Raw genomic sequence first — 44,860 nt, forward strand, 5'->3', positions numbered from 1 at the left:
TCCATACCGATGAGGCCAGGCCGTATTCAGAATCGTTGGCCCAGTCCACCGCCTGCGCCAACTCGTCGAAGCGGGTCACGGTGACGACCGGGCCGAACACTTCGCGCTGGACGATTTCATCCGTCTGTTTGCAGCCGGCCAGCAGCGTGGGCTGGTAATAGAAACCCGCTCCGGAATGCACGGCGGCCCCGGTCACCCGTTCAATATGCGGCTGGCCGAGGGCGCGTTCGACAAAGCTGGCCACACGGTCGCGCTGGCGCGTGCTGATCAGCGGGCCGAGTTCGTTGTCGGCGTCGCGTTTGCCGGCAAAGCGCAGGCTGCTCACCGCGGCGCCCAGTTCTGCGACCAACGTGTCGTGAATGCCGGCCTGGGCGTAGATGCGGCAGGCGGCCGTGCAGTCCTGGCCGGCGTTGTAATAACCGTAAGTGCGCACGCCTTCGACTACCGCTTGCAGGTCGGCGTCATTACACACGATCACCGGCGCCTTGCCGCCCAGTTCCAGATGGGTACGTTTGAGCGTCTTGGACGCGGCCTGCAGGATTTTTTGCCCGGTGACGATATCGCCGGTCAGCGAGACCATGCGCACTTTCGGGTGGCTGACCAGATGGCTGCCAACGCCTTCACCGCCGCCACACAGGATGTTGATCACCCCGCGCGGTAACAAGTCCTTCAGCACAGGCGCCAACGCGAGGATAGACAACGGGGTATGTTCCGACGGCTTGAACACCAACGTATTACCGGCGGCGAGGGCCGGGGCGATTTTCCAGGCGGCCATCATCAGCGGGTAATTCCACGGTGCAATGGATGCCACTACGCCAATCGGGTCGCGGCGCACCATGCTGGTGTAACCCGGCAGGTATTCGCCGCTGAGCTGGCCGGTCTGGCAACGCACGGCTCCGGCAAAAAAGCGGAACACATCGACCGTGGCGCTCAAGTCATCCTGGCGCGCCAGGTGCAGCGGTTTGCCGCAGTTCAGGGATTCGAGGCGGGCCAGGTAGTCGGCGTGTTTTTCGATGGCGTCGGCGATGCTCAACAAGATATTCGAGCGCTGCTGCGGTGTGGTCCGCGACCAGCCGGAGAACGCGCGGTGGGCGGCAAGGATGGCGCTTTCGACCTGCTCGGTGCTGGCCTCGGCGATCTGGGTGAGCACTTCACCGGTGGCCGGGTTGAGGATCGGCTCGACAAAGCCTTGGCCCTGGACCAGTTCGCCATCGATCAGCAACGCGGTGAGCAGCGGGGTGGGCGCGCCGGACATTTTTCGCGATCTCTTTTCTTGTGTGGTCATGGGCGTTCTCTTACAAGGCGCCTGACCTTCTCTCAGGGAATCAGCAGAGACTAGAGGTCAGGGGCGAGGTCAACAAATACTAAATACTGAATGCAGCATTCGATTAAATAGATGGCTTGCGTGGATGGGGTTGTTCCCGCGCCACGGTGAGGAACGGGTCCACCAAGGCAGGCCGCGCGGTGCCGCGGCGCCAGGCCAGGCCCACATCGAGGGTCTGGCTGAGGTCGGCGATCGGCCGCGCTTCAATAATGTCGCCTTCCAGGGACCACGGCCTGTAGGTCATGTCCGGCTGGATCGACACGCCCAGGCCTGCAGCCACCAGGCTGCGCACCGCCTCGGTCGAGGCCGTACGCAACGTGATGCGCGGTTGCAACCCTGCGCTGGTCCACAGACGTTGAGCGTTGTGGCCCATTTCGTCGACATTCAGCTGGATCAACGGCTCACGGGCCACATCGGCGAGGTTGATGCTGTCGTGTTCCAGCAGCGGATGTTGCGCCGGCAGCCAGAGGCGGTGGGGCGAGTGGGTCAGTACCTCGGTTTGCAGGGCGTGGCGGTCTTCCAGGTTGGAGAGGATGAGCACGCCCACGTCGATTTCACCGCTGACCAGCAAATGCTCGATGTACGGGCGCTCATCCTCCATTACGCGAATTTCGACATTGGGGTAAGCGCGCTGGAAACGGGTGAGCAAGTCCGCCAGGTAATAGCCGGCCACCAGGCTGGTGACGCCGATGATCAACTGCCCGGCCACTTGATCGGTGCTCTGCTGCAGGCTGCGCTTGGCATTGTCGACGGTGGCGAGAATCAAGTGCGCCTGGCGCAGAAACTGATGGCCCTGGTGGGTCAGGGTCATGCCCTTGGCGTGGCGATTGAACAGGTTGACGCCGATTTCCTGCTCCAATTGCTGGATCGCCAGGGTCAGGGTGGACTGGGAGATAAACGCGGTTTGCGCGGCGGCAGAGATCGAGCCGGTCTCGGCCACGGCGATAAAGTGCCGGATTTGGCGCAGGGTCATCATGCTGGAATTACCCGTGGGGTATTTTTATCGATGCGTCTGAGTGTATATCGATTTAAGCGAATGGCCGTCGCAAGCTTCAGACTGCGGGTGTGGCGTTACATCTGGAAGCACTATAGATCAGGGCTTTTTGGCACTTAGTTTTACGCTGGAGGCCTATTGGTCCTATGAACCCAAGTGTCTGGAGGCTTTTATGAACACCCGTGGATTGCTCGATCAGTTGCTCAAGTCCGGCCAGGACATGTTGCAAAACAAGGCTGGCGGCCAAGGTAAGGGCCAGGACAAAGGCGCCTTGGGCGGCCTGCTCGGTGGTGGCGGGCTGGGCAGCCTGCTTGGCGGCGCAGGGGGAGGCGCCCTGGCGGCGGGTGCCATGGGGCTGCTGATGGGCAACAAGAAGGCGCGCAAATTTGGCGGCAAGGCCCTGACCTACGGCGGTTTGGCCGCATTGGGTGTCATCGCCTACAAGGCCTATGGCAACTGGCAGGCCAATCAGGCCAGCGCCCCCCAAGGCGAGCCGCAAACCATCGACCGCCTGCCGCCGGCTCAGGCCGAACTGCACAGCCAGGGCATCCTCAAGGCGCTGGTCGCGGCGGCCAAAGCCGACGGGCATGTGGACGAGCGTGAGCGCGAGCTGATCGAGGGCGAGTTCACCAAACTGGACAACGACCGCGAACTGCACAACTGGCTGCACGCCGAACTCAATAAACCGCTGGACCCGGCCGACGTGGCGCGAGCCGCCGGCACGCCGGAAATGGCCGCCGAGATGTATATCGCCAGCGTGATGCTGGTGGACGAAGAGAACTTTATGGAGAAGGCGTATCTGGATGAATTGGCTCGTCAACTCAAGCTGGAGCCGGGCTTGAAGCTGGAGCTGGAAAAGCAAGTACGGCTTAACCAATAGGCGCGGGTGTACGCAAAACTTACGATGTGGCAGGGGGCTTGCTCCCGATGAGGGCGTGTCAGTGAGATTTGTTTAACTGACCTGCCGCCATCGGAAGCAAACCTACCTCCATAGTTGCATTGGCAACCGTCCAACAAGTACAGCGCCGTCCATTTCCAGCCCTCCGAGCGCAGCAGCCTTTAGTACGAACGCCATGCGTTGACCCATATCGGCAAGATTAACGAAAAGGCATTTTCTGTTCATGGATGTACCCAGGGTTTGCCTAAGCTCAGCTTGATGAGATAACGCTCTTCGTTGGGATACCGGTCATCCTTGAATCGATTAACCACCATCATCAATTGGTATTTTTCACCAGCCTGCCAGTATGACGTTGCGCCCTGATACACGTCCCTCAATCGGGCACGCCATTCGGGTGTGTCAACGAAGGGGGGATCGTATTCGACTCGGATGGGTACCCAGCCGCCTTTACGCCATTGCTCCTGTAAATCCAACATGACCTTTATTGTGTCGTCGAGCTGTAGCGGTTCGATTTGAGGGGACATGCGGACGTTGCGTACCAACTGATCATCGAAGCCTATCGTGAAGAAACGGGCCAGTGGGGTTGTGAATCCATATTGCGGATCAATGAAACGAAGGCGTGCATCGGTTTTTGGGATCCTGAACCAGTGGCGTCCGGGAATGGTTGAATCAATGCGTGCGCTGGAGCGTTGCCGCATGTTTTCCCAGGGCTCGCCAAGCGTCAGTGCGATTTCCGGTTCATCAGCAACGTGGTGTATTGCTACCCATGAGAGGAGTAGAGCAACCAACAATCCCAGTCCGCAACGGCGCCAACTTATCTGCAAGTTCCGACTCATCGAACGCCTTTACCGTCAGCGATATCTTCCAGCGTCTGTTCGATCTGATGTCGCTGAGGGCCATGTAGCAACTTGTCAAACTGTTCGGCGGCCTTCAGCACGAACGACATGCGTTGACCCACATCGGCAAGGTTAACCAAAGGGCATTTGCTGTTCATGGATGTACCCAGGGTTTGCCTAAGCTCAGCTTGATGAGATAACGCTCTTCGTTGGGATGCCGGTCATCCTTGAATCGATTAACCACCATCATCAATTGGTATTTTTCACCAGCCTGCCAGTATGACGTTGCGCCCTGATACACATCCCTCAATCGGGCACGCCATTCGGGTGTGTCAACGAAGGGGGGATCGTATTCGACTCGGATGGGTATCCAGCCGCTCTTACGCCATTGCTCCTGTAAATCCAACATGACCTTTATTGTGTCGTCGAGCTGTAGCGGTTCGGTCTGGGGGGACATACTCAGATCTGCAACCCGCATGTCGTCGTATCTAATCATGAAGAAACGAGCCGTCGGGGTTATGAATCCATACTGGGAATCTATGAAGCGCAGGCGAGCATCAGATCTCGGTAATGTTCCCCAGTACTGTCCGGGAATAGCTGGACCAATATTTGCGCTGGAGCGCTGGCGCATATCTTCCCAGGGTTCGCCTAGTCTTAACGCTATTTCCGGATCGTCCGAACCGAGGCGTATCGTTACCCATACGAGAAGTATGGCAACGATCAGCCCCAGTCCACCTTGTCGCCAACTTACTCGTGCGCTCCTCCTCAGTTGCTGCGCCGCCTCGTACTCCGCCTGAATTTTCTCGATGGCGTCAGCCGCATGCAGCAAGCCGCACCCCACCTGCTTGGATGCAAACGCCGCAAGGCCCGCCCACTGAAAACGGTTGTCGAGCCGCCAGAGCTGAGCGTAAGCAGAGTTGATCACGCGGTTGCGCTGCCTGGGATCGGCGATCAGCGTGCCGCTTGGCGCGACAATGTCTTCTGCCTGCTGCTGGTAGAAGCGCCAATTGCGTTCGCAGGAAGATTCGAGCATCTCGCTGAATGCTGGAGTGGTGGGCCGTGAGGCCGAGGTGGACATGGTGCGAGGCATTGTCGCTGGAGCTTGCAATGGGGGCGATACAGGGGCGGCTTTGCTGTGTACCGAAGTGTCTTCGCGAGTAATGGTCTGATACCACTCCAACTGGTTGGCAATCAGGCGAGGGGCCGGGTCGCATTTGCACAAACAGAGATCATCCGAAAGCGCAACGTTTCGCCCATGTGCTTCCATTTTAAGCCGCGGGTCGACACAAACGATGGCGCCTGCGGTCTGGCACACCGGGCAAAGCACCTGATGCCCTTCAAGGGCAATTTCTACCCCTTTGATGCCGAAGCTTTTCAAACCGTCGACCACTGTACCGCCAGCAGTGGTTTTGGCGCCTCGTGTAATTAAATAGCGTCGCATGCCAGATATGTCTTTTTGTTAACTGGGACCAGCACGCTAGGGGAGGCGACAAGAACCGGGTAGTCGGACATTTCCTGGTGTGGTGTAGGGTGGTTCTGCAATCACCCTTCGGCGTTTTTTGTATTCTGCGAGCGCCCCTATAAAAACCGGTTGATTAATAAGGCCTTGCGCTCGGCTATACTCCCCTCCATTTGAATGGCCCTCCGAGGAATAACTGTGAAGAACTGGACCTTGCGCCAACGCATCCTGGCAAGTTTTGCGGTCATTATCGCCATCATGCTGTTAATGGTTGTGGTCTCCTATTCACGGTTGATGAAAATCGAATCCAGCCAGGAAGCCGTGCGTGACGACGCGGTGCCGGGGGTTTATCTGAGTTCGATGATCCGCAGCGCGTGGGTCGATAGCTATCTGATGACCATCGATATCATTGGTCTGCGTGACGAAAAAACCTTCACCGGCAGCGACAGGGCCGACTACAACTCCTTCGAAGCGCGCATTGAACAGCAGATGGCCAACTATGAGCACACGGTTCATAACCAGGCTGATCGCATGGAATTCGATAATTTCAAGGCCGCCCACCTCACCTACAACAAGGTGCTCAAGCAGGTGATCGAGCGCATCGAAGCCGACGACCTGGCAGCCGCGCGCCAGTTGCTCGAAGAGCAGTTGACGCCGATCTGGGTCGAAGGCCGCATGAAGCTCAATGACATCATCACCGAAAACAAAGCCGTGTCCGACAATGCGACGGCCGCCATCGACGAGGCGGTATCGTCTGCCAAAATCAGCATGTTCGTGTCGCTGGCCGTGGCCATCCTGGCCGCCGGCCTGTGCGGCCTGCTGCTGATGCGCACGATCATGGCGCCGATGCAGCGCATTGTCGAAATCCTCGACATCATGCGCACCGGTGACCTGAGCAAGCGCCTGAACCTTGCGCGCAAGGACGAATTCAACGCGGTGGAAACCGGCTTCAACGACATGATGACCGAACTCACGGCCCTGGTGTCTCAGGCCCAGCGTTCGTCGGTGCAGGTCACAACCTCGGTGACCGAGATTGCTGCCACGTCCAAGCAGCAACAGGCCACCGCCACCGAAACTGCGGCGACCACCACCGAAATCGGCGCCACATCGCGGGAAATCGCGGCAACCTCCAAAGACCTCGTGCGCACCATGACCGAAGTGTCCACCGCTGCCGATCAGGCATCGGTGGCCGCCGGCTCCGGCCAGCAGGGCCTGGCGCGCATGGAAGAAACCATGCATTCAGTGATGGGCGCCGCCGACCTGGTGAACGCCAAGCTGGCGATCCTTAATGAGAAGGCCAGCAACATCAATCAGGTGGTGGTGACCATCGTCAAGGTCGCCGACCAGACCAACCTGTTGTCCCTCAATGCGGCGATCGAGGCCGAAAAGGCCGGTGAATACGGTCGCGGTTTCGCCGTGGTCGCCACCGAAGTACGGCGCCTGGCCGACCAGACCGCCGTGGCGACCTACGACATCGAACAGATGGTGCGCGAAATCCAGTCAGCGGTCTCGGCGGGCGTGATGGGCATGGACAAGTTTTCTGAGGAGGTGCGCCGCGGCATGTTCGAGGTGCAGCAAGTGGGCGAGCAACTGTCGCAGATCATCCATCAGGTGCAGGCCCTGGCGCCTCGGGTGTTGATGGTCAACGAAGGCATGCAGGCCCAGGCCACCGGCGCCGAGCAGATCAACCATGCCCTGGTGCAACTGGGCGATGCCAGCAGCCAGACCGTGGAGTCACTGCGCCAGGCCAGCTTTGCGATCGATGAGCTGAGTCAGGTGGCGGTCGGTCTGCGCGGCGGCGTATCGCGTTTCAAAGTCTGATGAGCGACCTGGCGGCTAGACGCGGCACCGTGCCGGCAGCGAAAAAGGCATTGTTCCTGGTGTTTCACATCGGCAGCGAACGTTATGCCGTGAAGGCCACCGAAGTGGCCGAGGTGCTGCCGTGCCTGCCGCTCAAGCCGATTGCTCATGCGCCGCATTGGGTGGCGGGCATCTTTGCCCATCGCGGGGCGATGGTGCCGGTGATCGACCTCAGCGCCTTGACCTTCGGCACGGCCGCCCAGGCCCGCACCAGCACCCGGCTGGTATTGGTCAATTACCAGCCGCATCCCTGGAGCGAGGCGCGCCGGCTGGGGTTGATCCTAGAACAGGCCACCGACACCCTGCGTTGTGACCCGGCGGACTTTCAGCCCTATGGCCTGGATAACCGTGACGCGCGCTACCTGGGGCCGGTGCGCGAAGACGCATTGGGCCTGATGCAGTGGATCGGCGTGAATGACGTGCTGACCGATGACGTACGCGCGCTGTTATTTTCTGACGAGCTGAGCGTATGAGTAACGACCCGCGCTTCTTTGCCTTCTTGAAAGAACGTATCGGCCTGGACGTCGCGTCGGTCGGCGAGGCCATCATCGAGCGCGCGGTGCGCCAGCGCAGCCAGGCGGTGCAGGCACACAGCGCCGCTGAATACTGGCAGCACCTGCAAAGCTCCCACGATGAGCAGCAAGCGCTGATCGAAGCGGTGATCGTCCCCGAAACCTGGTTTTTCCGTTACCCCGAATCCTTTGCGACCCTGGCCCGACTGGCCAAGGCGCGCCTGGCCGAGATCAATCAGATGCGTGCGCTGCGCATCCTCAGCCTGCCGTGCTCCACCGGCGAAGAACCCTATTCGATCGCCATGGCCTTGCTGGATGCAGGCATTGCGCCGCATCAGTTCAAGGTGCTGGGCCTGGACGTCAGCCCGCTGTCGGTGGAGCGCGCCAGACGCGGGGTGTATGGCAAAAACTCCTTTCGTGGCAGCGATATAGCTTTTCGTGAGCGCCATTTCACGGAGTCTGGCGACGGTTATCACATCGCCGACCGGGTGCGCGAGCAAGTACGCCTGCAAGTTGGCAACCTGCTCGACCCGACGCTGCTGGCGAACGAACCCAGCTATGACTTCGTGTTCTGCCGCAACCTGTTGATCTACTTCGACCAGCCGACCCAGAAACAAGTGTTTGATGTGCTCAAAGAGCTGACCCACGTGGACGGTGTGCTGTTTATCGGCCCCGCGGAGGGCAGCCTGTTGGGGCGCCACGGCATGCGCTCGATTGGCGTGCCGCAGTCGTTTGCCTTCAGCCGGCACGCCGAGCCTGTGGTAGCTGAACCGCTGTTCGTGCCTAATCCCGTGCTCCCGCGCAGTGCGGCACCGATCCCCGTCAAGCCGCGACCGTTCAGTACGGTCAGTGCCCAGGTGGTACCGATCAAGGCGTCATCGTCCGATGCCGGTGCCTTGCTCAGCCGCATCGCTACCCTGGCCAACGAGGGCAAAAGTGCCGAGGCCCGTGCCGCGTGCGAACAGTATCTGAACAGCTACCCGCCGGCCGCCCAGGTGTTCTTCTGGCTGGGGCTGCTCAGCGACGTGGCCGGCAGTGCCCTGCAAGCCCAGGGGTTTTACCGAAAAGCCTTGTACCTGGAACCCCAGCATCCGCAGGCCTTGATGCACCTGGCTGCGTTGCTCGAATCTCAGGGCGACAGCGAGGGGGCGCGCCGTATGCAGGCGCGCGCCGCCCGTAGTGAGCGAGCTGACAGTGAGTCCAAACGATGAATAGCACCGAGGCGCTCGACACTGGCGGCCTGACCCTGATCGATAGCCAGGCCATCGACGATTGCTGGAACCGTATCGGTATTCACGGTGACAAATCGTGCCCGCTGCTGGCCGACCATATTCACTGCCGCAACTGTGCGGTGTATTCGGCGGCCGCCACGCGGCTGCTGGACCGGTACGCCTTGCAGCAGGACGATCGGCGTCCGGTCACGGCGGTCGAGGTCGACGAAGACATCGTCACGCGCTCCCTGCTGATGTTCCGCCTCGGTGAAGAATGGCTCGGCATTGCCACGCGCTGCCTGGTGGAAGTGGCGCCGTTGCAACCGATTCACTCGCTGCCGCATCAGCGCTCACGGGCATTGCTCGGGGTGGCCAATGTGCGTGGCGCGCTGGTGGCGTGTCTGTCACTGGTCGAGCTGCTGGGCCTGGAGCAGACCGCTAACGCCACAGGCAGTGGCCGGATCATGCCGCGCATGTTGATCATCGCGGCCGACGACGGCCCGGTGGTGGTGCCGGTGGACGAAGTGGACGGCATCCACGCCATCGATGAACGCACGTTGCAGGCGGCATCGGCGTCCGGTACCCAGGCCAGCGCGCGCTTCACCCAAGGTGTCTTGCCGTGGAAGGGCCGCAGCCTGCGCTGGCTGGACGAGGCGCAAGTGTTGTCCGCCGTGACCCGGAGCCTTACATGACCCCCGATCAGATGCGCGATGCCTCGCTGCTGGAACTGTTCAGCCTGGAAGCCGACGCGCAGACCCAGGTGCTCAGCGCCGGCCTGCTGGCGCTTGAACGTAACCCGACCCAGGCCGACCAGCTCGAAGCGTGCATGCGCGCGGCCCATTCGCTCAAGGGCGCGGCCCGTATCGTGGGGGTGGACGCCGGCGTCAGCGTGGCGCATGTGATGGAGGACTGCCTGGTCAGTGCCCAGGAAAGTCGCTTGTACCTGCAGCCCGAACATATCGACGCGTTGCTGCAGGGCACCGACCTGCTGATGCGCATCGCCACGCCGGGTAACAACGTGGGGCCGGCGGACATCGAGGCGTATGTGGCGCTGATGGAGCGCCTGCTCGACCCGACGCAACCGACCGCCCGCGTCGCGCCACCGCCCGCCGCGCCAGTGCCGGTGGTTGAAGCACTGCCGGCGGAACCGGAACCCGCGCCACCGGTGGCCAGCGACCCGCCGCGTCAGAACAAGCGCATGACCGAAGGCGGCGAGCGCGTATTGCGCGTGACCGCCGAGCGCTTGAACAGCCTGTTGGACTTGTCCAGTAAGTCCCTGGTGGAAACCCAGCGGCTCAAGCCTTACCTGGCGAGCATGCAGCGCCTCAAACGCATTCAAAGCCAGAGTGTGCGTGCCCTGGACACCCTGGACGGCCAGCTCAAGACCCTGGGGCTGAACCTCGAAGCCCAGGAAGCCCTGGCCGACACCCGGCGCTTGTTGAGCGAGGCCCAAGCTCTGCTGGCGGAAAAAGCCGCCGAGCTGGATGAGTTTGGCTGGCAGGCCGGGCAACGCGCCCAGGTGCTCTACGACACCGCGCTGGCCTGTCGGATGCGCCCGTTTGCCGATGTGCTGGCCGGGCAGGTGCGCATGGTGCGCGACCTGGGGCGCAGCCTCGGCAAGCAAGTGCGTCTTGAGATCGAAGGCGAGAAAACGCAAGTCGACCGTGACGTCCTGGAAAAGCTCGAAGCGCCCCTCACGCACTTGTTGCGTAATGCTGTTGATCACGGCATCGAAATGCCCGAGCAGCGCCTGCTGGCGGGCAAACCGGCCGAAGGGGTGATCCGCCTGCGTGCGTCCCACCAGGCCGGCCTGCTGGTGCTGGAGCTGAGCGACGATGGTAATGGCGTCGACCTGGAACGCCTGCGCGCCAGCATTGTCGATCGCCACCTTTCCACCGTGGAAACCGCGCTGAGCCTGAGTGAAGAAGAGCTGCTGACGTTCCTGTTCCTGCCGGGGTTCAGCCTGCGTGACAAGGTCACCGAAGTGTCCGGTCGCGGTGTCGGGCTGGATGCGGTGCAGCACATGGTGCGCCAGTTGCGCGGCGCGGTGGTGCTGGAGCAGGCGGCGGGGCAGGGCAGTCGTTTCCACCTGGAAGTGCCGCTGACCCTGTCGGTGGTGCGCAGCCTGGTGGTGGAGGTCGGCGAAGAGGCCTACGCCTTCCCACTGGCGCATATCGAACGTATGTGCGATCTGGCGCCCGACGACATCGTGCAGTTGGAAGGTCGCCAGCATTTCTGGCACGAAGGCCGGCATGTCGGCCTGGTCGCCGCCAGCCAGTTATTGCAGCGCCCTGCGGGGCAGAACAATGACGAGACCTTGAAGGTGGTGGTGATCCGCGAGCGCGACGCGGTGTACGGTATTGCCGTGGAACGCTTTATCGGCGAGCGCACCCTGGTGGTGTTGCCGCTGGATGCCCGCCTGGGCAAGGTCCAGGATATTTCCGCCGGCGCGTTGCTGGACGATGGCTCGGTGGTGTTGATCGTCGATGTGGAAGACATGCTGCGCTCGGTGGACAAGCTGCTCAACACCGGCCGCCTGGAACGCATCGCCCGGCGCAGCCAGCAGGCCAGCGAGGCGCCGCGCAAGCGCGTGCTGGTGGTGGACGACTCGCTCACGGTGCGCGAATTGCAACGTAAATTGCTGCTTAATCGCGGTTACGAAGTCGCCGTGGCGGTCGATGGCATGGATGGCTGGAATGCCCTGCGCTCCGAAGACTTCGACCTGTTGATCACTGACATTGATATGCCTCGCATGGACGGTATTGAATTGGTCACACTCTTGCGCCGTGATACTCGCCTGCAATCGTTGCCGGTGATGGTGGTGTCGTACAAAGACCGTGAAGAGGACCGTCGACGGGGCCTGGACGCCGGCGCCGATTACTACCTGGCCAAAGCCAGTTTCCACGATGACGCGCTGCTGGACGCCGTGGTGGAACTGATTGGAGACGCGCGGGCATGAGAATAGCCATCGTCAATGACATGCCCCTGGCGGTTGAAGCGTTGCGCCGGGCCTTGAGCTTCGAGCCCGCGCACCAAGTGGTGTGGGTGGCCGGCAATGGCCTGGACGCCGTGCAGCGCTGCGCCGAGCTGACTCCGGACCTGATCCTGATGGACTTGATCATGCCGGTGATGGATGGCGTCGAGGCCACGCGGCAGATCATGGCCCAGACGCCATGTGCGATTTTGCTGGTGACGGTCGACCGCCAGGCCAACATGGGCCGGGTGTTCGAAGCCATGGGCCATGGCGCGCTGGACGTGGTGGACACGCCGGCCCTGGGCGTGGGCAACCCCAAGGATGCGGCGGCGCCGTTACTGCGCAAAATCCTCAACATCGGCTGGCTGATCGGCCAGCGCGGCAGTCGTGTACGGGCTGAAACCGCGCCTGCACGAGGTACCGGCCAACGCCAAAGCCTGGTGGCTATCGGCTCCTCGGCGGGCGGTCCGGCAGCCCTGGAAATCCTGCTCAAAGGCTTGCCCCGTGACTTTTCTGCCGCCATTGTGCTGGTTCAGCACGTGGACCAGGTGTTCGCCGCCGGCATGGCCGAGTGGCTGAGCAGCGCCTCCGGCCTGCCGGTGCGCCTGGCCTGTGAAGGCGAACCGCCGCAAAGCGGGGTGGTGTTGCTGGCAGGTACCAACCACCATATTCGGTTACTCAAGAACGGTACGCTGGCCTATACCGCTGAGCCGGTGAACGAAATTTACCGGCCTTCAATCGACGTATTTTTCGAAAGCGTGGCCAGCCACTGGAGTGGCGATGCGGTCGGCGTACTGCTGACCGGTATGGGGCGCGATGGGGCTCAAGGCCTCAAGCTGATGCGGGAACAAGGATATTTGACCATCGCCCAGGACCAGCAAAGCTGCGCGGTGTATGGCATGCCCAAAGCGGCGGCGGCAATTGATGCTGCTGTTGAAATTCGCCCACTGGATAGGATTGCGCCCCGATTGCTGGAGATCTTCGCAAAATGAGCATGATCTTCGGCAATGCTGGCTTGCAGGTGGTAATTCAGGTAACTGCACATGAATGATTTACAGATCGACGACATCAAGACCGACGAAAACGCCGCCATGGTGTTGCTGGTCGACGACCAGGCCATGATCGGCGAAGCCGTGCGGCGTGGCCTGGCCCATGAAGAGAATATCGACTTTCACTTCTGCGCCGATCCGCACCAGGCGATCGCCCAGGCTATCCGCATCAAACCGACGGTCATCCTGCAGGATCTGGTCATGCCCGGCCTGGACGGCCTGACCCTGGTGCGCGAATACCGCAACCACCCGGCCACGCAGAATATCCCGATCATCGTGCTTTCCACCAAGGAAGACCCGTTGATCAAGAGCGCGGCGTTCTCGGCGGGGGCCAACGATTATCTGGTCAAACTGCCGGACAACATCGAACTGGTGGCGCGCATCCGCTATCACTCGCGCTCCTACATGACGCTGTTGCAGCGCGATGCCGCCTACCGTGCCCTGCGGGTCAGCCAGCAACAGTTGCTGGACACCAACCTGGTGCTGCAACGGCTGATGAACTCCGATGGCCTGACCGGGCTGTCCAACCGTCGCCACTTCGACGAATACCTGGAACTGGAATGGCGCCGCGCCATGCGCGACCAGGCCCAGCTGTCGTTGCTGATGATCGATGTGGACTTTTTCAAGACCTATAACGACAGCTTCGGTCATGTCGAGGGTGACGAAGCCCTGCGTAAAGTCGCCACCACCATCCGTGAGGCCAGCAGCCGTCCTTCTGACCTGCCGGCGCGTTATGGCGGCGAAGAATTCGCCCTGGTGCTGCCCAACACGTCGCCAGGCGGCGCGCGACTGGTGGCCGAAAAACTGCGCATGGCCGTTGCTTCGCTGAAAATCCCGCATATTGCACCGGCCGAGGGTTCCAGCCTGACCGTCAGTATCGGCCTGTCGACCATGACACCCGTGCAAGGCACCGATTACCGGCAACTGATCCTGGCGGCGGACAAGGGGCTCTATACGGCCAAGCACAATGGACGCAATCAGGTCGGCATCGAGTAATGCCGCGCGCCGCAGCGGGCCCGCCGCAGCGAGCAGTCTTGCCGTGAAGAACAAGCTCTCTGTGGCGAGCAGGCTTGCCCTGCGCCGGGCTGCGTGGCAGCCCCCTCTCACCCGTGGCGCCGAATCGCCCATCCGTTCGTAGACAACCCCCGCCTTTTCGCCAAGCGGGCTGCCGTTTCACCCCGTTTGCCGTTATACTCGCCGGCTTTCAAAAGTTCGCCAACGAGTGCTGCCCGCCATGGAAATCAACCCGATCCTTAACACCATCAAGGACCTGTCCGAGCGCTCCGAAACTATTCGGGGGTATCTTTGACTACGATCAAAAGCATGAGCGTCTGACCGAAGTCAATCGCGAGCTTGAAGATCCGAGTGTCTGGAACAAACCCGAATATGCCCAGGAACTGGGCCGCGAGCGCTCTGCCCTGGCGCAGATCGTCGACACCCTCGACGAACTGAACACCGGTCTGGCCGATTGCCGTGACCTGCTGGACATGGCCGTCGAAGAAGACGACGAAGGCGCAGTGGGCGATGTCGTCGCCGAGCTGGCCCGTCTCGAGGAAAACCTCGCCAAGCTTGAATTCCGCCGCATGTTCAGTCACGAAATGGACCCGAACAACGCCTACCTGGACATCCAGGCCGGCTCCGGTGGCACCGAAGCCCAGGACTGGGCCAACATCCTGCTGCGCATGTACCTGCGCTGGGCCGACAAACGCGGCTTCGACGCGACCATCATGGAGCTGTCGGCCGGTGAAGTCGCCGGTATCAAAGGCGCAACGGTGCACATCAAGGGTGAATACGCCTTTGGCTGGTTGCGCACCGAGATCGGTGTACACCGCCTGGTGCGCAAAAGCCCGTTCGACTCCGGCAACCGTCGCCACACCTCGTTCTGCGCGGTGTTCGTCTCGCCAGAGATCGACGACAAGGTGGAAATCGAGATCAACCCGGCCGACCTGCGTATCGACACCTACCGCTCCTCCGGTGCCGGTGGTCAGCACGTAAACACCACCGACTCGGCCGTACGTATCACCCACGTACCGACCAACACCGTGGTCAGCTGCCAGAACGAACGTTCCCAGCACGCCAACAAGGACACCGCCATGAAAATGCTGCGGGCCAAGTTGTACGAGCAGGAAATGCAGAAGCGCAACGCCGCTTCCCAGGCGCTGGAAGACACCAAGTCGGATATCGGCTGGGGCCACCAGATCCGCTCTTACGTACTCGATGCGTCGCGGATCAAGGATCTGCGCACTAACATCGAACGCAGCGACTGCGACAAGGTGCTCGACGGTGATATCGACGAGTACCTGGAAGCCAGCTTGAAATCGGGGCTGTAAACCGTCAGCCAAGACCTTAAGTCCCCCGCCACCAGTGGGGGCAACGAACCTGTGATGGAATTTCAAAAGACATGAGCGACCAACAACTCGACCCGCAAGCCCTGCAACAGGAAGAAAACTCCCTGATCGCCCTGCGCAAGGAAAAGCTTGCTGCCGAGCGCGCCAAGGGCAACGCCTTCCCCAACGACTTCCGTCGCGAGAACTACTGCGATGCGTTGCAGAAGCAGTACGCGGACAAGACCAAGGAAGAGCTGGCAGAGGCTGCGATCCCGGTCAAGGTGGCAGGTCGCATCATGCTCAACCGTGGCTCGTTCATGGTGATCCAGGACATGACCGGTCGCATTCAGGTCTACGTCAACCGTAAAACCCTGTCCGAAGAAACCCTGGCCGCGGTGAAAACCTGGGACATGGGCGACATCATCGCCGCCGAAGGCACCCTGGCCCGTTCCGGCAAGGGCGACCTGTACGTCGAGATGACCAGCGTGCGCCTGCTGACCAAGTCGCTGCGCCCGTTGCCGGACAAGCACCACGGCCTGACCGACACCGAGCAGCGCTACCGCCAGCGCTACGTTGACCTGATCGTCAACGAAGACGTACGCCATACCTTCCGCGTGCGTTCGCAAGTCATTGCCCACATCCGCAGCTTCCTGATGGCGCGTGACTTCCTCGAAGTGGAAACGCCGATGCTGCAAACCATCCCCGGTGGTGCCGCGGCCAAGCCATTCGAAACTCACCACAATGCGCTGGACATGGAAATGTTCCTGCGTATCGCGCCTGAGTTGTACCTCAAGCGCCTGGTGGTCGGCGGCTTCGAGAAGGTGTTCGAGATCAACCGCAACTTCCGTAACGAAGGCGTCTCGACCCGTCACAACCCTGAATTCACCATGTTGGAGTTCTACCAGGCGTACGCCGACTACGAAGACAACATGGACCTCACCGAAGAACTGTTCCGCGAACTGGCGCAACTGGTCCTGGGCAGCACCGACGTGCCGTACGGCGACAAGGTGTTCCACTTCGGCGAACCGTTCGTGCGCCTGTCGGTTTTCGATTCGATCCTCAAGTACAACCCTGAACTGACCGCTGACGACCTCAACGACATCGACAAGGCCCGTGCCATTGCCAAGAAAGCCGGCGCCAAGGTGCTGGGCTTCGAAGGTCTGGGCAAGCTGCAAGTGATGATTTTCGAAGAGTTGGTGGAGCACAAGCTGGAACAGCCGCACTTCATTACCCAGTACCCGTTCGAAGTGTCGCCGCTGGCGCGCCGCAACGACGACAACCCGAACGTCACCGACCGTTTCGAGCTGTTCATCGGCGGCCGCGAAATCGCCAACGCCTACTCCGAGCTTAACGACGCGGAAGATCAGGCCGAACGCTTCATGGCCCAGGTGGCCGACAAGGACGCCGGCGACGACGAAGCCATGCACTACGATGCCGACTTTGTACGTGCCCTGGAATACGGCATGCCGCCAACCGCGGGTGAAGGCATCGGTATCGACCGTCTGGTGATGTTGCTGACGGATTCGCCGTCGATCCGCGACGTAATCCTGTTCCCGCACATGCGGCCGCAAGCGTAACCTTAGTGAAATCCGAAGCCGCCTTTATAAGGCGGCTTTTTTATGGGGCGTTAATAAGCGTCAAGCAAACAGCGCCAGGTTTTGATCTATTCAAGGATGTGTGTCGTGAACCGCGTAATGGCTCAAGAAGGCGCCGCCGGCATTGCTGCTGCCGTGGCTGAAAGCGTCCAGTACCAGGGCCGTAAGGCCAGCCGTCGGGGCAGTGAGCAACGCAGGCAGGACATTCTCGATGCGGCCATGCGCATCGTGGTGCGCGACGGCGTGCGAGCCGTGCGCCATCGCGCTGTGGCGGCCGAGGCGGGGGTGCCGTTGTCGGCCACCACTTATTACTTCAAAGACATCGATGACCTGCTCACCGATACCTTCGCCCTATACGTCGAACGCAGCGCCGCGTTCATGGGCAAGTTGTGGGTGCGTAACGAAGGCCTGCTGCGCGAGATGGTTGCCTATGGCGATGGCAGCGCCGAATCGCGCTCGCAATTGGCCGATGACATCGCGCGGCTGACCGTCGACTACGTGCTGCGCCAACTGACCCACCGTCGCGATTACCTGATGGCTGAAATGGCTTTTCGCCAGGAAGCCCTGTTAAACCCGCGTCTGGCGGAACTGGTGCGTTCTCACCAGCAAATCCTGTTGCAGGGCACGGGGCAGTTTTTCCAGGTATTGGGCTCTCGCGAGCCGCAACAGGACGCCAAGGTGTTGACGGCGATTATCAGTCGGATGGAATATCAGGGCCTGTTGGGCGGCGCAGAGCCGCTGACCGGTGACGAGATGCTTGAGATCCTCAAGCGTTACATGCATTTGGTGTTGGCCTCGGTCTGACACCGGGGGATGTCCGATGAAAACCTGGCGTGTCGCGCTGATCGCCTTGTCGTTCCTGCTGCTGGGCGGTTGCCTGGTGACGTTCAAGGAGCCGCTGGCGAACCCTGAGGCGGCGCCAAGTGAACTGCTGGGCCGCTGGGCCAGCAAGAATGCCTGGGGGGAGCCGCTCAACCTGCGCATCACCCGTGTGGGTAAGCACCGTTACAAAGCCGTGAGCTACCCTGAAGCCACGCCGCGCCAGCGCGATGAATACCTGTTCACGGTGTCGCGCCATGGCAACCGTTGGTACTTGTCGGCGCCGTTACCGGTCAGGTTCGGCGGGCATTTTATCCTGGCCGGGTTTGAGTTCGACGAAAAGCATGAATTGGTGGTCTACACCCTCGACCTGGAACAGATCCGCCAGGCCATCGGCCAACAGCTGTTGCAGGGCCACGCCGCAGAGACGGTCGAAGGCGACGGCGTGTTGCTGGACAGCCCCATGGACCAGGTGTTTGCTTACCTGGATAACCCGGCCAATGCCGATGTGTTCGTTGAAGCCGTGCGCTACCGGCGCGCGGGCAAATAACGTTTAAAGAAGGAAACCCCGGTGGACGATTACCAGCAGACGATACGCAGCCTGTCCGATCGCATTGTGCTGGCACAAACACCGATTCGCGTCCTTGACGCTGTGAAGTGGGACGAGAACATTCGTCAAGGGTTCCTCAAGGCCAAGGGCAAGGCGATGCCTGCCGTGGACCGCGACTACTACCTGAACCGGCCGCTGTCGTTCGATTCCAGTGCAGTCAAGCTGGAGTTCCAGAACATCGAGCGTGACATCACCCGCCGCCTCGGCCAGTTCAGCCCGGTGGGGCAGATCATGCGCCGCATGTGCCGTGAATACCGCATGGTGGTGCGCATGCTCGAAGCCCGTGGCACCGAGGATTTCGGCCTGATCTCCCAAGAGCTCTACGGCGCCGCCTCCGACGCCTTCCACGCCGGCGACCCGACCCTGGCCGACCTGGGCCTGATGCTCTCCGACTACCTGAACAATATCGACGGCCGTGGCGACCTTAAGGACGAGGCCAAGACCCTTACCGCCAAGGACGCCGTCGCGCTGCTGCAAACCCGCCTGAACAAGGTGTTTGGCGAGGCGGAAGAAACCATCCGCGTGTTCGAGTCCGACGGGATCGTCGCCGATGCTGCGGCCGGTGCCGACTACATCAAGATCCGCGCCGACGCGATGTTCAACAGCCGTGACGTACGCGCCCTGGAAGTGCACGAAGGCCTGGTCCACGTCGGCACCACCCTCAATGGCCAGAACCAGCCGATCTGCACCTTTCTGTCCAAGGGCCCGCCTTCGTCCACCGTGACCCAGGAAGGCCTGGCGATTCTGATGGAGATCATCACCTTTGCCTCCTACCCCAGTCGCCTGCGCAAACTGACCAACCGCACCCGCGCTATTCATATGGTGGAGGAGGGCGCCGATTTCCTGCAGGTGTTCGAGTTCTTCCGTGAGCAGGGCTTTGAAATGGCTGAAAGCTATGGCAACGCCAGCCGGGTATTTCGCGGTTCGGTGCCCAATGGCCTGCCGTTTACCAAGGATTTGTCCTACCTCAAGGGCTTTATCATGGTCTACAACTACATCCAGCTGGCCGTTCGAAAGGGCAAGCTGGAACAAGTGCCGCTGCTGTTCTGCGGCAAGACCACCCTGGAAGACATGCGCACCCTGCGCCAATTGGTCGATGAAGGCCTGGTGGTGCCGCCCAAGTACCTGCCCGAGCAGTTCCGCGACATGAACGCACTGGCGGCGTGGATGTGTTTCTCCAACTTCCTCAACCACCTGAGCCTGGATCGGATCGAGGCGGATTACTCGAATATCCTTTAGGAGATTTGCTGAAGGAACCGGGTCAATGTGTGGGAGCGAGCAAGCCCGCTCCCCTCATGAATCTGCAGATTTCAACTCAATTACGAGGCTTCAACGGATGAGAATCCTCGGCATTCTGTGCCTGCTACTCACTTTGAACGGTTGCAGCTCGCTGCTGTTCTACCCCGAACCTGGCCTGCCGTTCACCCCGGAAAAAGCCCGGCTGGCGTACCGCGACGTCACCCTCACCACCGCCGATGGCGTGAAGCTGCACGCCTGGTGGCTGCCGGCCAAGGCCGGCGTGCCGGTCAAAGGTACGGTGCTGCACCTGCATGGCAACGGCGGCAACCTGGCCTGGCATCTGGGCGGCAGTTGGTGGCTGCCCGAGCAGGGTTATCAAGTGCTGCTGCTGGACTATCGCGGCTACGGGCTGTCGCAGGGCAAACCGTCATTGCCGGCGATTTATCAGGACGTGGATGCGGCCTTCAGCTGGATCGACAACGCCCCCGAAGCCCAGGGCCAGCCGCTGATCGTGTTGGGCCAAAGCCTGGGGGGCGCGCTGGCCGTGCACTACCTGGCCGAACACCCGGCGCGGCAGGCCAGGCTCAAGGCCCTGGTGCTCGACGGCGTGCCTGCCAGTTATCGTGACGTAGGACAATTCGCCCTCAGCACCTCCTGGTTAACATGGCCGTTTCAGGTGCCCTTGTCCTGGCTGGTGCCCGACAGTGACAGTGCAATCAATGCCATGCCCCAACTGACCGGCGTGCCGAAACTGCTGTTCCATAGCCTGGATGATCCGATTGTGCCCCTGGCCAACGGCATCCGCCTGTACAAGGCCGCGCCGCCACCTCGGGTGCTGCAGTTGACCCGGGGCGGACATGTGCAGACCTTTGCCGACAAGACCTGGCAAACCGTGATGCTGCGCTATCTGGACGACCCGCAGCACTTCAATGGCCTGCGGCGTCTGGGCGAAATTCCGAATTACCCACTTCCTAAAGTCGATTCATCAGAGAGCCCGCAATGAGCGAAGAACGCAACATGATCCCGCTGATCCTCACTGGCATCGGCACCATCATCGGCACCGTCGGCTGCCTGTGGTACTACGGCTACCTGCACTTCGCCAAACCGGAAGACGCCTTGCTGCTCAGCGACTTCACCATGCTCAAGACCGTACCCGGTGAGGACTACAAGATCTCCCTGACCCCGGCGGCCCAGGTGGCGCAGTGCGTCGATGGTGTGCTGGTGATGTTTGACACTGAGCAAAAGGGTCTGAGCGGCGTGCTGGTGAACAACAAGAAGCAAGCGGTGCGCTGCATGGGGCAGGAAACGCCGCAATTGCAGCAATAGCGCTTTCATTGCATCCGTTCGCTTGGAATTTCTGGAACCGTTATTCGTAAGTCGCCACTGACTGACTTGTCGGTGTGACTCACGCACACCTTACGAATACGGAACGCTGGAGAGAGAAGATGGATATTAGTGCTATAGGCAAAATGCTTGGCATGGCCCGGGGCCACGAGCGTCTGGAGCGGGAAACCGCTCAGTGTCGCGAGCGTTCAGGGGGTTGCGGCAGTCAGCTTGATGAGGATCAGATCAAGCAGATGTTCGCGGGACGCAAAGGTCTTGAGGCGATGCTGCCGGACAGTGACAACGGTCGTAAGGTCGACGCCTGACAGGCAAAAAAAACCCACCGTGAGGTGGGTTTTTTTCAGCTTCGATCAATCAGTTCGTCATGGACGAACGTGGTTTGACCGGCTGGTTGTCGTTGGAGATGGTCACTTCAACGCGGCGGTTCATCGCACGGCCCGACACGCTGCCGTTGTCGGCAACCGGGTATTCCTTGCCGTAGCCGGTGGTCACGATGCGGCGTGGATCGACGCCCATCTTGATCAGCGCCACTTGTACCGAAGCGGCACGGCGCTCGGACAGGCTCTGGTTGTAGGCATCGCTGCCGGTGCTGTCGGTGTAGCCTTCAACGATCACCTGGCGATCCGGGTTTTCCTGGAGGAACTGCGCCAGTTTGTTGATGTTCACCAGACCGCTGGATTTCAGGTCGGCCTTGTTGGTGGCAAACAGCACATCACCAAAGGTCACCAGCGTACCGCGATCGGTTTGCTTGGCGTTCAGGCTGTCTTGCAGTTGCTTGATCTGCGCGTCACGGGCGTCCAGCAAGGCACGGGCACGTTCGTCGCCGGCATTTTTCAGCTTGGCTTCGGATTCGCGCAGCGCGATGGTGTCTTTGGCCACTTCAACGCGCTGGTTGGTCAGGTAGGCCAGTTGGTCGACCTTCTTCTGGTCTTCCTTGTCGCGGTAGGCTTTGTCAGCCTTGTCCAGCCAGTCTTGCGCGTCCTTGGTTTCCAGGGCCGCTACTTTCGTGGCGTTAGGGTTCGATTGCAGGGCCGAGAAGTTGGTCCGTGCATTTTCCAGGTTCGCGTTGGGTGGCGTGGAGCAGGCCGCCAGGGCAACGCTCATCGCCAGCAGGGCAGGGATCATCAATTGTTTACGCATAGTCGTGTCGTCCTTTCAATTCGATATCAGGTGCGATGCAGTCAAGGGGCGGCGGCTTATTTCTGCTGGATAGCAGCCGGGCGCATGCCTTCCTTGCGCAACTCATCAACGGCCTTCTGAGAATCCTTCACCGCCTGCTCAGCCTTGGCGGCCTGGGCCTTGCGCTCTGCAACGCGGGCGTCCCACTCGGCTTGTTCGGCCAGGCGACGGGCCTCTTCGTAGTTCTTGTCGTGCATGGCGATTTCAGCTTGCTTGAGCTTGTCCTGCGCCGACTTCATTTCCACAGCCGCATACTCGGTGCCGCCGGCGCTCACAGCGCTGTTCACCGCAGACTGCGTGACCGCGTATTGCTCGGTCGGAGGATTGCCGGCGCAGCCAGCCAGAACGAAGCTGGTGCCGATTGCCAGCGCGGCCAATTTAAGCCCGCGCAAGTGGTTAAACGTGGATTTGGCAGTGCTGGTCTTCATCGTCTTCAACTCCATTGGATAACTCCTGAAAAACTTCAACATCCATCGTAGGTGGTCAGCGGTGGCGGGCCTGGCGGTTAGCGCATGGCACCGATTCAAACGGCTGTTCCAAGTGATGGCTTACTTGGTGTGACCGGCGGCTTTTTTGAATAGTTCAGCGAAGATGGCTATTTGCCTAAAAAAATAACTGACTGAATGGTCAGCCTGAAAATTTGGAACTTTTGCTGCGCGCAACGGTACGCCGGACCTTTGGGAGGCCCAGCGTACAGGGGGATTTATGGGGGTATCAGTGCTTGGGTTTGTCGACGCCGGTCGATAAATCGTGCAGGTAGCGGCGGGACAACGTGAGAAAGCGCGGGGTAGGGCCGACGTCTTCGTACAGCGGGTCGCCCTCTTCATCGGTGGCGATCACCTGCTGGCCCTTGATATACGGAAAACTGGCTTCCAGCTCTTCAAGGGCAGCCCCGATCAGCTCGCCGAGCAGTTCCTCGGGGTGGCGCTTGGGGTACATTTCGGCGATGGCCGCCAGCCGTGCGGCCGCTTCGACATCCAGGTGGATGGCGTATTCGGTCTTTGTCAGACGCCCTGTGGCGTTCTCTTCCCAGTGCTGGGCCAGTTCTCGAATTTTCATGGCAACCTCAATAGAACCCACGGTAGTGGGCGGTGATGAGTGAGCCGTCGCCTGCGTGGATAAACGCGACGACTAACCATGAGACTAGCTGCAAGTCACAAGGTTTAAAGTCTTGTCATAAAACGCTGTCAGCGGCACTCTGGCAGGCCTGCGCGTCCCGGATTTCTGGCTGGAGATTGGCTGATGAGTGATATCGATGCACGCTTGCGTGAGGATGTTCACCTGCTGGGTGAACTGCTGGGTAATACGATTCGAGAGCAGTACGGCGATGATTTTCTCGACAAGATCGAGCAGATCCGCAAAGGCGCCAAGGCCGACCGCCGCGGCGCCGGCGATGAACTGAGCGCCAGCCTCAACCAGTTGCAGGAAGACGAACTGCTGCCCGTGGCCCGTGCATTCAACCAGTTCCTCAACCTGGCCAATATCGCCGAACAGTACCAGTTGATTCACCGTCGCGATGAGTCGCAACCGGCGCCTTTCGAGTCGCGCGTGTTGCCCGAGCTGCTTGCCCGCCTGCAAAGCGAAGGTCACAGCAACGAGTCCCTGGCCCGTCAATTGGGGCGCCTGGAGATTGAGCTGGTCCTCACCGCTCACCCCACCGAAGTGGCGCGCCGCACGCTGATCCAGAAGTACGACGCCATCGCCGCGCAACTGGCGCTGCAGGATCACCGCGACCTCACCACCGCTGAGCGCGAGCAGATCCGCCAACGCCTGCAACGCTTGATCGCTGAAGCCTGGCACACCGAAGAAATCCGTCGCACCCGGCCGACCCCGATGGACGAGGCCAAGTGGGGCTTTGCGGTCATCGAGCATTCGCTGTGGCACGCCATTCCCAATTATCTGCGCAAGGCCGACCAGGCCTTGCACGCCGCCACCGGCCTGCGGCTGCCGCTTGAGGCGGCGCCAATTCGGTTTGCGTCCTGGATGGGCGGCGACCGCGACGGCAACCCGAATGTCACCGCGCCGGTCACCCGTGAAGTGCTGCTGCTGGCGCGCTGGATGGCGGCTGACTTGTACCTGCGTGACATCGACCATTTGGCCTCCGAGCTGTCGATGCAAAAGGCCAGCCCGGCGTTGCAGGCCAAGGTCGGTGACAGTGTCGAACCCTACCGCGCCTTGCTCAAGCAACTGCGCGAACGCCTGCGCGCCACGCGCCAGTGGGCCCATAGCGCGTTGAGCAGCAGCACGCCCGCGCCGGCCGAGGTGCTGCAGAACAACCGCGACCTGCTGGAGCCGCTGGAGCTGTGTTACCAGTCGCTGCATGAGTGCGGCATGGGCGTGATCGCCGACGGCCCGTTGCTCGATTGCCTGCGCCGGGCCGTGACCTTTGGTTTGTTTCTGGTGCGCCTGGATGTGCGCCAGGATTCCAGTCGTCATTCGGCGGCCATGACCGAAATCACCGATTACCTGGGCCTGGGCCGTTACGAGGACTGGAGCGAAGAGACGCGCATCAGCTTCCTGATCAAGGAACTGGCCAACCGTCGACCGTTGCTGCCGGGGTACTTCAAGCCGTCGGCAGACACCGCCGAGGTGCTCAACACCTGTAAGGAAGTCGCCGCCGCACCGGCCGCTTCGTTGGGGTCTTACGTCATCTCCATGGCGGGGGCTGCGTCGGACGTGCTCGCGGTGCAACTGTTGCTTAAAGAGTCGGGCGTACAGCGCCCGATGCGGGTGGTCCCGCTGTTCGAAACTCTCGCCGACTTGGATAACGCCGGTCCTGTAATCGAGCAACTGTTGCTGCTGCCGGGCTACCGCGCGCGGTTGCAGGGCCCGCAGGAAGTGATGATCGGCTACTCCGACTCGGCCAAGGACGCCGGCACCACGGCGGCTGCCTGGGCGCAATACCGTGCCCAGGAGCGCTTGGTGGATATCTGCCGTGAGCAACAGGTCGAACTGCTGCTGTTCCATGGTCGCGGCGGCACCGTCGGGCGAGGCGGTGGCCCGGCCCACGCGGCGATTTTGTCGCAGCCGCCAGGTTCGGTGGCCGGACGGTTCCGCACCACCGAGCAAGGCGAGATGATCCGCTTCAAGTTCGGCCTGCCGGATATTGCCGAACAGAACCTCAACCTCTACCTGGCGGCGGTGCTGGAAGCGACGTTGTTGCCTCCGCCGCCACCGCAACCGGCCTGGCGCCACTTGATGGACGAATTGGCCGCCGATGGTGTCAGTGCTTACCGCGCGGTGGTGCGGGAAAATCCGCAGTTCGTCGAGTACTTCCGCCAATCGACGCCGGAGCAGGAGTTGGGGCGTTTGCCGTTAGGCAGTCGCCCGGCCAAGCGCCGGGCTGGGGGGATAGAGAGCCTGAGGGCGATTCCGTGGATCTTCGGCTGGACCCAGACCCGCTTGATGCTGCCAGCCTGGCTGGGTTGGGAAGCGGCATTGAGCAAGGCCCTGGAGCGTGGCGAAGGCCAGTTGCTGGGGCAGATGCGCGAACAGTGGCCGTTCTTCCGTACCCGCATCGATATGCTGGAAATGGTGTTGGCCAAGGCCGACGCCGATATCGCGCGTTTATACGACGAGCGCCTGGTGCAGCCGGACCTGCTTCCATTGGGTGCGCACCTGCGCGACCTATTGTCGCAGGCCTGTGCTGTGGTGCTTGGCCTGACTGGCCAGTCGCAACTGCTGGCCCATAGCCCTGACACCCTGGAGTTCATTCGACTGCGCAACACCTACCTGGACCCGTTGCACCTGTTGCAGGCCGAGTTGCTGGCCCGCTCCCGTCGCCAGGAAGCGACGCAGGACAGCCCTCTGGAACAGGCGCTGCTGGTGTCCGTGGCCGGTATTGCTGCCGGTTTGCGCAACACCGGCTAAGGTTTTTTGCGTGTTCTCAAAGGCTTGCAGATAAACCACGCTGGCCGCCCTTAACAGGGCGGTCGGCGTTTATGGCATCGGGTTGCACTCAGGCACACCCCTACCTATGACGTATGCCGGGCGCGGTTCCTGCGACTTTTGGCGGCTTGTGTGGTTAGGGCCTGCTGTGTATCTTGATCAGCCTTTGGCCGTTTGTGCGGCCCGAATCCTATTTTTGCGAGCCATATTTCTACGGGATTTGCCCCCACGTGGCGAATCCGAGCGTCATCTCTATAAAAAATTGAGGAGCACATCGATGCGCGTCATTCTGCTGGGAGCTCCCGGGGCCGGTAAAGGTACTCAGGCAAAGTTCATCACTGAAAAATTCGGCATTCCACAAATCTCCACCGGCGACATGCTGCGTGCGGCCGTCAAGGCCGGTACCGAGCTGGGCCTGATCGCCAAGAGCGTGATGGACAGCGGTGGCCTGGTCTCCGATGACCTGATCATCAACCTGGTCAAGGAACGCATCAGCCAGGAAGACTGCAAGAACGGTTTCCTGTTCGACGGTTTCCCACGCACCATTCCCCAGGCCGAAGCCCTGGTGAAGGCGGGTGTCGAGTTGGACGCGGTGGTCGAAATCGCCGTTGAAGACGAAGAGATCGTTCAGCGTATCGCCGGCCGTCGCGTTCACGAAGGTTCGGGCCGTGTGTATCACGTGGTCTACAACCCGCCGAAGGTTGAAGGCAAGGACGATGTCACCGGTGAAGACCTGGTGCAGCGCAAAGACGACACCGAAGAAACCGTGCGTCATCGCCTGTCGGTCTACCACTCGCAGACCAAGCCGCTGGTGGACTTCTACCAGAAGCTGTCCGCTGCCCAGGGCAAGCCGAAGTACAGCCATATCCCTGGCGTTGGCTCGGTCGAAGCGATTACTGCCAAGGTGCTTGAAGCACTCAAGTAATTCGGCGATCAGCTTCACTGACAACGGCCCGCTTGCGGGCCGTTGTTGTTTATACTGGCGCACTTTTTTTCGACTTGGACACCTACACCGATGAGCACCCTGCTGGCCCTGGACACCGCGACCGAAGCTTGCTCCGTTGCCTTGCTGCACGATGGCAAAGTAACCAGCCACTACGAGGTGATCCCGCGGCTGCACGCACAGAAGCTGTTGCCGATGATCAAGCAACTGCTGGAAGACGCCGGCACCACGCTGGCGGCCGTCGATGCCATCGCCTTCGGGCGTGGCCCCGGTGCGTTTACCGGTGTGCGTATCGCCATTGGCGTGGTGCAAGGCCTGGCATTTGCCCTTGAGCGTCCGGTGTTACCGGTGTCCAACCTTGCCGTGCTGGCCCAGCGTGCATTACGTGAACACGGTGCCTCGCAAGTCGCCGCGGCGATCGACGCGCGGATGGATGAGGTCTATTGGGGCTGCTACCGCGAAACCGCTGGCGAAATGCGCCTGGTGGGAGTTGAAGCGGTGCAGCCGCCGCAGGCGTCGGTACTGCCTGACGATGCCAGCGGTGAGTGGTTCGGTGCCGGCACCGGCTGGGGCTATGGTGAGCGCATCGGCGTGCAACTGGTCGGCCAGGACGCCACGCTGTTGCCTCACGCCGAAGACTTGCTGACCTTGGCGCGTTTCGCATTCGAGCGCGGCGAAGCGATTCCTGCTGACCAGGCAGCGCCGGTTTATTTGCGCGATAAAGTCGCGCAGACCAAAGCAGAGCGCGGGATTATTTGACGTCAAAAATGATGGCAATTTGAAGCAAAAGTCGCCAATCGTCAGAATTTGCCCCCGGTTTCAAACCTTTTTCAAATTATGTGTTCTAGTTATCACCAGAGCATTTGCGCGTTACGGATAGCGCCACTAAAATGCCATTACTGATAGCGAGTTCGCGCCTATGCGTATTGATGGATTTTCCTCACAGTCGTACCCAATCAAGCGTAAGCCACGCAAGGCGAACGCCACGGTGGACGACTCCGTCGAGGATTCGCCGGACTTCATCGAAGTCCAGGCCGATGCGCAGCCCAACGCCCAAGCACGTATCAGCGGTGTTCCTGCCCGTCAGCAAGACATGGTCTTCCCGCGCTCCATGAGCAAAAGCGTTGCCACCGCCCTGGCCAGCTACCTGACCACCGCCGGCTTTGTCGAATGGGATATGGAAGTGCTGGGCCTCGACATCCACATCTGATGCGTCTGCCTTATTTCATCGGTTGCCCGTCCTGGAGTGAAAACGCCTGGCGCGAGTACCTGTACCCCGCCGACGCCCGTTCCAGCGATTACCTCGCACTGTATTCCCAGGTTTTCAACGCCGTTGAAGGCAACACCACGTTTTATGCCCGCCCCTCGGCCGCCACGGTGCAGCGCTGGGCCGAGATCATGCCCGCTGACTTTCGCTTCACCGCCAAATTCCCCGGTGATATCAGCCATGGTGGCGACTTGCGCGAACAGTTGCCGGCGGCAGAAAGCTTTGTCGGGTTGATGAGCCCGCTCGGCGAACGTGTTTCGCCGTTTTGGCTGCAACTGTCGGCGGGTTTTTCACCGCAACGCCTGGCCGAACTGGCCGGGTTTATCGATGGCCTGGAGCGTCCGATGGCCGTGGAGGTGCGCCACCCGGAATTCTTCGCCAGGGGCGACGCCGAGCGCAGGCTCAATCGCTTGCTGCGCGATCGCGGCGTTGAGCGGGTCTGCCTAGACCCGCGGGCGCTGTTCAGTTGCACATCCACCTCGGCAGCGGTACTGCATGCTCAATCCAAAAAGCCCAAGGTGCCGCCACGCCCGGCCGCGCTGACCCTGTTCCCACAAGTGCGTTTTATCGGCCATCCGGAGTTGGAGGCTAACGATCCGTTCCTGATCCCATGGGTGGAAAAAATTGCCGGCTGGATCGAAGAGGGCCGCACGCCCTACGTGTTCCTGCACACCTCGGATAACCGCCTGGCCGCCCAACTGGCCCTGCGTTTTCATGCGCAGCTGATGAACCGCCTGCCTGGCCTGCCGGCACTGCCGACCTTGCACCGAGAACCCGAAGTGCAGCAACTGGGGTTACTCTAGGGCTCCTTTTCTCGCCAGGAGTCAGTCATGGATGCCCAAGCCCTTCGCGCCGAAACCTTCAAGGCCTTGCACGAGCGCGACCGCGCGTTTGTGATGCCTAACCCGTGGGACGCAGGGTCTGCCGTGATGCTTGCCAGCCTGGGTTTTGAAGCGTTGGCCACCACCAGCGCGGGCTATGCGTTCAGCATGGGGCGCCCGGACGCGGAAGGGGCGTTGTCCCTGCAAGACACGTTACTCAATGCCGCCATGATCGCCCAAGCCACCCCGTTGCCGGTGGCAGCCGACCTGGAAAACGGCTTCAGCGACACCCCAGAAGGCTGCGCCCAAACCATCCTGGGCGCGGCAGCGAGCGGTATTGTCGGCGGCTCCATCGAAGATGCCACGGGGATCGCCGTTGACCCGATCTACCCCTTCGATCTCTCCGTTCAGCGTGTCGAAGCCGCCGTGGCTGCGGCCCGCAGCCTGCCATTTGCCTTTACCTTGACCGCCCGAGCGGAAAACCTCCTGCACGGTCGCCTGGATCTGCCCGACACCATCCGCCGTCTGCAGGCGTACGCCGAAGCCGGTGCCGACGTGCTGTATGCGCCAGGCTTGCGCAGTGCCGAGGAGGTGTTGGCGGTGGTCAGGGCGGTGGCGCCCAAACCAGTGAATGTACTGATGTCCGGCGGTTTGAATTTGACGGTCGCGCAGCTCAGCGAGATGGGCGTGCGGCGCATCAGCCTCGGCTCGGCTCTGGCCTTGGCCGCTTACGGTGAGTTTTATCGTGCGGCCCAGGAGGTGTATGAGCTCGGCACGTTCACCTTTACTGAGCGCAAAATGCCGTTCAGTCAGGCCAACCAGTTCTTCAAGGTCTGAACCGTGCGGTTTTTCAAAGTGCTGGGTGTGTTGTTGTTGCTGGGGGGCGCGTGTGCCGTGGGCGTATGGCGGGGCTGGTTGCCGCTGGCGGATGCGTGGAACCCCTGGGCACCGCTGGACGTGCGCGCCAGCCCCAACCTGCTGACCCGCTACAAGCTGGGGCGCCTGCAGGATGACCCTGCGTTGTGTGATCGGGTGCTGCAAACCTCAGGGCTGCGCGTGAGCCATCAGGCGGATACAGCCGTCGACGCGGCGTGCCCGCTGCGCAACACCTTGCGGGTGCAAGGGGCACAGGTGGGGTTAAGCAGCAGCTTTCTCGCCACTTGCCCGCTGGCCGTGGCGTTCGCCCTGTTCGAGCGTCACAGCCTGCAGCCGGCCGCCCAGGCGGTGTTTGGCCAAGCGGTGACACGGGTCGATCACTTGGGCAGCTTTGCCTGCCGAAATATGTATAACCGTGCTGAAGGGCGACTGAGCCAGCATGCCTCGGCCAATGCCCTGGATATCGCCGGCTTTCGTCTGGCGGACGGGCGCACCATCAGCGTGCTCAAGGATTGGCCGGGGCAGGGCGACAGCGCGCGGTTCCTGCGGCAGGTGCGTGACAGCGCCTGCGATGATTTCAACGTGGTGTTGAGCCCGGACTACAACGCCGCGCACCGCAACCACTTCCATTTGGACATGGGCCGATGGTGGGTGTGTCGCTGAGGGTCAGGCGGCCAGGCGCAGGTTTTGCGTGATCAGTGGGCGTGCCCAGTGATAGTCGAAGTCCAGGGCCTTTTGTTGGGCCAGCAGCTCTTCAGTCGGGTAAGGCGTGGCAGGCGGTGGCAGCAGGTCCAGTTCGAACTCGGCAATCGGCAGGTGCAGCGCACGCGGTTGCGGTGCCGGGCCCGGCTCTGGCAGCGGCTGGCCGGCGGTCAGCACGATAGGACGTACCCAACCGCTTTCGAAGTTTTGCTGGCGTTGCTGGGCGACGATCTCTTCGTCCGGGAACGGCGTGGCGGCCGGTGGCAGCAACTCGGTTTCGAATTCGGCGATGGGCAGGAACAGCGGCTCGGGTGGGGCGATTTCTGTATCTTTCACGTCGCACTCACGCTGGGTGAGGATCTGCGACAGCAGGTCGGCACCAGCGCCTGGTTCTACCGCCGGGTCCATCGGTGCCGACGCCTGGGTGGCCAGCGCGTGCGGCGCATCGCCGAGCTGCTCGGCCAGAGCCCGTGCGAAGAAGTCCTGCCACACATGGCTAACCCCGGCCAGCGCTTGGGTATTGCGCAGGCCGTAGTGGTTGTGGGTCGGCAGTACACCGATGGTTAGGGGGAGAATGTCTGACATTTTTTTCGGTCGACGCTCAGCTCTGGCAAAATACCTGACTGTTGTTTTTATCGGCCGTGGTTTGCCGATCCTTAATATTTTTGAGCGTAGCGATTGATGAGCGAACATCCAGCGGCCAGCCGCATCCAGGTCGAGGCCATGGCCGAAGGTTTCAAGGCGCGCGCCGAGCATTGGGCGCAGCTGCTCGGTTTACCGTTGCAGTGTGCGGAGGCGGAGTTTTCCCTGCAGGTGGGTGAGCACGGTCTGCAACTGCAACAGCTCGGGCCTGACGCGCCGGGGCCGGTGCGCGTGGACTTCGTTGAAGGTGGCGCGGCGCATCGCCGTCTGTACGGTGGCGGCAGTGGGCAGATGATCGCCAAGGCCGTGGGCATCGCCCAAGGTGTGCGTCCACGGGTGCTGGACGCCACGGCAGGCCTGGGCAAGGACGCGTTCGTGCTCGCCAGCCTGGGCTGCGAAATGAGCCTGATCGAACGCCAGCCGCTGATCGGCGCCTTGCTCGAAGACGGCCTGGCCCGTGGTGCGGATGATTTTGAAGTGGCGCCGATCGTCGCGCGCATGAAACTGCTCAAGGGTAATTCCATCGACGTGATGCTCAATTGGGAAGGTGAGCCGCCCCAGGTGATCTACCTCGACCCGATGTTTCCTCACCGTGAGAAAACCGCGCTGGTGAAGAAGGAAATGCGCCTGTTCCGACCTCTGGTGGGCGATGACCCGGACGCACCGGCTTTGCTGGCCGCGGCCCTGGCACTGGCCAGCCACCGTGTGGTGGTCAAGCGCCCGCGCAAGGCGCCGTGCATCGAAGGGCCCAAGCCCAGCCATGCGCTGGATGGTAAATCCAGCCGCTATGACATCTATCCCAAGAAAGCGCTCAAACCTTGAGGTTCAAGGTCTGTAGGCCCGCATAAACAACCCCACTACGTCCCGTACATGCGCTTCGGCGGCGTCTTCGCTCAGTTGCCCGCCGCAGCCATACAGCAAGCAGAAGTTTGCAGTGCCCTTGAGCAGGCAAAAGAAGTGCTCGGCCGCCGTAAACGGCTTGTCGATGCTCAGCGCGCCGCTCTGGTCGATCTTACTCAGCAGGCGCTCCATGCCTTGCAGCATGCGCATGGGCCCGGCTTCGAAGAAGATCTGCGACAGTTTCACGTCCTGATTGCCGGTGGTCATCATCAGGCGATGCAGGTTCACCGACTCCTCGCTGTTGATCAGTCGATGAAAGCCCCGCGCGATGTTCAATAACACCGTTTGCACGGGCACACCTTCGGGCAGCTCGAAGAACATCACCGGCAATTGTTCTTCGCACTTGGCCACTACGGCAGCGGTGAACAAGGTCTCTTTGTCGGTGAAGTGGCTGTAGACGGTCAGTTTCGATACGCAGGCCTCAAGGGCCACGGCATCCATGCTGGTGTTGGCGTAACCATTGCTCAAAAACAGAAATTTCGCTGCTTCGAGGATTGCCTGGCGTTTTGCCATGTCCTTGGGGCGCCCGGGGCTGTTGGTGTTCGCAGGATTGTCGGACATCTTCACCTTTAATACTGGACTGGTGAGTTTGGTATTAATAACATACCGGCCAGTATAATTATTCCTAGCTCCATTTGCGAAAGGTCCTTCAGCATGCGCAGCACTTTCCTGCCCTTTGCGTTGCCTGTCGGTCTGGTCCTTCTGTTGGCCGCGTGTGGCCATGAAGAAGCGGCCCAGACCACCGTCCGCCCGGCCATGGTGGTGCAGCCGCAGCCCTCGGCGCAGTCCACGGACAGTTACCCCGGTGAAGTGCGCGCTCGCTATGAACCTGACCTGGCCTTTCGTATCGGTGGCAAAGTCAGCAAGCGGCTGGTGGAAGAGGGCGAGCGGGTCAAGGCTAATCAACCGCTGGCGGAACTCGATCCTCAGGACGTGCGCCTGCAACTGGAAGCCACCCGTGCGCAAGTGGCCGCCGCCGAGGCCAACCTGAGCCTGGTGCGTGCCGAGCGGGATCGCTACAAGACCCTGATGGACCGTCAGATGGTCAGCCGTTCTCAGTACGACAATTCCGAAAATCTCTACCGATCCGGTGAAGCGCGCCTCAAGCAAATCAAGGCTGAATTCGACGTGGCCAGCAACCAGGCCGGTTACGCCGTGTTGCGTGCGCCGCAGGATGGTGTGGTCGCCAAGCGCGCGGTGGAGGTCGGCCAAGTGGTGTCAGCCGGCCAAACCGTGTTCACCCTGGCCACCGATGGCGAGCGTGAAGTGTTGATCAGCCTGCCCGAACAAGGTTTTGGTCGCTTCAAGATCGGCCAGCCGGTGGCGGTGGAATTGTGGAGCCAGCCGGATCAGCGTTTCTCCGGGCGCATTCGTGAGCTGTCACCGGCGGCCGATCCCAAGTCGCGCACCTTCGCTGCCCGTGTCGCCTTCACCGGCGGCAAGGTCCCGGCGGAGTTGGGCCAAAGCGCTCGCGTCTTCATCCAGGTCGATGGCGTGGTTCCGCTGTCGGTGCCGCTGTCGGCCCTGAGTGCCGAGAACGGTGCGTCCTACGTTTGGCGTGTGCAGCCGGACAACACCCTCAAGCGCGTCCCGGTGCGTATCGGCGCGTTCGGCGAAAAAACCGTCTCGGTGCTGGAAGGCCTGACCCCCACTGACTGGGTAGTCGCGGCGGGCGTGCATGTGCTCCACGAGGGCCAGCAAGTGCGCCCGGTGGATCGCTCCAACCGTGTGGTGAATCTGGCGGCCAAGGAGTAGTCCCCGATGGGTTTCAATCTTTCCGAATGGGCGTTGCGTAATCGCCAGATCGTACTGTTCCTGATGATCCTGCTGGCAGTGGTCGGCACGTTGTCCTACACCAAGCTGGGGCAAAGCGAAGATCCGCCGTTCACCTTCAAGGCCATGGTGATCAAGACCAATTGGCCAGGGGCCACGGCCGAGGAAGTGTCGCGTCAGGTCACCGAACGCATTGAGAAGAAACTCATGGAGACCGGCGAGTACGAACGCATTGTCTCGTTCTCGCGGCCCGGTGAGTCCCAAGTCACCTTCATGGCCCGCGACTCCATGCATTCGGCGAAGATTCCCGAGCTGTGGTACCAGGTGCGCAAGAAAATCAGCGACATCCGCCAAACGCTGCCGCCGGATATCCAGGGGCCGTTTTTCAACGATGAATTCGGCACCACCTTCGGCAACATCTACGCCCTGACCGGTGATGGGTTTGACTACGCCGTGCTCAAGGACTACGCCGACCGCATCCAGATTCAACTGCAACGTGTACCGGACGTGGGCAAGGTCGAGCTGCTGGGCCTGCAGGACGAGAAGATCTGGATCGAGCTGTCCAACCTCAAGCTCGCCACCCTCGGCTTGCCGTTGGCGGCGGTGCAGCAGGCCTTGCAGGAGCAGAACGCGGTGTCCACGGCCGGCTTCTTTGAAACCCCGAGCGAACGCGTGCAGCTGCGCGTGTCGGGTAATTTCAAGACGGTGGAGGAGATCCGTAACTTCCCGATTCGTGTCGGCGACCGCACCTTCCGTATCGGCGATGTGGCCGACATCCACCGTGGCTTCAACGACCCACCGGCACCGCGCATGCGTTACATGGGCGCTGACGCTATCGGCCTGGCGGTGGCCATGCGTGAAGGGGGCGACATCCTCGTGCTCGGCAAGGCGCTTGAAGGCGAATTCGCACGCTTGCAGAAGAACCTTCCGGCCGGCATGGAGCTGCGCAAGGTGTCGGACCAACCGGCAGCGGTGAAAACCGGCGTCGGTGAATTCGTGCAAGTGCTGGCGGAAGCGCTGGCGATTGTGTTGCTGGTGAGCTTCTTCTCCCTGGGTGTGCGCACCGGCATGGTCGTGGCCCTGGCGATTCCGCTGGTATTGGCGATGACCTTCGCCACCATGTATTACCTGGGCATCGGCCTGCACAAGATCTCCCTCGGCGCGTTGGTATTGGCGCTGGGCTTGCTGGTGGACGATGCAATCATCGCCGTGGAAATGATGGCGATCAAAATGGAGCAGGGCTACGACCGGCTTAAAGCCGCGAGCTTCGCCTGGACCAGCACCGCCTTTCCGATGCTCACCGGTACGCTGATCACCGCCGCCGGCTTCCTGCCGATTGCCACCGCGCAATCGAGCACCGGCGAATACACCCGGTCGATCTTCCAGGTGGTGACCATCGCGCTGCTCGCTTCATGGGTTGCTGCGGTGGTGTTTGTGCCGTATCTGGGAGAAAAACTCCTACCCGATCTTGCGAAGATTCATGCCGCCAAACACGGCACGGATGGCCCCGATCCCTACGGCACGCCGTTCTACCAGCGCGTCAGACGTTTGGTGGAGTGGTGCGTGCGCCGCCGCAAAACCGTGATCGTGCTGACCTTGCTGCTGTTTATCGGCTCGGTGGCGTTGTTCCGCTTTGTGCCGCAACAGTTCTTCCCGGCCTCCGGCCGCCTGGAGTTGATGGTCGACCTGAAGCTGGCCGAAGGCGCGTCCCTGAGCAACACCGCCGACCAGGTCAAACGCTTGGAAGGCTTGCTCAAAGGCCACGCGGGCATCGACAACTATGTGGCTTATGTCGGCACCGGCTCGCCACGGTTCTACCTGCCCCTGGACCAGCAACTGCCGGCCGCCAGCTTTGCGCAGTTTGTGGTGCTGGCCAAGACCATCGAGGAGCGCGAAAGCCTGCGCACCTGGCTGATCGAAACCCTCAATGAACAGTTTCCTGACCTGCGTTCGCGCGTGACCCGCCTGGAAAACGGCCCGCCCGTGGGTTACCCGGTGCAGTTTCGCGTGACCGGTGAGCACATCGAAGAAGTCCGCGCCCTGGCGCGTAAAGTGGCAGCCAAGGTGCGCGAAAACACCCACGTCGCCAACGTGCACCTGGACTGGGAAGAACCGAGCAAGATCGTCTACTTGAACATTGACCAGGACCGCGCCAGAGCGCTGGGCGTGAGCACCGCCAACCTGTCCAAATTCCTCCAAAGCTCCTTGACCGGCTCCAGTGTCAGCCAGTATCGGGAGGACAACGAATTGATCGAGATCCTCTTGCGCGGCACCGTGCATGAGCGCACCGAACTGTCGCTGTTGCCCAGCCTGGCCGTGCCGACCGATAACGGTAAAAGCGTCGCCCTGTCGCAGATCGCCACCCTCGAGTACGGTTTCGAGGAAGGCATCATCTGGCACCGTAATCGCCTGCCGACCGTGACCGTGCGCGCCGATATCTATGGCAAGGAACAACCGGCGACGCTGGTCCAGCAGATCCAGCCGACGCTCGCGGATGTGCGTGCCCAGTTGCCCGATGGCTACCTGCTGGAAGTCGGCGGCACCGTGGAAGACTCCGCCCGCGGGCAAAACTCGGTGAAAGCCGGTGTGCCGCTGTTTATCGTGGTGGTGCTGACCTTGCTGATGCTGCAACTGCGCAGCTTCTCGCGCAGCGCCATGGTGTTTCTGACGGCGCCGCTGGGCTTGATCGGTGTGACATTGTTCCTGCTGGTGTTCCGCCAGCCCTTCGGCTTTGTGGCGATGCTCGGCACCATCGCCTTGTCGGGCATGATCATGCGTAACTCGGTGATCCTGGTGGACCAGATCGAGCAAGACATCAAAGCCGGCCTGGCGCCTTGGCAAGCCATTATCGAAGCCACCGTCCGACGCTTCCGCCCGATCGTGCTTACCGCACTCGCGGCGGTACTGGCGATGATCCCGCTGTCACGCAGCGTGTTCTTCGGGCCGATGGCGGTGGCGATCATGGGTGGATTGATTGTGGCGACGGCCTTGACGCTATTGTTTCTGCCGGCACTGTATGCTGCGTGGTTCAAAGTGAGGAAGGACGTCGCGTAACCATGTTGGCCACCGTTTCAGCCCTGATGTTGCTGCTGCTTGCCCCCGGCCCCACCAACACCCTGTTGTTTCGTGCCGGGGTGTTGTTTGGGTTTCGGGCGTCGTGGAAGCTGGTTCCAATAGAATGCCTGGCTTACGTGCTGCAAGTGTCGGCGTGGGGTTTGGCGTTGTGCTATCTGACAGCGATTTCGCCGTGGGCGTTGACGGTGACGCAATTGGCGGCGGCAGCCTACCTGCTGTATCTGTCGTGCAAGCTGTGGCAACGCAAGAGCAGTGAGATCAGCCAGGGCAAGGATCGCTTCAGCGGCTTTTACTTCTTCTGCATGACGGTCATGAACCCCAAAGGGGTGCTGATCGTCTCGTTTATCGCACCGGCCAATGCGTTCACCACGCTGCAAGGCTACCTCGTGTTCATGGGGACGCTGGCGCTGGTGGTGGTGCCAGTCGGGGTTGCCTGGGTGCTGGTGGGAAGTCGCTTTGAAGGGATTCAGAAGGGCTGGCTCACGCCCTTGAAGATCAACCGCGCGACGTCGATCGCCATCGGTTGCTTCGCGACGCTGATGATGGGGCGGCTGGCGGACTCATTGATTGGCTGATAGGGGGCCTGTCTCAAATTTCGTATTTATTGAGAGAAGCGTTTTTTTCTGCTTTATTCAAATCTCAAAAAATAGAAAATTGAGACTTTGATGATCAAGCGGCCACCCGAGGTGCCGGAGGGTGTTTTCCATCTGATAGGCCAGGCGCCACACCTTCAGCACCTGTCTGACTATATGAAGCTCACTCAGCCAACAGACGGCCAAGGGCGGTATTTGCATTTTGATCAGCTACGCCACCGTTTTCCGTCACATTTGGATCCGGCGATATGCTGGGGAATCGTGAAATACGAGCGCTCCCGTGTTTCTCAGAAAATACTGCCTGTTGGCACACCGCAGGTCTGGTGCAACTTTGTGTTGACGCCGACGGCCCAGCGCGTGGTTTCCACGGTCGACAGATACGCCTCAACTGCCGCACTTGAATACATGAGTAGCAAGATAGGAAAGGCGGCTCACATCAAGTACCTGCTGAACGATCTGATTGAAGATGAAGCCATCAGCAGTAGCCAACTGGAGGGGGCTGCAACAACCACGCTGGTTGCAAAAGACATGTTGAAAAGAGAGCGGTTACCGAGAACACCCGATGAAAAAATGATTATCGGCAATTACCGGATGATGCGCTTTGCGTGGGATAAACGGAACGAGCCGCTCAGCATTGAACTTATTGCAGAAATGCACGAAGTGGGTTTCAGCGGCATCGATGATGATAAGTACTCGCCCGGCAGTTTTCGTCTCAACGATCAAGTAGTCGTTCAGGACGGAGAGGGTAATGTGGTGCATTCGCCGCCACCCGCTGAAGGGATCGTCGCCCGGTTGGACCGCTTGTCGGAATGGATCAACATCTGTCATGACGACGCTACGACCAGTCGCTACCTTCACCCTCTGATCAAAGGCATCTCTCTGCATTTCGCACTGGGTTTTGAACACCCATTTCGGGATGGCAACGGTCGAGTGGCGCGTGCGCTGTTCTACTGGTTCATGTTCAAAAGCGACTACGCAGCGTTCAGGTATATATCGATCAGTGTGCTGCTCAAGAACGCCGCGGTTCAATACGGGAAGTCTTATCTTTATACCGAGACGGATGGGCTCGATCTCACTTACTTTATCGACTATCAGTGTTCGATTGTTCAGCGTGCGGTAGATGGGTTTAAAGAGTCGTACGAGCGCAGTGTTCGAGAGGCAGAAGCGTTTGATCGTTGGCTCTGGGACTCGGGACTTTACAACGCGTTGAGCGAAAAACAGAAAACTGTATTTCAGGTTGCCAAGAGCGGTACCGCCAAGCAGTTTACCGCCGTCAACGTGAAGGAGAATCTGGACTGTTCTTACAATACGGCGTCAGCGGTGCTCAATGGCCTTGTTGAGTTGAATCTCTTCGTCAAAGAGAAGCAGGGCCGTGAATGGGTATTTTCTATGCGGGATCAGGCTGAAATACAAAAGAACTGGTTAAAACGCTGATCAACGCCCACGTTTCCTTGACCCGTGGGCGTTTCAGGCATTACAGCGCGCCAAACACCTTCTTCGCCAAACTGGTGGCCGCCGCCGCCGGGTTCTTGCGAATGGTTTCTTCCTGCTGCGCAATCATCTTGAACAAGCCGTCCAGCGCCTGTTCGGTCACGTAGTTTTCGACGTTGGCGCTTTTGGCATCTACTGCACCGAAGGCGGCGGCTTTGCCGGCCAGGGCGTTGTATTGCTGGGCTACGCCGACTTTGTCGGTAGCGGCCTTGACGATCGGCAGGAACTTGGCGCGAATTTGTTCGCGGCTGCTTTTGTTCAGGTACTGGGTGGCGGAGTCCTGGCCGCCGCTGAGGATGCCTTTGGCGTCGGTCACGCTCATGTTTTTCACGGCGTTCACCAGAATCGGCTGGGCCTGGGTCACGGCGGTTTCCGCGGCTTTGTTCATGCTGTCTTCCAGCTGCGTGACCTGCTCACCCATGCCGAACATTTTCAGCTTGTCGGCAACTTTGCCCAGCTTGCCCGGCAGGCCGATTTTCACTTCGGGGTTATTGCTGAAACCACCGGGTACGCCCAGTTGTTTCACGGCGATCTGTGCGCCTTGGGTGAGGGCATCCTTGAGGCCGCCGCTGGCATCGCCCTGGGACAGGCTGCCAAGGTCCAGGGCCATGGCGTTGGCGCCGAGCAGCAGGCCGGCACACAGGGCGGTAAAGCGAAGGGAGTTACGGAGCATGGGTGCTTCCTTTTGATCGAATTCAGTGGGCCACGGCATCAACGCGCAAGCGCAGGGGGTGTGGGTCCTGGCCGTTGAGTTGTACCGCGTGCCGTTCGGTGGTGATAAACAGTAGCTTGCCGTCCAGTTCGATGCGAGCGCTCACCGAATAACGATGGCCGGGCTTGATCTGGGCCGGGTCGTAGCTCAGGTGAAACGGCAGCGGCACCTGGCCTTTGACCGGGCCTTTCTGCTCGGCAAGGGTCACGGCCGGCGCGTCCATCAGCGATACGTCCTGCAGGCTGACGCTCAAGGTGGCGTTCGGTGGCAGGGCGATGCGTTGCAGGTAGAACACTTCGCCATCAAGGCTTGCCTGGGGCGTGTGATGCATGGATTGGCAGGCTCCGAGCAGGGCGGTAAGGCCCAGGAGAATGATCTTTTTCATGGTGCAGCTCCTTTTCAACGGCGCCGGCATCCAGCGGGCGCCTGTTTAAATCTAGCGGGTTTCTTCCGAGTCCACTGGCGCGTCGGCTATGCCGTCGACACGGTGCAGGGCCACTTGGCGTATCGACAGGCGAATCTCTGCCGGCAATACGCGTTTGGCGGCGCCTTCGGCCAGTTCGCCGAGCAGATCGTGGTAGCTCAACTTGCCGGCTGCGTCGCGGCGCAGCACATCCTGCTCCAGCAACGTCTGAATAAAATGTCGGAAAAGGCTCTTATCGAAGAACTCCGGCGCATTGAGCCCATGCAGGATCGACAGGCGCTGGGCCATGATCGTGCACAGGTCTTCCAGCTCTTCGGCGCTGATGCTGTTCTGGCCGCTGTTGAGCAGCAGCGAGATCGCCATATAGAAGCGCTGCAGGGTCTGGGCGATGCTCTTGGACAGCAGCGTCAGCAGCACAAAGTGCCGCGAACTCGGCGCCGGGCGCAGGTACACGTCGTTCTCGAAGCGCAGCAGGCCTTGTTCGACAAAGGCCTCGAGCCATTGGTCGACCACCGTGTCCAACTCATCCTGCGACCAGCGGATAAACAGCTCCGATTGCAGGTACGGGTAAAGCGCGTGGGTGTAGCGCAGGATCTGTTCGCGGCTCATGCGCGAGCTGCTCTGGAAGAAACTCGCCAGCAACGCCGGCAGGGCGAAGATGTGCAGTACGTTGTTGCGGTAGTAGGTCATCAGGACGGCGTTCTGCTCGTCCAGGTACACAATCTTACCCAGGGCGTCGCTCTGTTCCGACAGCAAATCCATGTCCTTGACGTGCTTGATCAGCGCCAGGCCGTCGCCCTCGGGCAGTGTGGTGTGCGGCGAATACGGCACGCGACGCAGCAGCGCCAGGTACAGGTCCAACTGGCGGGCCATGGCCTGTTCGTCCAAGGCCAGGCGTGTGGTCGACAGCAGTGCCAGGGCCACGAGGTTCACCGGGTTGACCGCCGCGGCCTCGTTCAAGTGGCGCGCCACCTGGTCGCCGAGGCGGTTGGTGGTTTCATTGAGCCAGGCCGGCTTGTAATTCGGTCCCAGCTCCTGGGTGCGCCAGTCGGGCTGCTCAGCGTCAAGGAACTCCGCCAGCTTGATCGGCTCACCAAAATTGACCGCGACTTGGCCGAACCGCTGCTTGAGCGCGCCGACCACCTTGAAAATATCGAAGATCGACTCTTTCTTCTTGCTCGCCCCGCGCAACTCACCGAGGTAGGTGCGGCCTTCGAGCACGCGCTCATAGCCGATATACACCGGTACAAACACGATCGGCATGCGCGAGGAGCGCAGGAAGCTGCGCAGGGTAATCGCCAGCATCCCGGTTTTCGGTTGCAGCATGCGCCCGGTACGTGAGCGTCCGCCTTCGACGAAGTACTCCACCGGGAAACCTTTGGTGAACAGGGTGTGCAGGTATTCGTTGAACACTGAGGTGTACAGCGGGTTGCCCTTGAAGGTGCGGCGCATGAAAAACGCACCGCCACGGCGCAGCAGGCTACCGATCACCGGCATGTTCAGGTTGATACCGGCAGCGATGTGCGGCGGGGTCAGGCCATTCTTGAACAGCAGGTAAGAGAGCAACAGGTAGTCGATGTGGCTGCGGTGGCAGGGCACGTAGATGACCTCGTAGCCCTGGGCAACCTTTTGCACGCCCTCGATGTTATTGACCTTGATGCCGTCGTAGATCTTGTTCCAGAACCAACTCAGCACCACCTCCAGGAAGCGGATCGCGGTGTAGGTGTAGTCCGAGGCGATCTCGTTGCCGTAGCGCAGGGCCTGGGCCTTGGCTTTTTCCGGGGAGATTTTTTCGCGCTCGGCTTCCTCGGCAATGGCCTGGCGCACCAGCGGCATGTTGACCAACCCCTTCACCAAGTTGCGGCGGTGGGACAGGTCGGGGCCGATCACGGCAGTCTTCAGGTTACGAAAGTGCACACGCAGGATGCGTTGGGCCATGCGCACGGTGCGTTCGTGACCTTTATTGTGCTCGATCAATTCACGCAGGTTGATAGGCGCCGAGAATTGCACACGGGTCTTGCGACCCAGGATCAGGATGCTCAACAAGCGGCGCAGACGGCCGGTGACCGCCCAGCTGTCGGCGAATAACAGTTTCCACGGGCTGGACTCGCTTGCCGGCGTCTGTCCCCAGAACACGCTGACCGGAATGATTTGTGCATTCTCTTCGGCGTGCTCGGTCAGGGTGTTGACCAGGCGGGTCAGGGTCGGCGGCGCGCCGCGCTTGTCCTGGCGGCCCAGCCAGTCCGGATCGGGCGTGAGGTAGAAGAACGCCGCCGGCTCCATCAACGGGCCCACCGATACCGACAACACCGGGCGCGGCAGGCCGGCCTTGGTGCATTCGGCATCGACCACGGCCAACTCGCTGAGGGAGGGCGATTGCAGGACGTAAAACACCGGCCGGCTGCGGTCCAGGTTCAGGGTTAGGGACGACTGGTTGATCGTCTCCGAGCGAACCCAGAGGTACAACAGTCGGCGCAAGGTGCCAAATACCAGACGGCGGAACGGGGAGCGGGTCATAGGTGAGCTGCTTGAAGTGGAAAAAACCGAGCAGGCGCTCGGGCGGGTAGTGTGCCGTATTCGCCGAAAATCGGCAAAAAAGCAGCGATGTAAACTTGAGTTGATCGTTTTTGAGCGCGTCTTATACTCGGCAGTTCAACGCGACCGGCTCAACAATAAAAAACCGAAGTGGGAGTGAACAGATGGCAACGCGCGAAACCGGCAATGTGAAGTGGTTCAACGATGCAAAGGGCTATGGCTTTATTCAGCGTGAAGATGGCAAGGATGTGTTTGTGCACTACCGCGCCATTCGGGGCGACGGCCATCGCTCGTTGGCCGAGGGCCAGCAGGTGGAATACGCCGTGGTGAGCGGTGAGAAGGGCTTGCAGGCGGAGGATGTGGTCGCGTTGTAAACGCTGCCTTTGCTGCGCCATCACTTGGCGCAGCCTGGATTTAGCGCAGAACGGTTGCGTGAGGCGTGGGATGTTCGTCAATGGTGCAGCCTATGCCTATAATCCCGCGTTATTAGCGCACCGGGCTCTTCCTTGACGCAAAAGCGTGAGAGGATTCCTGACATGCTGCACAAGGAATTTAACCATGCTTAAACATCTGAAACTGAAAAACATCGGCCCTGCGGACAGCATGGAGTTGGAGTTCGGCGAACGTCTGAATCTGATCACTGGAGACAATGGCTTAGGTAAGAGCTTCCTTCTTGATATCGCCTGGTGGGCGATGACGCGAAAGTGGCCAGCAGAAATAAACCCTAAATTGTCAGCAGGTAAAAAGGCACTTCCTTCCACTGCGGGATCTGATGCCAGTATCGACTTCTCCTTCACTGCAAAGAAAAAGGAAGAATCGTACACCAGTACATTTTTTCGCAAAGAGCAAATATGGAAGGGCAGACAGGGGCGTCCGGCTAATCCAGGGCTGGTGTTTTATGCAATGGCGGACGGCAGTTTTGCAGTATGGGACCCGGCACGAAATTACTGGCGTACTCAAGATGGTATGGATGTTCAAGAGCGTATTCCCGCCTATGTATTCGGCTCTTCTGAGGTGTGGGACGGGCTCAACGGTAAAGATGGTAAGCCACTCTGTAATGGCTTGGTCATGGACTGGGGAGGCTGGCAAAAGGAAAAGGGTGCTGCTTTTGACAGCCTCTGCGCAGTACTTGAAGTTTTATCGCCTTCCTCGAAGGAAGGGCTTCAACCCGGCGGGTTCACGCGGCTGAGTCTGGACGACGCTCGAGACATTCCAACGATTCGAATGCCTTATGGTCAAGACGTAGCAGTACTTCATGCTTCCGCAGGTATGCGACGAATTTTGGCGTTGGCCTATTTGTTGGTTTGGACTTGGGAGGAACATCAACAAGCGGCAATACTGCTTGGAGAAGAAACGACAAAGCAAGTAGTTTTCCTGATCGATGAAGTCGAATCCCACTTGCACCCACAATGGCAAAGAAGAATTGTCCCAGCGCTGTTGGCCGTTGTTAAAACATTGATTGGTAAAGCGGACGTCCAGATTATTACGGCGACACATTCACCTTTGATCATGGCCTCTGTCGAACCGCTTTTCGACTCAGCGAAAGATGCTTGGTTCGACCTCGATTTTGAGAGAAAGAAGGTTGTACTACGGGCTCGCGCATTTGAAAAGCAGGGTGAAGCGGCTCGTTGGTTGACCAGTGATGCCTTTGATTTGGAAAGTGGCCGAGCGCCGGAGTATGAGGCGCTTATACGCAGAGCGTCGGCATTGATTGAGAAAGATAATCCCAGCGAGGCGGCGATAAAGAAAACGTATCAGCAGTTACTGGTCGCCTTGAGTCCAACGGACGAATTTTTGTATCGATGGCGCTATGTTTGTATGAAAAAAGGGTGGTTGAAGTGATTCCTGTCGCATTACGCCCTGTAGTGGTCTAATGAAACCGGACACCCATCTAGGCGAGAATGCTCGCCAGAACGAGGTGTCAGATGACCAAACAACGCCGTACCTTTTCCCCTGAATTCAAACGCGAGGCTGCCGACCTCGTTCTC

At 60.5% G+C, this 44,860-nt stretch carries 43 protein-coding genes (1 of these 43 running past the window's edge); 30 read left to right on the forward strand and 13 right to left on the reverse strand.

Annotated features, from left to right (window positions below; translation table 11 throughout):
- A protein-coding gene (locus KZX66_RS02420) for a gamma-aminobutyraldehyde dehydrogenase (protein WP_248075789.1) crosses the window boundary here: on the reverse strand, nt 1-1,285 show its 5' portion. The gene continues 203 nt to the left of window position 1, outside the view; the window shows 1,285 of its 1,488 coding nt (coding positions 1-1,285); its start codon is at nt 1,283-1,285; its stop codon lies off the left edge, out of view.
- Between the two features lie 103 nt (nt 1,286-1,388).
- The gene (locus KZX66_RS02425; RefSeq protein WP_248075791.1) at nt 1,389-2,300 is read right to left on the reverse strand and encodes a LysR family transcriptional regulator; all 912 of its coding nucleotides are present in this window, start codon (nt 2,298-2,300) and stop codon (nt 1,389-1,391) included.
- A 190-nt stretch (nt 2,301-2,490) separates the two neighbouring features.
- On the opposite strand from KZX66_RS02425, the gene KZX66_RS02430 reads away from it, so the two are divergent.
- Nucleotides 2,491-3,198: a tellurite resistance TerB family protein gene (locus tag KZX66_RS02430; protein WP_248075793.1), complete on the forward strand. Its 708-nt coding sequence runs from the start codon at nt 2,491-2,493 to the stop codon at nt 3,196-3,198.
- 239 nt (nt 3,199-3,437) lie between these two features.
- Here KZX66_RS02430 and KZX66_RS02435 read toward each other — a convergent pair whose 3' ends face one another.
- From KZX66_RS02435 to KZX66_RS02445, 3 genes are read right to left on the reverse strand one after another with little or no spacing between them, the layout of a single operon-like run.
- Nucleotides 3,438-4,052 (reverse strand): hypothetical protein, encoded by a 615-nt coding sequence (locus KZX66_RS02435; protein WP_248075795.1) that lies wholly within the window; start codon nt 4,050-4,052, stop codon nt 3,438-3,440.
- On the reverse strand, nt 4,049-4,210 hold the full coding sequence (locus KZX66_RS02440; RefSeq protein ID WP_248075797.1) for a hypothetical protein: 162 nt from the start codon (nt 4,208-4,210) through the stop codon (nt 4,049-4,051). The genes KZX66_RS02435 and KZX66_RS02440 overlap by 4 nt, the downstream gene beginning before the upstream one ends.
- Nucleotides 4,207-5,493 carry a PAAR domain-containing protein gene (locus KZX66_RS02445; RefSeq protein WP_248075799.1) on the reverse strand — a complete coding sequence of 429 codons (1,287 nt, stop codon included), beginning with the start codon at nt 5,491-5,493 and terminating at the stop codon, nt 4,207-4,209. The genes KZX66_RS02440 and KZX66_RS02445 overlap by 4 nt, the downstream gene beginning before the upstream one ends.
- A gap of 216 nt (nt 5,494-5,709) precedes the next feature.
- Between KZX66_RS02445 and KZX66_RS02450 the strand changes: the two genes are divergently transcribed.
- The 15 genes from KZX66_RS02450 to KZX66_RS02520 all read left to right on the forward strand — a co-directional run bounded on the left by KZX66_RS02450 (nt 5,710) and on the right by KZX66_RS02520 (nt 21,356).
- Nucleotides 5,710-7,332: a methyl-accepting chemotaxis protein gene (locus KZX66_RS02450; RefSeq protein WP_248075806.1), complete on the forward strand. Its 1,623-nt coding sequence runs from the start codon at nt 5,710-5,712 to the stop codon at nt 7,330-7,332.
- Entirely contained in the window at nt 7,332-7,844 is a 513-nt protein-coding gene (locus KZX66_RS02455) for a chemotaxis protein CheW (protein WP_248075809.1), read from the forward strand. The genes KZX66_RS02450 and KZX66_RS02455 overlap by 1 nt, the downstream gene beginning before the upstream one ends.
- Nucleotides 7,841-9,094: a protein-glutamate O-methyltransferase CheR gene (locus KZX66_RS02460; RefSeq protein WP_248075810.1), complete on the forward strand. Its 1,254-nt coding sequence runs from the start codon at nt 7,841-7,843 to the stop codon at nt 9,092-9,094. Before KZX66_RS02455 ends, KZX66_RS02460 begins: the two co-directional genes overlap by 4 nt.
- Entirely contained in the window at nt 9,091-9,786 is a 696-nt protein-coding gene (locus tag KZX66_RS02465; protein ID WP_248075812.1) for a chemotaxis protein CheW, read from the forward strand. The genes KZX66_RS02460 and KZX66_RS02465 overlap by 4 nt, the downstream gene beginning before the upstream one ends.
- Nucleotides 9,783-12,053 (forward strand): hybrid sensor histidine kinase/response regulator, encoded by a 2,271-nt coding sequence (locus tag KZX66_RS02470; protein ID WP_248075814.1) that lies wholly within the window; start codon nt 9,783-9,785, stop codon nt 12,051-12,053. The genes KZX66_RS02465 and KZX66_RS02470 overlap by 4 nt, the downstream gene beginning before the upstream one ends.
- Nucleotides 12,050-13,060 carry a chemotaxis response regulator protein-glutamate methylesterase gene (locus tag KZX66_RS02475; protein ID WP_248075817.1) on the forward strand — a complete coding sequence of 337 codons (1,011 nt, stop codon included), beginning with the start codon at nt 12,050-12,052 and terminating at the stop codon, nt 13,058-13,060. Before KZX66_RS02470 ends, KZX66_RS02475 begins: the two co-directional genes overlap by 4 nt.
- 51 nt (nt 13,061-13,111) lie before the next feature.
- Entirely contained in the window at nt 13,112-14,113 is a 1,002-nt protein-coding gene (locus KZX66_RS02480) for a PleD family two-component system response regulator (RefSeq protein ID WP_248075823.1), read from the forward strand.
- Between the two features lie 238 nt (nt 14,114-14,351).
- Nucleotides 14,352-15,447 (forward strand): peptide chain release factor 2 gene (gene prfB / locus KZX66_RS02485; RefSeq protein WP_248075824.1). Its coding sequence is split into 2 segments (ribosomal slippage): nt 14,352-14,423 and nt 14,425-15,447, totalling 1,095 coding nucleotides; the frame shifts between segments, so codons are not numbered across the junction.
- Between the two features lie 71 nt (nt 15,448-15,518).
- Nucleotides 15,519-17,021 (forward strand): lysine--tRNA ligase, encoded by a 1,503-nt coding sequence (lysS, locus tag KZX66_RS02490; protein ID WP_248075825.1) that lies wholly within the window; start codon nt 15,519-15,521, stop codon nt 17,019-17,021.
- 105 nt (nt 17,022-17,126) lie between these two features.
- Entirely contained in the window at nt 17,127-17,843 is a 717-nt protein-coding gene (locus KZX66_RS02495) for a TetR family transcriptional regulator (RefSeq protein WP_248075834.1), read from the forward strand.
- A gap of 16 nt (nt 17,844-17,859) precedes the next feature.
- Nucleotides 17,860-18,408, forward strand: coding sequence for a hypothetical protein (locus KZX66_RS02500; RefSeq protein ID WP_248075838.1), 549 nt, complete (start codon nt 17,860-17,862; stop codon nt 18,406-18,408).
- 21 nt (nt 18,409-18,429) lie between these two features.
- The gene (locus KZX66_RS02505; RefSeq protein ID WP_248075841.1) at nt 18,430-19,707 is read left to right on the forward strand and encodes a flavohemoglobin expression-modulating QEGLA motif protein; all 1,278 of its coding nucleotides are present in this window, start codon (nt 18,430-18,432) and stop codon (nt 19,705-19,707) included.
- Between the two features lie 97 nt (nt 19,708-19,804).
- Nucleotides 19,805-20,710: an alpha/beta hydrolase gene (locus KZX66_RS02510; protein WP_248075844.1), complete on the forward strand. Its 906-nt coding sequence runs from the start codon at nt 19,805-19,807 to the stop codon at nt 20,708-20,710.
- Nucleotides 20,707-21,033 carry a hypothetical protein gene (locus KZX66_RS02515; RefSeq protein WP_003172217.1) on the forward strand — a complete coding sequence of 109 codons (327 nt, stop codon included), beginning with the start codon at nt 20,707-20,709 and terminating at the stop codon, nt 21,031-21,033. Before KZX66_RS02510 ends, KZX66_RS02515 begins: the two co-directional genes overlap by 4 nt.
- A gap of 119 nt (nt 21,034-21,152) precedes the next feature.
- Complete coding sequence (locus tag KZX66_RS02520) at nt 21,153-21,356, forward strand: hypothetical protein (RefSeq protein ID WP_248075846.1); 204 nt, start codon at nt 21,153-21,155, stop codon at nt 21,354-21,356.
- Between the two features lie 49 nt (nt 21,357-21,405).
- On the opposite strand, the gene KZX66_RS02525 is transcribed toward KZX66_RS02520, so the two are convergent.
- The 3 genes from KZX66_RS02525 to KZX66_RS02535 all read right to left on the reverse strand — a co-directional run bounded on the left by KZX66_RS02525 (nt 21,406) and on the right by KZX66_RS02535 (nt 23,289).
- Nucleotides 21,406-22,191, reverse strand: coding sequence for an OmpA family protein (locus KZX66_RS02525; protein ID WP_248075856.1), 786 nt, complete (start codon nt 22,189-22,191; stop codon nt 21,406-21,408).
- 56 nt (nt 22,192-22,247) lie between these two features.
- Nucleotides 22,248-22,673: a DUF4398 domain-containing protein gene (locus KZX66_RS02530; RefSeq protein ID WP_248075859.1), complete on the reverse strand. Its 426-nt coding sequence runs from the start codon at nt 22,671-22,673 to the stop codon at nt 22,248-22,250.
- Between the two features lie 271 nt (nt 22,674-22,944).
- Complete coding sequence (locus tag KZX66_RS02535) at nt 22,945-23,289, reverse strand: pilin assembly protein (protein ID WP_248075862.1); 345 nt, start codon at nt 23,287-23,289, stop codon at nt 22,945-22,947.
- Between the two features lie 183 nt (nt 23,290-23,472).
- Between KZX66_RS02535 and ppc the strand changes: the two genes are divergently transcribed.
- From ppc to KZX66_RS02570, 7 genes are all read left to right on the forward strand, one after another.
- Entirely contained in the window at nt 23,473-26,100 is a 2,628-nt protein-coding gene (ppc, locus tag KZX66_RS02540) for a phosphoenolpyruvate carboxylase (RefSeq protein ID WP_248075865.1), read from the forward strand.
- Between the two features lie 295 nt (nt 26,101-26,395).
- The gene (gene adk / locus KZX66_RS02545; protein ID WP_248075869.1) at nt 26,396-27,043 is read left to right on the forward strand and encodes an adenylate kinase; all 648 of its coding nucleotides are present in this window, start codon (nt 26,396-26,398) and stop codon (nt 27,041-27,043) included.
- A gap of 90 nt (nt 27,044-27,133) precedes the next feature.
- The gene (gene tsaB / locus KZX66_RS02550; RefSeq protein ID WP_248075889.1) at nt 27,134-27,820 is read left to right on the forward strand and encodes a tRNA (adenosine(37)-N6)-threonylcarbamoyltransferase complex dimerization subunit type 1 TsaB; all 687 of its coding nucleotides are present in this window, start codon (nt 27,134-27,136) and stop codon (nt 27,818-27,820) included.
- A 160-nt stretch (nt 27,821-27,980) separates the two neighbouring features.
- Nucleotides 27,981-28,271: a hypothetical protein gene (locus tag KZX66_RS02555; protein WP_248075892.1), complete on the forward strand. Its 291-nt coding sequence runs from the start codon at nt 27,981-27,983 to the stop codon at nt 28,269-28,271.
- Nucleotides 28,271-29,131 carry a DUF72 domain-containing protein gene (locus tag KZX66_RS02560; protein WP_248075894.1) on the forward strand — a complete coding sequence of 287 codons (861 nt, stop codon included), beginning with the start codon at nt 28,271-28,273 and terminating at the stop codon, nt 29,129-29,131. Before KZX66_RS02555 ends, KZX66_RS02560 begins: the two co-directional genes overlap by 1 nt.
- A gap of 27 nt (nt 29,132-29,158) precedes the next feature.
- On the forward strand, nt 29,159-29,986 hold the full coding sequence (locus KZX66_RS02565; RefSeq protein ID WP_248075897.1) for an isocitrate lyase/phosphoenolpyruvate mutase family protein: 828 nt from the start codon (nt 29,159-29,161) through the stop codon (nt 29,984-29,986).
- Nucleotides 29,987-29,989: 3 nt separating this feature from the next.
- A complete protein-coding gene (locus KZX66_RS02570; RefSeq protein ID WP_248075900.1) occupies nt 29,990-30,688 on the forward strand; it encodes an extensin family protein in 699 nt (232 codons plus the stop codon).
- 3 nt (nt 30,689-30,691) lie between these two features.
- Here KZX66_RS02570 and KZX66_RS02575 read toward each other — a convergent pair whose 3' ends face one another.
- The gene (locus KZX66_RS02575) at nt 30,692-31,312 is read right to left on the reverse strand and encodes an energy transducer TonB (protein ID WP_248075905.1); all 621 of its coding nucleotides are present in this window, start codon (nt 31,310-31,312) and stop codon (nt 30,692-30,694) included.
- A 96-nt stretch (nt 31,313-31,408) separates the two neighbouring features.
- Here KZX66_RS02575 and KZX66_RS02580 point away from each other — a divergent pair, with 96 nt between their 5' ends.
- The gene (locus tag KZX66_RS02580; protein WP_248075908.1) at nt 31,409-32,191 is read left to right on the forward strand and encodes a class I SAM-dependent methyltransferase; all 783 of its coding nucleotides are present in this window, start codon (nt 31,409-31,411) and stop codon (nt 32,189-32,191) included.
- Nucleotides 32,192-32,194: 3 nt separating this feature from the next.
- Here the strand turns inward: KZX66_RS02580 and KZX66_RS02585 are convergent, their stop codons facing one another.
- The gene (locus KZX66_RS02585) at nt 32,195-32,830 is read right to left on the reverse strand and encodes a TetR/AcrR family transcriptional regulator (RefSeq protein ID WP_248075910.1); all 636 of its coding nucleotides are present in this window, start codon (nt 32,828-32,830) and stop codon (nt 32,195-32,197) included.
- Between the two features lie 93 nt (nt 32,831-32,923).
- On the opposite strand from KZX66_RS02585, the gene KZX66_RS02590 reads away from it, so the two are divergent.
- From KZX66_RS02590 to KZX66_RS02605, 4 genes are all read left to right on the forward strand, one after another.
- Complete coding sequence (locus tag KZX66_RS02590; RefSeq protein WP_248075913.1) at nt 32,924-34,024, forward strand: efflux RND transporter periplasmic adaptor subunit; 1,101 nt, start codon at nt 32,924-32,926, stop codon at nt 34,022-34,024.
- A 6-nt stretch (nt 34,025-34,030) separates the two neighbouring features.
- Entirely contained in the window at nt 34,031-37,096 is a 3,066-nt protein-coding gene (locus tag KZX66_RS02595) for an efflux RND transporter permease subunit (RefSeq protein WP_248075916.1), read from the forward strand.
- A gap of 2 nt (nt 37,097-37,098) precedes the next feature.
- Nucleotides 37,099-37,692: a threonine transporter RhtB gene (locus tag KZX66_RS02600; RefSeq protein ID WP_248075926.1), complete on the forward strand. Its 594-nt coding sequence runs from the start codon at nt 37,099-37,101 to the stop codon at nt 37,690-37,692.
- Between the two features lie 93 nt (nt 37,693-37,785).
- Nucleotides 37,786-39,144 carry a Fic family protein gene (locus KZX66_RS02605; protein ID WP_248076036.1) on the forward strand — a complete coding sequence of 453 codons (1,359 nt, stop codon included), beginning with the start codon at nt 37,786-37,788 and terminating at the stop codon, nt 39,142-39,144.
- Nucleotides 39,145-39,184: 40 nt separating this feature from the next.
- Here KZX66_RS02605 and KZX66_RS02610 read toward each other — a convergent pair whose 3' ends face one another.
- From KZX66_RS02610 to plsB, 3 genes are read right to left on the reverse strand one after another with little or no spacing between them, the layout of a single operon-like run.
- On the reverse strand, nt 39,185-39,874 hold the full coding sequence (locus KZX66_RS02610) for a DUF4197 domain-containing protein (protein ID WP_248075929.1): 690 nt from the start codon (nt 39,872-39,874) through the stop codon (nt 39,185-39,187).
- 22 nt (nt 39,875-39,896) lie between these two features.
- Nucleotides 39,897-40,298 (reverse strand): YbaY family lipoprotein, encoded by a 402-nt coding sequence (locus KZX66_RS02615; RefSeq protein ID WP_248075938.1) that lies wholly within the window; start codon nt 40,296-40,298, stop codon nt 39,897-39,899.
- Between the two features lie 51 nt (nt 40,299-40,349).
- Nucleotides 40,350-42,854 carry a glycerol-3-phosphate 1-O-acyltransferase PlsB gene (plsB, locus tag KZX66_RS02620; RefSeq protein ID WP_248075948.1) on the reverse strand — a complete coding sequence of 835 codons (2,505 nt, stop codon included), beginning with the start codon at nt 42,852-42,854 and terminating at the stop codon, nt 40,350-40,352.
- Between the two features lie 182 nt (nt 42,855-43,036).
- On the opposite strand from plsB, the gene KZX66_RS02625 reads away from it, so the two are divergent.
- On the forward strand, nt 43,037-43,246 hold the full coding sequence (locus KZX66_RS02625; RefSeq protein ID WP_248075953.1) for a cold-shock protein: 210 nt from the start codon (nt 43,037-43,039) through the stop codon (nt 43,244-43,246).
- A gap of 184 nt (nt 43,247-43,430) precedes the next feature.
- The gene (locus KZX66_RS02630) at nt 43,431-44,714 is read left to right on the forward strand and encodes an ATP-binding protein (protein WP_248075961.1); all 1,284 of its coding nucleotides are present in this window, start codon (nt 43,431-43,433) and stop codon (nt 44,712-44,714) included.
- Nucleotides 44,715-44,860 lie beyond the last annotated feature (146 nt).

This window comes from Pseudomonas sp. EYE_354 (assembly GCF_023148575.1).
Taxonomy (GTDB): domain Bacteria; phylum Pseudomonadota; class Gammaproteobacteria; order Pseudomonadales; family Pseudomonadaceae; genus Aquipseudomonas.

What these genes read in the sequence shown, in the direction of transcription:
- KZX66_RS02575 (WP_248075905.1), bottom strand. Translation starts at nt 31,312, where the DNA reads ATGTCAGACATTCTCCCCCTAACCATCGGTGTACTGCCGACCCACAAC.
- plsB (WP_248075948.1), bottom strand. Translation starts at nt 42,854, where the DNA reads ATGACCCGCTCCCCGTTCCGCCGTCTGGTATTTGGCACCTTGCGCCGA.
- lysS (WP_248075825.1), top strand. Translation starts at nt 15,519, where the DNA reads ATGAGCGACCAACAACTCGACCCGCAAGCCCTGCAACAGGAAGAAAAC.
- KZX66_RS02445 (WP_248075799.1), bottom strand. Translation starts at nt 5,493, where the DNA reads ATGCGACGCTATTTAATTACACGAGGCGCCAAAACCACTGCTGGCGGT.
- KZX66_RS02600 (WP_248075926.1), top strand. Translation starts at nt 37,099, where the DNA reads ATGTTGGCCACCGTTTCAGCCCTGATGTTGCTGCTGCTTGCCCCCGGC.
- KZX66_RS02475 (WP_248075817.1), top strand. Translation starts at nt 12,050, where the DNA reads ATGAGAATAGCCATCGTCAATGACATGCCCCTGGCGGTTGAAGCGTTG.
- KZX66_RS02515 (WP_003172217.1), top strand. Translation starts at nt 20,707, where the DNA reads ATGAGCGAAGAACGCAACATGATCCCGCTGATCCTCACTGGCATCGGC.
- tsaB (WP_248075889.1), top strand. Translation starts at nt 27,134, where the DNA reads ATGAGCACCCTGCTGGCCCTGGACACCGCGACCGAAGCTTGCTCCGTT.
- KZX66_RS02630 (WP_248075961.1), top strand. Translation starts at nt 43,431, where the DNA reads ATGCTTAAACATCTGAAACTGAAAAACATCGGCCCTGCGGACAGCATG.
- KZX66_RS02425 (WP_248075791.1), bottom strand. Translation starts at nt 2,300, where the DNA reads ATGATGACCCTGCGCCAAATCCGGCACTTTATCGCCGTGGCCGAGACC.
- KZX66_RS02625 (WP_248075953.1), top strand. Translation starts at nt 43,037, where the DNA reads ATGGCAACGCGCGAAACCGGCAATGTGAAGTGGTTCAACGATGCAAAG.
- KZX66_RS02525 (WP_248075856.1), bottom strand. Translation starts at nt 22,191, where the DNA reads ATGCGTAAACAATTGATGATCCCTGCCCTGCTGGCGATGAGCGTTGCC.
- KZX66_RS02580 (WP_248075908.1), top strand. Translation starts at nt 31,409, where the DNA reads ATGAGCGAACATCCAGCGGCCAGCCGCATCCAGGTCGAGGCCATGGCC.
- KZX66_RS02510 (WP_248075844.1), top strand. Translation starts at nt 19,805, where the DNA reads ATGAGAATCCTCGGCATTCTGTGCCTGCTACTCACTTTGAACGGTTGC.
- KZX66_RS02595 (WP_248075916.1), top strand. Translation starts at nt 34,031, where the DNA reads ATGGGTTTCAATCTTTCCGAATGGGCGTTGCGTAATCGCCAGATCGTA.
- adk (WP_248075869.1), top strand. Translation starts at nt 26,396, where the DNA reads ATGCGCGTCATTCTGCTGGGAGCTCCCGGGGCCGGTAAAGGTACTCAG.
- KZX66_RS02435 (WP_248075795.1), bottom strand. Translation starts at nt 4,052, where the DNA reads ATGAGTCGGAACTTGCAGATAAGTTGGCGCCGTTGCGGACTGGGATTG.
- KZX66_RS02565 (WP_248075897.1), top strand. Translation starts at nt 29,159, where the DNA reads ATGGATGCCCAAGCCCTTCGCGCCGAAACCTTCAAGGCCTTGCACGAG.
- KZX66_RS02430 (WP_248075793.1), top strand. Translation starts at nt 2,491, where the DNA reads ATGAACACCCGTGGATTGCTCGATCAGTTGCTCAAGTCCGGCCAGGAC.
- KZX66_RS02470 (WP_248075814.1), top strand. Translation starts at nt 9,783, where the DNA reads ATGACCCCCGATCAGATGCGCGATGCCTCGCTGCTGGAACTGTTCAGC.
- KZX66_RS02585 (WP_248075910.1), bottom strand. Translation starts at nt 32,830, where the DNA reads ATGTCCGACAATCCTGCGAACACCAACAGCCCCGGGCGCCCCAAGGAC.
- KZX66_RS02455 (WP_248075809.1), top strand. Translation starts at nt 7,332, where the DNA reads ATGAGCGACCTGGCGGCTAGACGCGGCACCGTGCCGGCAGCGAAAAAG.
- KZX66_RS02520 (WP_248075846.1), top strand. Translation starts at nt 21,153, where the DNA reads ATGGATATTAGTGCTATAGGCAAAATGCTTGGCATGGCCCGGGGCCAC.
- KZX66_RS02535 (WP_248075862.1), bottom strand. Translation starts at nt 23,289, where the DNA reads ATGAAAATTCGAGAACTGGCCCAGCACTGGGAAGAGAACGCCACAGGG.
- KZX66_RS02615 (WP_248075938.1), bottom strand. Translation starts at nt 40,298, where the DNA reads ATGAAAAAGATCATTCTCCTGGGCCTTACCGCCCTGCTCGGAGCCTGC.
- KZX66_RS02555 (WP_248075892.1), top strand. Translation starts at nt 27,981, where the DNA reads ATGCGTATTGATGGATTTTCCTCACAGTCGTACCCAATCAAGCGTAAG.
- ppc (WP_248075865.1), top strand. Translation starts at nt 23,473, where the DNA reads ATGAGTGATATCGATGCACGCTTGCGTGAGGATGTTCACCTGCTGGGT.
- KZX66_RS02560 (WP_248075894.1), top strand. Translation starts at nt 28,271, where the DNA reads ATGCGTCTGCCTTATTTCATCGGTTGCCCGTCCTGGAGTGAAAACGCC.
- KZX66_RS02500 (WP_248075838.1), top strand. Translation starts at nt 17,860, where the DNA reads ATGAAAACCTGGCGTGTCGCGCTGATCGCCTTGTCGTTCCTGCTGCTG.
- KZX66_RS02610 (WP_248075929.1), bottom strand. Translation starts at nt 39,874, where the DNA reads ATGCTCCGTAACTCCCTTCGCTTTACCGCCCTGTGTGCCGGCCTGCTG.
- KZX66_RS02590 (WP_248075913.1), top strand. Translation starts at nt 32,924, where the DNA reads ATGCGCAGCACTTTCCTGCCCTTTGCGTTGCCTGTCGGTCTGGTCCTT.
- KZX66_RS02480 (WP_248075823.1), top strand. Translation starts at nt 13,112, where the DNA reads ATGAATGATTTACAGATCGACGACATCAAGACCGACGAAAACGCCGCC.
- KZX66_RS02440 (WP_248075797.1), bottom strand. Translation starts at nt 4,210, where the DNA reads ATGAACAGCAAATGCCCTTTGGTTAACCTTGCCGATGTGGGTCAACGC.
- KZX66_RS02530 (WP_248075859.1), bottom strand. Translation starts at nt 22,673, where the DNA reads ATGGAGTTGAAGACGATGAAGACCAGCACTGCCAAATCCACGTTTAAC.
- KZX66_RS02460 (WP_248075810.1), top strand. Translation starts at nt 7,841, where the DNA reads ATGAGTAACGACCCGCGCTTCTTTGCCTTCTTGAAAGAACGTATCGGC.
- KZX66_RS02465 (WP_248075812.1), top strand. Translation starts at nt 9,091, where the DNA reads ATGAATAGCACCGAGGCGCTCGACACTGGCGGCCTGACCCTGATCGAT.